This window comes from Flavobacterium arundinis (assembly GCF_038289855.1).
Lineage (GTDB): Bacteria > Bacteroidota > Bacteroidia > Flavobacteriales > Flavobacteriaceae > Flavobacterium > Flavobacterium arundinis.
This window is the reverse complement of record NZ_JBBYHR010000003.1, coordinates 346,029-403,699: the sequence shown is the minus strand read 5'-3', so window position 1 is coordinate 403,699 and position 57,671 is coordinate 346,029. Positions and strand designations below refer to the sequence as shown.

Below are 57,671 nucleotides of genomic sequence, written 5' to 3'. Positions count from 1 at the left end.
AAGGGGCATTTCTCGATGGTAAGGTAATCATTTCAGATTGTAGATTTCAGATTGTAGATTTTAGATTGTAGATTTTAGATTGTAGATTTTAGATTTCAGATTTTAGATTTCAGATTTAGCTACACTCATTCCGTCATTACATTTCGCAAAAATTTCAATACCAATTTCTATGAAAAAACCATTGTTTGGCACAGAGAGTATTTTACCTGTTGTCGCACTTATATTCAGCCTGGTCAATTTAACCAATCCCGGAGCCTTATTGAGCCTTTCGGGGCTAGTTTCCGTTATTGGTATCATTGGCTCGATTTTGTATTTCATTGATTTCCATATGCGAATTGTGATCCCTGTTCTCTATATCTGGATCATCGTTCAGATTATTTCCGTTGAGCCTTATTTTAATCTCACACAGGGATTCTTTAACATGGGCGTATCACTTGGTGCAAATGATTCAGAAATAGTAATAAATATAATACCCTCTATTTTACTTAGCACTATAGTTATTCTCAGGGCATCTAGATTAGTTGGAAAAAGAATTACCATAAGTGAATTCCGCGAAGGCTCCCTTAGCGATATATTACCTTTAGAAGGCACTATTACAAAAAGAATGGATTTTGGAAGCGAAAAAAACTGGATGCTCTTTAAACCGGATAAGCCTTTTTATTATGATGATGCCCTTGTGCCCTATGTCCTCATAAAAAGGAAAGACGGTAAGATCATAAAGTCAGGAGCCAAAAACCAGATTATCTTCTTCAGACTTGTAAGCAATGAGATATACTTACAAAGTAATGCCATTGAAAACTTCCCTTTTATTGAATGGGCCATATGCCGATAATTTCAGATTTCAGAAGGTAGATTGTAGATTTCAGATTGAGTTACACTCCTGCTGTTAGCCTCAGGATTCGAGTAAGCACCTCCGAGTGAAGTTCAATCTGAATTCTAAAATCTGAAATCTACAATCTGAATGACCTACATCCGCTGCGTATAAAAATTATAATCGTTCAAAATGGTATCTATAAACGCGGTAGCATTTGCAGACACCGACCTGATTCCTGTTACAGCTTCTACCTTGTCCTGGAGCTTGGAGATCATCTCAAAATCGGTCGCCCTGATGCTCGCTTCATAGGTTTCTTTGATGATGCGCACATCGTTGTCGCTTAGTTTTATAACCAAAGGGTAAACAGGGATATATGTGTCGTTTATTTCTTTTAGTATCGTATGGTTTATCGTAATGTCGTTTTTAAGGGATATTACCGCCGTCCCCGCTGCAAGGTCGCCCAGGCGCTGTGTTTTGCCGGTAACCATAAGGCAGATGATCCCAACAACACTGAATGGCGGCGTAACTTCGATCAATCGGAACAGCCAGCGGATAAGGTAATCGCCAAAACCGGCCTGGTACCCATCAATCTTGATCACCTTTATTTTCATGATGCGTTTACCAAGGGTTTGCCCTTCCATAAGGCTTTCAAGCACCAGGGTATACAGCATGACCGGGAGGAAAAAGAACATATATACCGCCCTTTGCGACCATGGATCGAATTCGCTAAGGTAATCGTTGAACCCGGTAACCTCGAAGATAACAACAAAAATAACAATGTAATAGGCTATCCATATCACTAAATCAAGCAGATAGGCCAGCATACGGTCGCCTGCGGATGCCGTATTAAAATTTATATTCACATTTTGCGTAGTTGTGATAGATAGTTCTGACATATTTTATATTTTAGCTTTCGTATGAGAGAGGTCGCGTTTATAAAACAAAATAAAGAAAAATGGCTTGAATTTGAGCAGGCTATTTTCGGTAAAGCTAAAAAAAATCCTGATGAACTGGCCAGCCTGTACATTCATTTGGTAAACGACCTGTCGTATGCACAAACCTATTACCCTAAAAGCAAGACCGTTGTCTACCTGAATCACCTTGCTTCTATCACCTATCAGAAGATATACAAAACAAAGCGCGAGGAAACAAACAGGCTGGTTTATTTCTTTAAAACCGAAGTCCCGCTTATCGTTTACCAAAACAGGCGCTACGTACTTTACGCGTTCCTGATGTTTTTTATCTTTTTAGGCATAGGCGTTATCTCGGCTATAAACGATGATTCGTTCGTTCGCCTTATCATGGGCGACGACTATGTAAACATGACACTTGAAAATATTGAGAAGGGGAATGCTGTAGCCGTGTACAAAAGCGGCAGCAACTGGGGCAGCGCCTTCGGGATAACCCTCAATAACCTTAAAGTAGGGCTTTTTTCGTTTATAATGGGCGTGTTCGGCGGATTTGGCACTGCTTATGTATTATTCCAAAACTCGCTTATGCTGGGTGCTTTCCAGTACTTCTTTTATGACAGGGGCGTTTTTTGGGAAAGCGTCCGTGGCATCTGGATACACGGCTGTATGGAGATCTTCGGGATGGTAATTGAGGCTGCCGCAGGCTTTATATTTGGGGCGGGGATATTGTTCCCTAAAACCTATTCGCGGCTTGCCTCCATGAAGATAAGCTTTAAAAATGGCCTTAAAATTGTTTTGAGTACCATGCCGTTTACATTTGCTGCCGGCATGCTCGAGGGGTTTGTAACCCGTTATGCGCCGGATATGCCCCGCGCCCTGAATGTTTTCATCATCCTGTTTACACTTTCGCTTATATCCTTTTACTACCTGGTATATCCGTTTATCGTTAACAGAAAAATAAAAAACCAGCATGTTCCAGCTCTATAAGAAACGTAACTTCAGTGCGCTGATAAACGATACCTTTATATTTTTCAGGGTGTCCGGTAAAAATTATTTCCGCAACTACATCATAATCAATGGCGGGATGATGCTGTTGCTGCTGCTGCTTATCTTTCTTGTGAGCAGGATATTCTTTGAGAACATGTTTTCGGGGATGGGTTCTCCTGAGTCGCAGCAAATGCTCAACGATTATTTTAATGCAAATACCGGTTTCTTTATCGCCGCCGGTGTTGTGTGTGGTATACTGGTACTGCTCCTTACCATAACGAATTATAGCTATCCGGTATTATACCTCAGCCTGGCAGAAAAAAATGAAAAACCAACTTCCCGCGAAGTCCTTGGCCTTTTTAAAAAGAAGATCGGTAAAATTCTGCTGTTCGCGCTTTTATCCCTTGTAACTTTTGTACCGATAACCATAATAGTGGGTCTGTTCGGGATGCTGATGTTTGCCATACTGATTGGTATACCGGTGGCCATCATCCTGTTCGCAGCGCTTTCTAACTGGATATTCCTTAGCTTTTATGATTACCTGAATACGGATAAAGGCTATTTTGCCGCTATGGGCACGGGTATGCGAATGCTCTTCAAAAACTTCTGGCCGCACATGGGCTCGACAGCCATCATCTATGTGATCATTTCGATAGCGCAGAGCATATTGTCGTTTATCCCGTACATGATTGGAATAGTTATCATGCTTTTCGGCAGTAATGGCAAAATGGATAACGAAAATATATCGCTTTTAGGGATTTTGATGCTGATTACATTCATGCTCTATTTTGTACTGGCTTTTTTCCTGGGCAATATCCTGATGGTAAATCAGGGACTTATCTATTACAGCTGCAGGGAAGACAATGAACGCCACACACTACATTCTGATATTGACTTAATAGGTACCGACTTTGAATAAGATCCTTCTATACATACTATTGCTTGGCAGCCCTTTATGCATATCCGGTGCGACAACGCAGGATAGCATAATGGCGCCCGTAGTTACAGCACAGGCTGCTGAAACTGTATATTATAAGGACCGTAAATTTGACAAAGGACTTAAAGAAAAATATTCGGACAGGGAGTTTCAATATGAAACCAAGACCGTTGCAAAATCGCAATGGGAACGTTTTTGGGAATGGGTAGGCCGGGTAATTGACCGGATTTTCAATTTTGGTGACAAAACACAAAAAGCAGACGGATTCACCATATTTATCAGGATACTTGCCTTTGGGGTAATTGGCCTCGCTGTTTACCTAATCGCAAGAGCTATACTCAATAAAGAAGGATACTGGATCTTTGGCAGGGGCAATAAAAAAATAGCTGCATTCGATATCAGCGACGAGAACATCCACGAAATGGATTTCCGAAAACTGGTAGATGAGACAAAGCAAACCGGCGATTACAAGCTTACCGTTCGTTATTACTTCCTTTGGGTGCTTAAAAAGCTCTCGAACCGTGAGATAATCGACTGGCACTGGGACAAGACTAATAGCGATTACCTGTACGAAATACGCGACAACAAACTGAAAAAGGATTTCGAATACCTGTCCTATGTATATGATTATAGCTGGTATGGCGATTTCCCGCTTGACGAAAAGGCATTTGAAAAGGCAGAAAAAGCATTTCAGAAAACATTAAATACGCTATAAGATGAACAGGAAACTCACCATTTATATCGTATTGCTTGCAATTGTCATTGGCATTATCATTTTCATAGATGCCTCAAGGCCAAAACCGGTTAACTGGACACCAACGTATGACACCAGGGATAAAATTCCGCTTGGGCTGTACATACTCGACCAGGAAGCGCCTGATTTCTTTAAAGGCCAGGCAGTAAAGAAATTTGCCATAACGCCGTACGAATACTTTGACGGGCTGTATGATTATGAAACGAAAACTTATAAGGCAAAAGGCACATTTTTAGCTATCAGCGAAGAAAACAGGATCGACAATGAGTCGGCAAAGGAACTGCTGTTTTTTGCAGAGCATGGCAATACCGTATTTCTGAGTATGAAAGATTTTCCGCCTTTGCTGCTCGATACGCTTCAAATAGATGTTACAGGCAAATACTTCCTTAAAGATTCCATACAGATGAGCCTGGGCAGGAAGCCCGCAAAAAAATACTGGTTTAATGAAGGCATCGGCTTTACCTGCTTCGATTCTATTGAAAAGTCGGGGGCCACAGCGCTTGGATATCAGGATTCCTCAGATAAGGCCCAGCCGAATTTTATAAGGGTTCCTTTTGGCGAAGGCCAGTTCCTGCTGCATACCCAACCCGCAGCATTCAGTAATTTCCATTTACTCAAAAGCGATCATTACCAATATGCCGAAAATGTATTGTCTTACTTTCCCAAAGGTACTATTTACTGGCATTCGGGTTCTCGGGATGGTGAGAATATCTCGTCCAGCCCGTTTCGTTATATCAACAGCCAGCCGGGGCTGAAATGGGCGTTCCGCATCGGACTCATCGCTATCTTTATATTTATATTTTTTAATGCCAAAAGGAAGCAGCGCATCATCCCTGAGGTAACGCCGCTTAAAAACACTACGGTAGATTTTACCAAAACCATTGGTAACCTGTACTACCAGGAGGGCAACCACCATACCATTATCGAGAAGAAAATAATTTATTTCCTGGAGCATATCAGGAATGAATACATGATAGATACCTACTCGCTGGATGAAAAATTCATCGAAAAGCTGCACCTGAAATCGGGCAAATCTTTCGAGGACATCCAAAAATCGGTAAGTTTGATAAAAAAACACAGGCACCAGTTTCAGAGCACCGAGGCTGATGTGATAGAAATCAATAAAGCAATTGAAAAATTAAGGTTATGACAGAAGAATTCAACAACAGCCCCGGAGAAATAAACCTTGAAAAAGGCGCATCGGTAAGCAACACGGAAAATAACCCTTCGGAAAGCGAGAACATAAACTTCACGTCGCGGCTTGACCTTTCGGGATTGCAGCAAAGCATTGAGAAGGTAAAGGCGGAGATCAATTCGGTTATCGTGGGCCAGCACAAGATGATCGACCAGCTTTTGGTTTCGATACTCTCCAACGGCCACGTGCTTCTGGAAGGCGTACCCGGTGTGGCAAAAACCATCACTGCAAAGTTGCTGGCAAAAACCCTGACACTGGATTTCAGCAGGATACAGTTTACACCAGACCTTATGCCTTCGGATATTTTGGGAACGTCAGTGTTTGATCTTTCTTCCTCTAAATTTAATTTCAAAAAAGGGCCGATATTCTCAAATTTCGTACTAATAGACGAGATCAACAGGGCCCCGGCCAAAACGCAGGCTGCCCTTTTCGAGGTGATGGAAGAGCGCCAGATAACCATTGAGGGCACTACCCACACTATGGAAGCGCCTTTCCTTGTCATTGCCACGCAAAACCCTATTGAGCAGGAAGGAACTTACCGCCTGCCGGAGGCGCAGTTGGACCGTTTCCTTTTCAAAATTTCTATTGACTACCCGAAACTGGATGAGGAGATTGCCATACTACAGCGTGAGAATGCATTGCAGGACAGGAACAAATTGGAAAACATCCAGAAGATACTTTCACAATCGGATATCCTGAAATACCAGGGCATCGTGAAACAGATCGTTATCGAGCCGCAACTTATAGAATACATTGCCAAGATCGTGACCAGCACCCGCGAGAACGCTTTCCTTTACCTTGGGGCTTCACCAAGGGCTTCTATCGCCATACTGAATGCTGCTAAAGGCTTTGCGGCGCTAAGGGGCAGGGATTTTGTTACGCCGGAAGATATTAAAGAATCGGCCATACCGGTATTACAGCACAGGGTAATGGTAACGCCGGAGCGCGAAATGGAAGGCCTTACCGGCGAACAGATCATCAAACAGATCATTGACACCGTAGAAATTCCACGCTAATGAAGTGGTTTAAGCGCACATACCTCAACAATTTCTTTTTCTATGTGCTCATGGGCATCATGGTGTGCTTCGTGATGGCCTATTTTTTCCCGTCGCTATACAATGCCTCATGGGTTATTACCTATATTTTTATAGGTTTTACCGTGATCGACTTCCTGCTGCTCTTTGCAAGCAACCAGAGGTTTGACGGTTCCCGGAACATGCCCGAAAAGCTATCGAACGGCGATGACAACCCTGTTACAATAAAGCTGGAAAGCGGTTATTCGTTCCCTGTTTCACTGAAGATAATTGACGAAATACCGGTACAGTTCCAGATGCGAAATTTCGAGGTATATCGAAAACTGGATGCAGGCGGCACCGGTACTTTTGAATATTTCCTGCGGCCAACAGAGCGCGGCGAATATTATTTTGGCAGCCTAAATATATATGCCTCCTCTCCCCTGCGCCTTGTGGCAAGAAGGTTTGTATTTGATAAAGACCAGATGGTGCCTACCTACCCATCCTACATACAGCTTCGCAAATATGACCTGATGGCGTTTTCGAACAGGCTCTTTCAATACGGGCTTAAGAAGATACGCCGGATAGGCCACACGATGGAGTTTGAACAGATAAAAGAATATGTAGGCGGCGATGATATCCGTACTATAAACTGGAAGGCTACCGCCAAGAAAAACCAGCTGATGGTAAACCAGTTTCAGGATGAGAAATCGCAGAACGTGTATATGGCGATAGACAAAGGGCGCGTTATGAAAATGCCTTTCAACGGGCTTAGCCTGCTGGATTATGCCATAAATTCAACACTTGTATTGTCGAATATTATCCTGAAAAAACAGGACAAGGCAGGGATGTTCACCTTCTCAAAAAGGGTGGAGAACCGCGTGGCAGCCGAAAGGCGCTCGTCGCAAATGCAGCGGATACTGGACACATTGTATAATATAAGAACTGACTTCTTTGAGAGTGATTTTGGACGGCTATATGCCGATATAAAAAAGAACATCACCCAACGAAGCCTGGTATTGCTGTACACCAACTTTGAAACGCTGGACGGGCTAAAGCGCCAGCTGCCCTACCTGAAAGGAATTGCCAAGAGCCACATGCTGGTGGTGGTATTCTTCGAAAATGTAGAGCTTGAAGAGCTGATGCAAAAAAAAGCAGGCAACATCCAGGAAATATACGACCAGGTAATCGCTGAGAAATTTGCTTTCGAGAAAAGGCTGATCGTAAACGAGCTTAAAAAGTACGGCATATACTCGGTACTTACGAAACCTGAAAACCTGACGATAGACAGCATCAATAAATATCTTGAGATAAAGGCAAGGGGATTATTGTAAAAATACTTAGTTACATTATCATGAAGCTACACCATCTTTTCTGCCTGTCTGCTACACTGTTTCTTTTATCCTGTAAAAAAGAAAAAGTAGATGAAACGGTAACTGAAATCAAAGTCGATACCATAACCAAAGTGCAGCAAAAGAGTACTGAAAAAGAGCTTGAAAAACTGACCTCCGATTTTATAAAAAGAAAACAGGAAATCCAGGAAAAGCTCAAGAAGGCAGCCCCTTTGGAAGCCAACGCGCTTTATGAAGCTTTGGTAAAAGAAAACGGCGCAGAATTGTTAGCCATTGAAAAGCTTGAGGAGCATTTTATAAACAACTATTACAGTTACTTTTATAATGAGGAGAAGCAAATAACCCCGCCGGATTCCATACAGAAAAAAGTTGATCTGCTTACCAAAACAAAACTGGAAGTTTGGGATGTAGGCGAAGGGATAGTAGAGATACGTACCCTTCCAAGCTATTATATAGATATTTTTAAAAGTCGTGTAACGGAAGATTATAAAGAATTCATAGCCATAAATGCAGAAGAGGACAAGGAGTTGTTTGTAAATGATGCTGCGTTGGCTGTAGAATTGGGAGAAGCAGGCAGGCGTGTAATCAATTGGGAAAAGTTTATCGCAAAATACCCTGACAGCAAATTGATTGAACGTGCAAAATCAATATACCTCTTCTATCAGGACGCTTATCTGTTTGGTTTTGACAATACGCCTGTAAAAGATTATCAGACAAGGGAACTCTACAAGGAAAACCTGGATGATTTTAAAAAGTTCGTGGCCAAATATCCCGAGAGTCCCACTACCCGCCTGATACAGATCGTGATCAATAATACCGGCACTCATGACGAGCTGTCTGAGATAATAAACAAAGAACAGCAAAATATGGGCCTCGACACGACACCGTATGGAGATAGCGAGTAACTTTGCAGCTCTATTAGTAAAGCATGAAACAAATAACCAGCGCCCAGAACCCGTATATAAAACAGCTTGTGCTTTTGCAGGAGAAGGCAAAGGCGCGCAGGGAAACCGGCACCTTCCTTATTGAAGGCCAGCGTGAAACAGAGCTGGCGCGCAAAGGCGGCTATGAAATAGAAACCGTATTATTTGTTCCCGAAATGATCGCCGAAACACAGGTAAGATCCATCGCCGGAAGGCAGACCGAACTGATCGAAATCAGCCGCGAAGTGTACCAAAAACTGGCCTATCGCGATACCACCGAAGGAATGATCGCTGTAGCCAAAACCAAAAGCCTGAAGCTGGAAGACTTGATATTGGGCAATAACCCCCTGATATTGGTTGCCGAAGCCACAGAAAAGCCCGGAAACATTGGAGCATTGTTGCGTACTGCGGATGCGGCCAACCTGGATGCAGTCATCATAGCCAACCCGAAAAGCGACCTGTATAACCCGAATATCGTGCGCTCAAGCGTGGGTTGCCTATTTACCACTAACATTGCGACCGGAAGCACTGAAGAAGTGATCGCTTTCCTGAAATCTAAAAATATAAATATCTACTGCGCTACGCTACAGGATTCGGCACAGTACCATACGCAGGACTATACCGCACCAACGGCACTGGTTGTGGGTACTGAAGCTACGGGACTTTCCAATGAATGGCGCGAAGCATCGACAAAAAATATAATAATCCCAATGCAGGGCGTTATAGATTCTATGAACGTTTCTGTTGCTGCAGCCATATTGATGTTCGAGGCAAAAAGGCAGCGGGGATTTAAATAAAGTTTAAAATGAAATACTTGCTCTACATAATTCTATTCTTAAGCTTGCCAATATTCAGCCAGGACATTGAAGGTATTTCGTGGGACGAGGCGAAGATCAGCGATAAGATGACGCTTACCCTGTCCAAGGCGGAATTCGACAAGCGCTTTAAAAAGGCCGACAGCATTACCGACCCTACAGACAAGGAAATATGCGGCCGTGAGGAAGAAGCTACTGTAAAAATGGTGCATTATAAAGGCGCTAAATTTGAGCTGGATAACGGCATCATGAATTTCAGAAGTATAGATTTCACTAAAAACAGGAATACCTGGTTTTCTATTAAAGATAATTGGTTCGATCGTACGACTACACTAAAAAGCTTTACAAAAGACTTCCCCGCTTCTGCCTCTTTTGTTGAAGATGTTACCGACGCTGATGGCGATATCCTGGAAATGGTCGCGATCCTTCCTAAAGGCACCACCGAAGATTATGAGTGGCGCTTTTACTTCCGGGATGAAAAGCTGATTTTCCTTGAATGCTGGTTTCCCTGCAACTGATGGCAGAACCCAAAACATATTATAACCCTGTAAATGGCGAATATACGCGCATACTGGAATCGTCTGAAGACACGGATGGCGCTTACTCCCTGCTGGAAGTAAGCCTTTCTCCGGGTGGCGGCAACCCAGTGCACTACCACACCCGTTTCACCGAAGAATTTACAGCAGTAAAAGGAAACCTCGGACTGCAATACAAAAAGCAGGAACTGCACCTTAAACCGGGAGAAACACGTTTGGTTCCCATAGGCATCCCGCACAGGTTCTTTAATGATTCTGATGAAGCGATAGTTTTCAGGGTAATGCTAAGCCCCGGACAGCCCGGTTTCGAAGACTTTTTAAAAGTTATGTTCGGCCTTGTAAATGACGGGAAGACCATCACAAAGAACCAGATACCCAAAAATATTTACCATATCGCCGTAATGTACGAATGGGGCGATACGCATTTGGCAAACCCATTCTTCAGGCTTTTTTCGCCATTGGTGACGCTGTTTTATGCAAGAGCAATACGTATGGGAGTTGATAAGCAACTTTTGGAGAGGTATGCAAAATAAATAGAGGAACTACCACAGAGATACACAGAGAAATTTTGAGTTTGCGCATTCTGCACGAGTTCACAGAGTTTGTGTGATATACCGTAATGCTCTGTGTTCTCACACCAAAGGTATCATCTTAAAATCCTCCGAGTATCTCTGTGATCCCTCTGTGCCTCTCTGTGGCATAGCTTTAATTCACGCGATTAGGCTTTTAAAAATTAAATTGATAAATTTGCATTTTTAAATACATCATGAACCCAAAAGATATAGAACGCATTTCGAAAGCCCTGAGCGACCCTAACCGCCTGAAAATACTTGAGCAGGTTAAAGAACAGGGTAACATGGCTTGCGCGTGTATCATAAATTTTCTCAACCTGGCACAGCCTTCCGTGTCGCACCACATCAAGCAGCTTACTGATTCCGGCCTCCTTATACCCCACAAAGAAGGAAGAAACATCAGCTATACTATTGACAATACTATACTTAACGAATACATTACGTATTTGCAATCATTAGGGAAATAAAATATATAGATATATTTAAATATATTAATTAATATAATTACCTTTGTCTTTCATATTTCGAACAAACACTTTTTTTCCAAATATATCGAAATATTTAAATATATAAATAATTTAAATTAAAGAAAATGAATTTAAAGTTAGAAGGCAAAGTAGCCATAGTGACAGGAGCCAGTAAAGGGATCGGCGCAGGGATAGCTAAAAGCCTTGCAGCAGCAGGCGCAGCAGTAGCCGTTAATTATGTATCGGATAAAGCGGGCGCTGATAAAGCAGTGAGCCAGATAATTTCTGACGGCGGGAAGGCTTTTGCAGTTCAGGGAAATACAGGCAGCGAAGGCGATGTGCAGCGCATTTTTGAAGAAACAATTAAAAATTACGGAAGGCTGGACATCCTTGTGAATAACGCCGGTGTTTACAAATTTGAGTCACTGGAGGAGATCAGCCGTGAAGAATTTGACAGGCAGTTTGACACCAATGTGTATGGACCAATACTAACCACAAAGGAAGCAGCAAAACATTTTGGCGAAAAAGGCGGCAGCATTATAAACGTAAGTTCGGTATCCGCCCGGAAAGCAATGCCCGGTGCTGCGGTTTATTCGGCTACAAAAGCATCACTCGACATCATTTCGGAAACATTTGCCCTGGAGCTTGCACCGAAAAATATCCGCGTAAATGTTGTGGCACCCGGTCCGGTGGATACAGAAGGGTTTGCAACACTGGGACTTAAGGGCACTGATTTTGAAAAGGGATTAATCGCTCAAACGCCGTTGGGACGCATTGGGCAACCCGAAGATATAGGCCGCGTTGTTACGTTCCTGGCATCCGAAGATTCGGCATGGATTACAGGTGAGCGCATTACAACTGCAGGCGGAATGAAATAAGAATCGCCTGAAGGCACTATTTTAAACAGGCAGATTTTCTGCCTGTTTTTTATTATATGCTATTTAACAATATGTGAGTCATCTGTTGCAAATCATAAAACTTTTCTTTACTTTTAGTGATATATGAATGATACTATGACTGACGTTGATATAGAACTGGAAAATAAGGCAATTGCCAAAGAATATAAGGAACTGCTACGCATCAGTTACCAGACACTTTCAGAAGATGATAAAAAGCTGATACGCAAGGCATTTGATGTCGCTGTTGATGCCCATAAAGACCAGCGAAGGAAATCGGGGGAGGCCTATATCTTCCACCCTATTGCCGTGGCTAAAATTGTGGCATCGGAAATCGGATTGGGCGCTACTTCCATTGCGTCTGCGCTGCTTCATGATGTTGTTGAGGATACCGACATTACCGTTGAGGACATCGAAAGGATGTTTAACCCGAAGATCGCCAAGATCGTAGAAGGCCTCACGAAAATAGCCCAGGTAAAGACTGACCAGGAAATATCGATGCAGGCGGAAAACTTCCGTAAAATGCTTCTGACTCTTAATGATGATGTACGCGTGATCCTTATAAAGATCGCCGACAGGCTGCACAACATGCAGACAATGGGTTCTATGGCCGATTATAAGCAGGCCAAGATCGCCTCGGAAACGTTATACATCTACGCGCCGCTGGCCCACCGCCTGGGGCTTTATAACATAAAGACACAACTGGAGGATCTTGGGCTGAAATATACAGAACCCGCTGTTTACAATGACATTGTAAGCAAAATGAAGGAAACCAAGGAAGAGCAGGATGCCTATATCAAGGCGATCTCTGACATATTGCAGGCTTCGCTCGATGCCGAAGGGATAGAATACACCATCAAGGGCAGGCCAAAATCCATTTATTCCATACGCCGGAAAATGCTTGCCCAGGGTGTCACTTTTGACGAGGTGTATGACAAGTTTGCCCTGCGCATCATCTATAAGTCGACCCCGCATGAAGAAAAGTTCCTCGCATGGAAAATATACTCCATAGTAACAGATCATTACCGCCCAAGCCCAAGCAGGCTGCGGGATTGGATATCTTCGCCCAAATCGACCGGCTATGAGGCGCTGCACATTACCGTTATGGGGCCTAAAGGCCGCTGGGTAGAGATACAGGTACGCAGTGAACGCATGGACGAAGTGGCGGAAAAAGGCTATGCCGCCCACTATAAATACAAACAGGGCGGCAATAACGAAGAGCATGGCCTCGAAACGTGGCTCAACCTGTTGAAGGAAGCGCTCGAAAATTCATCGGCCAATGCGGTGGATTTTGTGGAAGACTTTAAACTGAACCTGTACGCCAAAGAAATCTATGTATTTACACCAAAAGGCGAAATAAAATCGCTGCCCAAAGGAGCTACCTCGCTCGATTTTGCCTTCAGCATCCACTCGGAGATTGGTATAAGGACGCGGGGCACGCGGGTAAACGGTAAGCTGGTGCCTTTAAACCACGTACTGAACAGCGGCGACCAGGTAGAGGTGATCACTTCGCAAAACCAAAAGCCCAACCCGAGCTGGCTGGATTATGTAACCACAGCAAGGGCCAAGAACAAAATAAAGAACGTGCTTAACGAAAGCACCAAGAAAATAGCCGAAGACGGAAGGGAATTGCTTACGCGAAAACTGCGCCACCTTAAAATTACGCTTAATGAAGCTACGGTTAATGAGCTTGTGAATTACTTTAAGCTAAAAACCAGCCTCGACCTGTTTTACCGTGTTGGCGTGGGTACAATTGAAAACCAGCAGCTCAAGGATTATGCAGCGTTGAAGAGCAATTCGTTCATGAACTTCTTTAAAGGCAAGATCAAGCGTACGCCAAACCTGCCTCCCGAGCAGTTGCAGAAAGAAGAGATCAGCCGTAATTATGATCTTTTGGTTTTCGGAAAGAATGAAGACAAGCTGGATTATAAGCTTTCGAATTGCTGTAACCCCATTCCGGGTGACGATGTTTTTGGGTTTGTAACGATTAATGAAGGCATAAAAGTGCATAAAAAAGACTGCCCGAATGCCATAAGGCTGCAAAGCAACTATGCCTACCGCATTATCCAGGCGAAGTGGATCGACTCCTCCCAGGAAGAGTTTAAGGCAACATTGAAAATTACGGGTATGGACTCACTCGGCCTTACCAATGAGCTTACCAAAGTTATTTCGAACAATATGAATGTAAATATCCAGAGCATCTCCCTTAGTGGTAATGCGGGAATATTCAACGGGCAGCTTACCGTTGTGGTGCAGAACAACACCATCCTTAAAAAGATGATGGAGAATATTAAAAAGATAGACGGGATTGATAAAGTGACGCGGATTTATAATAATTAGGCATAAAAAATTCGTATCATTCATTCAATTACCCAACAGAAACTTTGCGATGCAGAATTGAACCGCAAGGTGCAAAAATTTGTTGAAATCATTCTTTTGACAAAAATACAGATTATAGTTTAGCATAACGAGGGAAACACAAGATTGCCTCGAAATCTGAATAGCTATTTGCCAAACCCTTTCCACTTCCCAAAAATTAGATTATCTTTGCCTAATTGATACCAAACCCATGGAAAATAATAAAAACCAGGACATTGTAAAAAATGTTTTTACAAAATTCCTTGAAGATAAAGGCCACAGGAAAACACCTGAGCGCTATGCTATTCTCCAGGAAATATACAACAGCCAGGAGCACTTTGACATCGAGTCGCTGTACATAAAAATGAAGAACAAGAACTATCGTGTGAGTCGTGCAACGCTGTACAACACGATAGAGCTGCTATTGGACTGCGGCCTTGTACGGAGGCACCAGTTTGGCCAGAACCAGAGCCATTATGAGAAATCGTACTTCGACAGGCAGCATGACCACATTATCATGACCGATACCGGCGAGGTGATCGAGTTTTGCGACCCCCGCATCCAGTCGATCAAAAAAACGATAGAGGAGATTTTTGGAATTGAAATTCACAATCATTCTTTATACCTTTACGGCCACAGAAAAGTCCCTGTCGCTGTAGCGGACGATGTGAACGACGTGAAGACCGATGCTGAAGCGACACCGGCCACAAACCAACCCTAAAAGGATTGGTTTTTATTTTTTATTGAATATTCATAACTACAACATAAACAACTAACAACTAAACGAATGACTGTAGATTTGCTGCTAGGATTACAGTGGGGTGACGAAGGCAAAGGAAAAATTGTTGACGTGCTTACTTCCAAATATGACATTATTGCCCGTTTCCAGGGCGGCCCGAATGCCGGGCACACACTGGAATTTGACGGCATAAAACACGTACTAAGAACAATTCCATCAGGGATATTCCACAAAAATTCCATCAACATTATTGGCAATGGTGTGGTAATGGATCCTGTGGTTTTCCAGAAAGAGCTTGAAGGCCTGGAGAAATTCAACATCGATATCAAATCAAGGCTACTGATATCAAGGAAAGCACACCTTATACTCCCTACGCACCGTCTGCTTGACGCAGCATCGGAAACATCGAAAGGCAAAGCGAAAATAGGCTCTACGCTGAAAGGCATCGGGCCAACCTATATGGACAAGACCGGAAGGAACGGCATCCGCGTAGGCGATATCGAGCTTGAAGATTTTAAAGACCGCTACCGTGCGCTTGCTGACAAGCACCAGGCAATGATCGACTTTTATAACGTTGCGCTTGAATACGACCTTGAAGAACTGGAGACAGAATTTTTCACTGCCGTAGAAGAACTTAAGAAACTAACCTTCATCGACAGCGAGGAATACCTGAACAAAGCCATGAAGGAAGGAAAAACTATTCTTGCTGAAGGTGCTCAGGGCTCCCTGCTTGACATCGATTTTGGGACGTATCCCTTTGTAACATCATCAAACACTACGGCTGCCGGAGCATGTACAGGGCTTGGCATTGCACCAAATAAAGTAAAAGACGTGTTCGGGATATTCAAAGCATATACCACCCGTGTGGGCAGCGGCCCCTTCCCTACTGAGCTCTTCGACGAGGATGGTGCTACTATGGCCCGCGTTGGGAACGAATTCGGGTCGGTAACAGGGCGTGCGAGGCGCTGCGGATGGCTTGATCTTGTTGCGCTGAAATATGCGGTGCAAGTGAATGGCGTGACCCAATTGTACATGATGAAAGGCGATGTGCTTTCAGGATTCGATACGCTGAAAGTATGCACAGCCTACGAATATAAAGGCAAAACAACCGATTACCTCCCCTACAACATTGAGCCGGAAAATGTAACCCCGGTATTTGTAGAGAAAAAAGGTTGGGCTGCCGACCTTACAGGAATGACAACTTACGAAGAGCTTCCTGCTGAACTGAAAGAATATATAGAGTTTATCGAAAAAGAACTGGAAGTACCTATTAAAGTTGTATCGGTAGGCCCGGACAGGACACAGACGATAATGAAGTAAATACATAAGGGCGTTTCCCTACAAGACCCCAAAGGTTTAAAAACCTTTGGGGTCTTTGTTTGCAATGAAATAATAACTCATGCGTTAACAATACAATAAAACACGGCACAGCTATTGTGATATTATTTGCGTAAATTTGCCTCAAATTTTTAGACATTGAAAAAACTGTTTTTCTTTATCATAAGCCTAATAGTAGTATGTGGCACAGCATCATTCGCACAGGAAAAGAAGAAGATCATCATTGAAAATTCTGATTTTACTGAAATGAACCAGAATGAAGTTCCCGGAGCTGTGATACTTACCGGAAATGTAAAAATATTACACGACGGTGTGAGGATCACCTGCAACAAGGCCTACCATTTTACAGACGAGAACTATATAAAGCTCTTTGGTAATGTAAAACTAAACCAGGGTGACTCCCTGTTTATGGACAGCCGCTATGCGGAATATAATGGAGACAAGAAATTTGCCTATGCTACCGGCAATGTCGTGATGCGCTCGCCGGATATGACCCTCACCACAGATACCATTAATCTTGACAGGGCGATACAGCAGGCATACTACAATTCCTATGGCACTATCGTCAACAAAGACAATGTGCTAAAAAGCAAGTCGGGGCGGTATATTGTAGGGGAGAAAAAATACGAGTTCAGGACGGCGGTTACAATGACCAACCCTAAGCACGTACTCAAGTCGAACAACCTTGATTATTATACCAACTCCGGGCATTCGTATGTATTTGGGCCAAGTACCATCACCAGCAAAGAAGATTACGTTTACACCGAAAAAGGTTTTTACGATACACGTAAAAAGCAGGCTAAGCTCTATACCAATTCTTACATAAAGTACGACACCCAGATTATCCGGGGTGATGAGATGTATTATGACCAGGTTACGCAATTTGCCACGGCAAAACGGAACGTCAGCGTTATTGATACTGTAAATAAATTTAAGGGGACAGGCCATTATGCTGAAGTGTACCGTGCGAAAGACTCGGTCATGTTTACCCAGCGCGCGCTCGTAGCTACAGTCGTCGAAAATGATACGCTTTTCACTCATGCCAAAAGAATGATCGTGACCGGGAAACCGGGATGCAGGATCGTACGGGGGTATAATAATGCACGTTTCTACAAGATCGATATGAATGGCAAGTGTGATTCCATCCATTCCGATGAGGAAAAGGGGCTGACACAACTCATACGAAGGCCGGTAGTATTCAATGGGCTTAACCAAATCACGGGCGATGTTATACACCTCATATCCAATGCAAAAACGGAACAGCTCGACTCCCTTAAAGTATTAAACAATGCTTTTATAATCCAAAAAGATACATTAGGCACGGGGTATAACCAGCTTAAAGGCGCGAACCTGTACGGGAAGTTTAAGGACAACAAGCTATCGGAAGTTGACCTGGTAAAAAATACTGAAAAGATCTACTTTATGTATGATGATGACGATGAGCTTATTGGAATCGACAAAGGCGTAAGCAGCAGGATACACCTTGATATTGAGAATAATGAGATCATTGCAGTAACCTCCTTTACCAATATTGAAAGCAATTCCTACCCGGATAAAGAACTACCCGAGAACGTACGTAAGCTCAGGGGATTCCTTTGGCGCGGTGATGAGATCATAAAGAGCAAAGAGGATATTTTCCCTCCCGAAGAAGAGGAACTCAATGATAAAATTGTCGAGCAGAGCAAAAAGGAAAAACTGAAAGAAGACACTCCTATGGAGCCGCTCCCGCAGACAGTAAATTATGATAAAGACCACCCGGCGCCGAAGCCGGCCACACCTAAACCTGAAACCTCAAAGCCAGAAACCGTAAAGCAACCTTCATCGGCCACTGCCCCACCGAAAGCGGCCCCTAAGAAAAAGCCTAAGAAGTAACCGGCACTTTTAACCATGATTGAAGATTTTTACAAATACCAGGCACAGACTTCCCCTTATCCCTTAGGAATGGAAGTTTCTCATGCCAAAGGCTCCTATATATACGATACGAAAGGCAACGCCTACCTCGACTTTGTAGCAGGGGTTTCGGCAGCAAGCTTAGGCCACCAGCACCCAAGGGTAAATGGCGCTATAATAGACCAGCTGAATAAATATTCGCACGTGATGGTATACGGTGAATATGCACAGCATCCCGCGACGGAATTCTGCCGCCTGCTGGCACAGCACCTACCTGAAAAACTTAGCAAAACCTACCTCGTGAATTCAGGCACTGAAGCTACAGAAGGCGCACTGAAACTGGCACGCAGGGTAACCGGAAGGAGTCAGCTTATTTCGTGTTTCAACGCCTATCACGGCAACACGATGGGCTCGATGAGCGTAATGGGATTTGAGGAACGCAAGCAAATATTCAGGCCGCTGATTCCCGATGTGGATTTTATCACCTTCAATAACGAAGACGACCTGCAAAAGATAACTACAAAGACCGCGGGCATTATCCTCGAAACCATTCAGGGAGGCGCCGGGTTTATACAGCCCCATAACGATTTCCTTAAAAAGGTAAGACAGCGTTGCGACGAAATGGGCGCCCTGATGATACTCGATGAGATACAGCCCGGCTTTGGGCGAACCGGAAAATTGTTCGGTTTCCAAAACTATGATGTCGTTCCCGACGTAATTGTAATGGGTAAAGGCATGGGTGGCGGAATGCCGGTAGGCGCCTTCACTGCATCGGCTGAAATGATGGATCTTTTAAGCCATAATCCTAAGCTTGGGCACATCACCACTTTTGGGGGCCATCCTGTAATTGCGGCGGCATGTCTTGCAACATTGCAGGAAATAACGGAAACTGACATAATGGCGCAGGCTTTGCAAAAAGAAATACTCTTCAGGAAACTGTTGGTACATCCGCTTATAAAAGAAGTACGCGGCGAAGGGCTGATGCTGGCCGCGATGACCGAAAACGCCGATATCACTAATAAAGTGATCCTGCAATGCCAGGAAAAAGGACTGATATTGTTCTGGCTATTGTTTGAAGGCACTGCAATAAGGATAACGCCTCCCCTCACCATATCGGAAGAAGAAATAAAAGAGGGATGTGGCATTATTATTGAAGTTATGAATGAGATATTGGCAAGGCAATAAAAACGCTATTTAAGTGTTAATTAAATTGTTCAAAAGATATCTTAATTAATTCCTTTTTACGGTAACTATTCGTAACTTTAAGAAGGATAATTTTAAACAAAAGACTATGAATTTGAGTCACGAAGAAGAAGATCACAGTTTATCCTTATCAAAGTTCGAATCTATGTTGAAGACCAACAAAGTATTCTTCTTTGACTCCGAAGAGTTCGAGGACATTATTCTTCACTACCTCGACTCCGGAAAAATCAATTTAGCTAAAAAGGCCTTAAAACTCGGCTTGGAACAGCATCCCAGGTCAACAGGCTTAAAATTAGTACAAGTAGAGATTTTAGTTTTTGACGATAAGCTCGAAATTGCCGAGCGCTTGCTGAATGAATTATACGCCATAGAGCCTACTAACGAAGAAATATATATCCAGAAAGCCAACATTTATTCTAAGAGGGACGACCATGAAAAAGCGGTCGAACTCCTGCAGATAGCCCTGAAATATACCGATGATTTTGCCGATGTTTATTCGCTTATTGGTATGGAATACCTGTTTATGGACAACCTGGAACTGGCAAGAGACAATTTTATCAAGTGCCTTGAAGAGGATACCGAAGACCACTCCGCCTTATATAACGTAGTGTATTGCTTCGATTTTCTTGACCAGAACCTTGAAGCTATCGAATTCCTTAATGGCTTCATAGACAAGAACCCGTATAGCGAAGTGGCATGGCACCAGTTGGGCAGGCAATATTATGCTATAAAAGATTATACCGGAGCATTGCGTGCGTTTGATTACGCAACGCTGATAGATGACAGTTTCCTTGGTGCATTCCTGGAAAGGGCTAAAACGCTGGAAAGGCTGAAACGCTATGAAGATGCCATTGAGTGCTATAACATTACCATGGAGCTTGACGACCCGACATCGTATGCATTGCTACGTGTGGGGAAATGCCATGAACGCCTTGGTAACCATGAAAAAGCATTGAAATTTTACCTGAGGACGGTTCACGAAGACCCGCTATTGGATAAAGCATGGATTGCCATTACCGACTTTTACATTCGTCGTAAAAATTACCAGAAAGCGCTATATTATGTAAACAAAGCCAATGGTATCGACAATGAGAACAAACTGTACTGGAAACGTTATGCGATCATCAATAAAGCATTGGGCTTTCATGAGGAGTCTGAAGAAGGGTATCGCAAGGCTGTAGAGTTTGGCGATTACCAGTTGGACACATGGCTTTTCTGGACAGACAGCCTTATAACGCTGGGCGAATATGATACAGCCATTATTACATTGTTGCAGGCCTGCGAATATTTTCCTGAAGAGTATGAGATCGAGTACCGCCTTGCGGGATTGTATTTTACGCAGCAGGAATCAGATAAAGCGATATTCCACCTTAGCAACGGGTTAAGGCTTAACTATAAGAACAATACCCTGATTGAGGAGTTTTTCCCTTCGGTATGGTATTCGGATGTTGTTCAGGATGCTATTGCAAAACATAAAAAGAAAAAATAACCGCTTAGTTTAGGTAAACCCGACAGAGCCCACGCTTTGCCGGGTTTTTTTATGACTTTGAAAACATCATAGGAATGAAAAAGTTGTATTTGGCTTTTGGTATTTTGTCACTTCTTATATCCGTGAATTCTTACGGACAGGTAAAGCCTGTTGAAAAGAACCGGGAGGTAGATGAAGAAAAACTCATAAGACTTGATGATGATTACCCTGATGTTGTCCCTCCCCAACCCGGGGAACTTCAGAATGAAGATACGATCTACGAACTTTCAGGTGTAGAAGTACTGCCAGAATTTCCCGGTGGCATAAAATCATGCATGGCTTTTTTTGACAAGAATATCAGGAAAGATGATTTTGTGGATGCGCCTGATGGAACGTATAAAGTTCATGTTACTTTTATAGTAGAAAAGGACGGAAGTATGACAAATGCCACATTGCTGAGGGATCCGGGATACGGAATAGGAAAAGAGGTGCTTAGGGTCCTGAAGAGCATGAAATATAAATGGAGACCAGGAATACTGAACGGAAAGATGGTAAGAGTTCGTTACCTGTTACAAATACCGGTAACATTGGGTACTCCAAAGGCTACAGGTAAAGACGCAATAACTGAAGACGAGACAATTTACAGCTATGGTGTTGATAAACAACCGGAATTTGCCCCTGAAAAAGATGCCTTTACAAAATACCTTATTTCCAAACTTAAAACCGGAACTCCCACTGATGAACCATTTAAAGCAATGCTACATATTTCGTTCATCGTAGAGAAAGACGGGACAGTTTCCAGCCCTGAAGTCCGCGATAACTCACACCGGCTTGAGAAAACGCTGATAAATGCTTTGCTTAAATCGCCAAAATGGAAGCCCGCCGAGAAAGACGGGAAAAAAGTGAGGTATAAAGTATCACTACCAATTGTTTATCAAAATGGCAAAAACTAAAATATACGGGCTGGTTGGCCGCAATATCAGCTATTCATTTTCCGCAGGATATTTCACTAAGAAATTCGGAACGAAAAAAGAGTTGGGCAACTGCACCTACACTAATTTTGATATCCAGGATATAAAACAGATACACGGAATTATAGAAAACACACCTAAACTAAAAGGGCTTAACGTGACCATTCCCTATAAAGAGGAAGTCATACCATTGTTAGACTCCCTATCTAAAACCGCCAAGGTTATAGGCGCCGTGAATACTATAAAGATATCCAAGGACGGCAAGCTGAAAGGCTATAATACCGACCATCATGGTTTTAAAAAAGCATTACAGCCTTTGCTGCAACCGCATCACACAAAAGCCCTCATTTTAGGTACGGGTGGGGCTTCCAAGGCGGTAGCTTATGCCCTGCGTAAAATGAAGATCGAATATGACTTTGTTTCGCGCAAAGAAACCGACACTGTTTTTTCTTATGATAACCTTGATGAAGAGATATTCAGCGAATACCAAATTATCATTAACACTACCCCACTCGGCACATTTCCAAATATTGAAGAGTGCCCTCCAATAGATTACAGCCTTTTTACCGATAAACACATTGCTTTCGACCTCGTCTATAATCCGTCGGTAACCAAATACTTACGACTGGCAAAGGCCAATGGGGCTGTTACTGAAAACGGTTATGCCATGCTGGTACACCAGGCTGAAAAGGCTTGGAAAATATGGAATGAGAAATAAACACTTCATCTCCTGATTAATAAAATCTTAGCTTTCTTTTAAAATTATTGTACATAAGGGCAGAAATTCATGTTTTTCTTTGAATTTTAAACTGGCTTTACTATCTTTCGGCATTAAAGTAGTAAACCCTTAAGCATTTACACAATGTTAGAAGAAAAGAATGATAACCTGCATGACGCAGATGGAGAGGAACTGAACGAAGTGAACGGTACCGTAAACAAAGACTTTGTGCCTGAAGACGGTGCAGTTGATGGTGACGACATGCCCGTTGTTCACGAAACAGAAGGACAATTGCCTTTTGCTCCGAAAGAACTATTGGATGCCGCTAAAGTAGCTGAAGATCCTACTGAAAATGAAGATGAAACTATTGAGGCTAACGAAAAGGCTGAAACACCGCTTGCTGAAAGTGCGGAGGTAGCAGAACCTGAAGCGCCTGCTACGGAAAGTGAAGCTGCTAAAGAAGAAGCTGACGATAGCAGTGCCGGGATTGCAGCGGCAGAAGCTACTGCAGAAATGGCAGAAGCCCATAAGGAAAGCTATGCTCCCGAAGTAGTTGCCGATGAAACAAAAATAGACGAACCGGTTGCCGAAGCTACGGCTCCGGCTGCTGAAACAGAAGATACTTCGCTTTCGGCAGTAGAGTCGATTGCTGAAAGCAATGCCGAAGAAGGCGAAGATGAATCGCTGGCCGAAAGGCACGATATACCAATGCAGGATTATGACGCATTGAGCATGGATCAGCTTCACGACGAGCTTGAAAAACTGATGGGCAATGAAAAAGTGATGTCGGTAAAAGAGCATGTTGAGGAAATAAGAAAAGCCTTTTATGCTAAGTACAATCATTTTATTGAGGAGAAAAAAGACGAGTACAGCCATGAAAACAATGGCGACACTACCGATTTTGAATACCATTTCCCGCTAAAAAATAAGTTTGATACCCTTTACAACCAGTACAGGGACAAAAAGAATAGCCATTTTAAGAAAGTACAGGGCGACCTTAAAGGCAACCTCGAAAACAGGCTAGCGATTATAGAGGAACTTAAAAACCTGACTGATGGTGGCGAGAGCATGAAAGATGCGCTGAAGCAGGTAACCGAACTCCGTGAGCGCTGGAAGAATGCAGGCCCCATACCACGTGATAAATACAACCACGTGTGGAATAACTTCCACTTCCATATAGAGCGTTTTTATGACCACCTGCACCTTGACAGGGAGGCCCGCGATATGGACTTTAAGCACAACCTGGAGCAGAAGCAAAAGATAATAACACGTGTTGAGGAACTGGTAAAAGAAGAAGATATCAACAAGGCTTTCCGCGAATTGCAGGCATTGCATAAAATTTGGAAAGAAGAGATAGGCCCGGTATCACGCGACCACCGAGAAGAGATATGGAACCGTTTCAGCGAGCTTACCAAGCAGCTGCATGACAAGCGCGAAGCGTTGTTTGCTAAAAGCCGTGAGCTTGAAGAGGAAAACCTTGCCAGGAAAAAAGATATCATTGCACAGATCGATGCCATAGCTGCCGAAAAAATAACAGCCCATAGCGCATGGCAGGGACAGATAGACCGCATCGAAGCATTGAGGGAGCAATTCTTTAAAGCCGGGAAAGTGCCTATTGAAGTGAATGAAGATACCTGGGCTGCCTTCAAGAATGCCGTAAGGAATTTCAACACTGTAAAGAACTCGTTTTATAAAGACATTAAAAAAGACCAGCAGGACAACCTCAACAGGAAGCTTGCATTGGTAGAACGGGCAAATTCGCTTAAAGACAGTGAAGATTTTGAAGCCACTACCCAAATAATGAAGCAGATACAGGACGAATGGAAAACCATTGGCCACGTGCCAAGGAAATATTCGGATACTGTATGGAAGGATTTCAAGGCTGCCTGCAACCATTACTTTGACAGGCTGCATGCCAACAGGAACGAAGCCAATAAAGAAGAGATAGATGCCTTTGACAAGAAAAAGGAATACCTGGACAGCATGAAGGATTTCGAGCTTACAGGCGACCACAAAACCGACCTTGATGCTATTAAAAAACATATTGAGAATTGGAAAGGTATGGGTCGTGTACCTCAGGCAAGAAGGCACATTGAAGGCAAATTCAACAAGATACTCGATGCACTGTTTGATAAGCTGAGCCTGTCTAAAAAAGAGACAGACATGGTGAAATTCAGCAACCGCCTTGAGCAGATGGCCGAAGGTGACGATACCCGCAGGCTGGAGAACGAGCAGCTGTTCATTATGCGCAAGATCGATGAGATCCAGGCGGAGATCTTCCAGTTGGAGAATAACATCCAGTTCTTCTCTAATGCAAAAGGTGATAACCCATTTGTAAAGGAAGTCCGCAAGAATATTGAGCGCCACAAAGATGAGCTCAAGACATGGAAAGACAAGCTTAAGCAAATACGAAGCATGAAGCAATAATAACAAACCCCGGCCTGTAAAGCTGGGGTTTTTGCTTACTACGCGTAACTGCATCAATTTCACGAATAGGCAATTAACGATTAAGGACATTTGGGCGTGCCGGCTCCGTGCCTCCACCGTCGGGCCAACCGCTGTATCCCCGCTGAAAAAGCGGGGGATGCCGCTTCTGTCCCTCACGCAGACGTATAACTGACCAGAAAGGTTTTCAAAACAAATTAGGAAGACACAGGGATTTTCATATACCGCTCCGCCGGAGCTCTGAACGCTTAATAATAACGAACGCTATAAACATACCGCCCCGCTGGGGCTATGCTTATAAGTCCCAAACGGAAGACATATTTACCGCAAACAATAGCCGATGCGTACATGAGTTTTGGAGAAATGGCATATTAAAACTTCATTGAAGCTTTTTGAACACGTGTCTACAAGCCCCATCCGCAAGAGTGAAGCTCGCGTGCGGGATAGAGACGATATCCTGCCTGGTCCCGATAGCAATCGGGAGAAGGCAGATAAAGGCGATAGCCCGGCGGCGTAGGCACGGAGCCGGCACGCCCAAATAAAAAAATGCCGCATTGCTCAAACGATCAATGCGGCATTTCCTAATATTTAAGTATTCTTACTTCTTTGCAATTTTTACAGAGGTTAAACCACTACCGGAATATACCTGTAATATATAGCTGCCCTGTGCGAGTTGCGACACGTTTACTTTCATCTCATTACTATCTCCGTTAACATCCATAACCTTTTGTCCTAAAAGGTTTGTAATAGTTATGAGGCTGATACTGCTATCATTGGAAACTGTAAGCAGATCATTGGCAGGATTGGGGTACACCATGAGGTTTTTAAGTCCGAAAGCGCCTGTAGAAAGCAGCTCATTGGCTTCTATCGCCCTGAATTCGCTTTCGCAGCCATTTGCCGACTGTGCGCAGTAATAGATAACGCCGTCTTCAAGTTCGGTGTCAGTGTCTGCAACAACAAAGTCTGACCCATCCATGATATACCATGTTACCGTTGCGCCTGTCTCTGTAGTTACGTTAAGCGACGCTATGGTTTCGCCCGGATTAAAATCCTGTACATCGTCACCGCCCGGCATGGCCGGAGTGGCATGAACGGTTACTGAAACTTCAGCTGCACCGCTTTCACATTCATTAGAGACCTGTGTCGCATAGTAGGTTGTGCCGGTAACTAATACCGTTGCGCCCGGCAGCATCACGCCGCCTTCTTCCTCATACCATTGCAGGACAGCACCTTCTGTGTAGTCAGCCTCGATATCGGCAAGTGTGGCACCGGAGCAGAATTCCTGGCCGGCAGGCAGAACAGGCGCATCTAATTCTATAACGGTTATGCTTATTGGTAACCTTGTACTTTCACAGCCGTTAATCGTTTGTGTTATATAATATGTCCCTGTCGTGAACAATACGTTTCCTGCCAAAGGCGACCCGCCGGTAGGAGCAGCATATACATGAAAAGCGTCAGATCCCCCGGTGGCATCATTTACGGCAATTCCGTAGCAGCCTGTAACGGTATCGTCTATATCCGGAACAGGAGTTGCATTGAAGGTTACCACAACATCCTCCCTTGCGCTTTCGCATGTACCTACGGTTTGGGAAACATAATAGGTCCCGGCTGTTAATGGTAAAGTCCCGGCTAATGCCGTACCGCCGGTTGCTGTAGTATACCAGTTGAAAGTTGCTGTAGTTGTTCCGCTGGCTACCAGATCATTAACCGTTACTGCCGAATCAGGACAAAAATTTTGGTTTGCCGCTACCGGAAGCGAAGGCGCAGCTACTGTTACGGTTACTGCTACTCTTGTGCTTTCGCAGCTTCCCACCGTTTGCGAAACATAATAGGTTCCCTGGGTCACTACAGCCGTCGAAACAAGTTCTGTACCTCCGGAAGCGGTAGTATACCAATTGATCTCTGAACCCGCAGTCCCCGTAGCTGTAAGATTAGCCACTGTCGAGCCCGGGCACAACGCCTGTGCGCCTGCAACAGGAACCGGCACTGTTGTAATTGTTACCGCGACTCCAACTCTTGTGCTTTCGCAGCCACCGATAGATTGCGAAACATAGTAAGTCCCCTGGGCTAATATAGCCGCAGGAACAAGCTCTGAACCTCCTGCAGCTGCTGAATACCAATTGAATTCTGTTCCGGCTCCTGATGCCACAAGATTTGCCACCGTAGCTCCCGGACAAAAACTCTGGGCGCTTGCGGTAGGGGTGGCAACAGTTGTAAAAGTTACTGCTACCGGAACCCTGTTACTTTCGCACCCGCCTACAACCTGGGATACATAATAGGTTGTTGCCGCCAAAACAGTTGTAGATAGTAGCGCAGTCCCGCCAGTAGCGGCACTGTACCATTTGAAAGTTGCATTCGATTCCCCTGTAACCTGCAGGCCTGCAAGTGTAGATCCCGTACATACCTGCTGTGCAGCAGCTACAGGATCGGCAGGAGTTACACAGTTAAGCGAAGAATAGGTTACGGTTACCGTCCAGTTAGGATCTACCCTGTTCCATGTTGTATTACAATCTGAACCTCCGTACATCCTCCATGCCCTTAATTCAAATTGCACGGTACCTGTAGCACCGTTGGCAAAAGTAAGCCCCGTACGGCTATAGGCCTGGGTTCCGCCTGAGTTGCCTGTCCCTGCTGATACAGCATTTTCTGATGTGCCTGTTGTGGGGCAAGTTAAAACAGAACGCTGCTCCGACTTCCACCCGTTAGAAGCTGTTGTCATTGTATAGGATGTAGCTACTGATGCAATCTGGTAGCCGGCGGGTACATTTATCGTGAGTGTGCCCGGGCAGTTGTTTGTTGTATTTGTATCCGGATCATCATCAGAAAAAAGCGTTGGAATTTCTGACGGGCCACTACCAGAAAGCTGTCCGGGCGTGAAGGTAACCATGATCCATCCACCGGCTTCGGTAGTGCCACAGTTTGACCTTACCCACGCATAATAAGGCATGCCTGTTGTAAGGCTTGAAAGATTAACCGTATTTATTGCCGAACCTACATTTCCCGAAGGTGTGGTGGTGGCTATTGGCGGCGTACTGCTGGTTGAATAATAATAGTCATAACCACCTGCCGGAACGATCACTGCCGGAGACCATGATACTACCGCAGCATCAGCTGTGGCTACGGCGCTAATGCCTGCCGGAGAAGGACAGGTTCCTGTCTCTTCTGCGGTTACAGCAAAGATATTCAGAGCCCCTTCAGCTGCTGATATTTTTGTAAACTCAATACTCTCAATAGTCTTTAACTGGTTAGATGGCAACAGTTCCATTGCATACTGGTATATCCTTGGATCTCCCGAAGGATTTTCAGTAACATTGGTATTCCTGTAAACCCGGCCCATGCCTGACAGTGCAACAGGGAGTGCATTGCTAAAAAACCAGTCGGGTATCACGCCACCGGATACTAACTGTTCGGAATCATCTGTAAAATGTACCGTTGCGCTGATTGTAGCCGATCCGCTTCCTGTCGTAGCAAGCACATATAACCTTGATGCCTGAACACCGTTTGAAAATACAAGGGTGCCATTATCATTTTCTTCCTGCAACCGTAATGAATTGTTGCCGGACAGTGGCCCCAGCTGAAATGTAAGCCCGGTTGTCGCGGCCGAGGATATGAGCCCGGTAGCAGGGATTCCATAGGCAGGTGGCGGTGCAGCGCCAGGCTGGAAATCATTAGCCATAAAACAAATGTTGGCATTATCAATACCGATAGTTGAAGAGTTCAATGCCGAACCCGGCCCATTAGCTATTACATCCTGGGTAAAGCCTGAACTAACCTGAAGCGGTTCATACGTTTGAGCCTCCATAGTCATAGATAAAACCGAAGCAAAAACAGTAAAGGATTGAAGTAATTTTTTTTTCATGCAGGTAGATTTTTGTTGATTGTACTGTAGTAATTTTTGATTTCAAGGTAACTAATACTCAATGAATTAACAAAACCAGTTGGTTTTTTACAGTATTAGTTCAAAAAAAAGAAATTCATTGCAGATAAGATGCAATTACAATCCAAAATGTGCTAAATATTGCTAATGAGATAATTATACACATTAAAACGACCCACTAAAAAACGAAAAAGCCCTCTCATATAAGAAAGGGCTTACTATTTTCACAAAATAACCGGGCTTTGTTATTTACCATACGGAACAGGTATTTCCCTCATAACTATAGATGGCTCCCGCATGATTTTCTTTTCATATCTGGGCGCTATGGATTTGTCGGTATATTTTTCGTCTTTATATTTGATATGCTCAATGATTGCTGAAACTTTTACGTTTACATCAAGTGGCTGCACAAAGTTGTCATTAGCAAGTGCTATAACAAATTTTCCCTGTAACTTGTCGGTTTCTGTAATTCGCTTATAGCCCGCAATCCCTTTGCCGCTGTCGAAGGATTTATAAGGCCTGTCTTGCAGGAACAGTTTATTGTTCTGTTCGTTTACCAATGCATATTCTACGTCCTCACCGTTTACGGGCATCATAAGATTGGTGATCGCACCTGCTGCTATGCCGCCCAATGGTGTTGTAAAATAAGTTGCCACACCCTGTACCGCTCCCGCTATCATTTTCCTGTTCTGGTTCCAGAATTCATTGCTTTCTTTGCCAACACCAACCCAGTAGGCCCATGCCACCACTTTTTTGGTTTCATCTTTGGTAATTGTATTGACAGGAAGCGAAAAGCTTACCGAGGCCTTGGTATCACCAAGACTTGTCTTTGCATTGACACGCTGGCTTTTGTCGAAGATCATTTCTTCGTATTTCTTTTCGAGAGCTATAACGCGCCTTGTTTTTTGTACATACAGCGTATCATAACCCGTCATGACATCTTTAGTAACAGAGTTCCATACCGTATCCTGGACCTTAACCCATTTTACAGCAGTATTGAAATTCTTATTTTCAGATCTTTTTGGTACGCGCTGGATCGTTACGTTGCAGTTCCTCTTGCCTTTAGTGGTATTGGCAAACCTGAAAACATATACCGAATTGCCCTGTACCGTAAATTCCTTTTTTTCTTCCTTTACATTTTGGCCTTTGTACTTTAGCGCAGCAGGATATTCTGTCACTGTAACCTCATTGATAACACTGCCATCAGCTTCTATTGTAAAAATGATCCTGTCGCCATCGGCGAAGCCATACATAAGCTCTTCGGTAGCGCCGGGCGCTATTTTGATCTGCAGATCGGCAACGGGCATCTTTTGCCCGAACGAAAATGCTGAAAATAGTAATAATAATAATGTCTTACTCATAACTGATACTAACCACACAGATACATAGGCTTAACTGCATAAATTGAAGCGGGAAAAATAATTTCACATAGTTTGAAGCTTCGCTCCAACAGGATGTTTTCCTATGAAAAACGAGTGCCTTCATTTTTACGATCAAATCTATGTGCCTATATGGTTTAAATTTAAATTATAACTTTTTTGCTTCGTTCCAGAAAACATCCATTTCGGCGAGGGTCATATCGGCTAATGGCTTGCCGAGTTCGCCTGCCTTGCTTTCGAGGTACATAAATCGCTTGATAAACTTTTTATTGGTGCGCTCGAGGGCATCTTCCGGGTTGATGTTGAGGAACCGCGCATAGTTAATCATGGAAAATAACACATCGCCAAACTCCGATTCAATTTTATCGGTATCGCCGTTCTTTACCTCTTCCTGAAATTCTTCGATCTCTTCCTGCACTTTGTCCCACACCTGGTGCGGCTCTTCCCAGTCGAAGCCAACGCCTTTTGCCTTGTCCTGAATGCGGCTCGCCTTTACCAATGCTGGCAGGCTTTTGGGCACGCCTTCCAATACCGATTTCTTACCTTCCTTCAGCTTCAGCTTTTCCCAGTTTTGCTTTACTTCCTCTTCATCGGCCACGACAACATCGCTGTAGATATGAGGATGGCGATGTATGAGCTTATCGCATATCTCGTTGGCCACATCGGCAATATCGAAATCACCTGTCTCGCTGCCTATTTTAGCATAGAATACAATGTGCAGCAATATATCGCCCAGCTCTTTTTTTATTTCCTGAAGGTTGTTATCGAGGATGGCATCGCCTAACTCATAAGTTTCCTCAATGGTAAGGTGGCGAAGGCTTTGCAGGGTCTGCTTTTTGTCCCATGGGCATTTTTCGCGGAGGTCGTCCATTATATCGAGCAGCCTGTTAAAGGCATCGAGCTGTTGCTGGCGTGTGTTCATGGTGAGAATTTTGGCAAAATTAGAAAACTTTACCGCGTAATCCTATTTATGTTATATTTGGAAACAACAATTTAAAAATGATTGCACTTACCGGAAATATCGAGTCTTTGATGATGGGTGTACTGATAGCTGCGTTACTTATCACTTTGGTTATATGTGTAATAATAAAATTAATATTACGCAACAGGCTACAGTCTTACTGGTATTTCATTATTGGAATAATATTAATAACAGGACTGTTCTTCCTTTTCCTAAATTATCCTGACATTTTCTTCTGACTTTCCCAATAAAAAATCCTGCCTTTTGAAAACAAAAAGCAGGACCAATTAATTATATAAGTAAGATTGAATTATTCTTCGGTTTTCACTTCTTCGGCAGGCGCTTCTTCTGCAGACGGGGCAGCAACAGCAGGCGCTTCTTTCGAAACAAGCCCTTTTGCCTGAAGCATGTTATACCAGTTGAGTATTTTTTTAATATCAGACGCATATACCCTGTCCTCATCAAACTCAGGAAGTACTTCCCTGAAATACGACTCCAGTTTTGCGTTGTCTTCTTTGTGCGAGATCGCCGGGCCGTTATCTTCCTTTTCTGCGATGGCGCGGAATACCTCTGAAAGCTTTATCTCGCCATCATACGTATATACTGATATTTCAGATAACAGGCTCACGTTGCTCCTCATACCAACAGTTATTTTTTTACCGTCGATAAGCGATTCTGCTACAAAACCTGTGCGCGTTTGGATCTTCAGTTCGTACAATCCCGGTTTCCCTGAGATAGCTAATATTTTTTCAACACTCATTTTTCTTTTTTTTATAAGGATGGCAAATATCTAATGTTTGGCTTTAAAAACAAAAAATTACCTGCCTTTTTTGGCGATAAATTTCATTTTATAATCCGGCCTTGTCTTGCCCTCCATGATGTTCTGGAGTTTCTTTTGTATCAAACGCTTTTTCAGTGACGATATTTTATCGGTAAACAAAATACCCTCAATATGGTCGTACTCATGCTGTATTACCCTGGCAATAAGCCCGTCATACACATCGGTGTGCTTATTAAAATCTTCATCGTAATATTCTATCGTGATCTTTTCGTGGCGGTACACGTCCTCACGCACCTCAGGAATGCTCAGGCAGCCTTCGTTAAAGCCCCACTCCTCGCCTTCTTCTTTAAGCATTACAGGGTTGATAAACGTTTTTTTGAAATTCGCTAACTGCTCCTGCTCTTCTTTCGGAAGGTCATCATCATCACTGAAAGGACTGGTATCTACAATAAACAATCGGATGGCGAGGCCTACCTGCGGCGCTGCAAGGCCAACACCAAATGCATTATACATGGTCTCGTACATATCGGCTACGATTTGCTTAAGGTTCGGATCATCTTTAGCGATATCAACTCCTTTTTTCCTGAGCACCGGGTCGCCGTATCCTATAATCGGTAATATCATAATTCAAATATCTTTTAAATCAGTCGCAATGCCCCTTTTACGGACTGCAAAAGTAATAAATAAAAATGATTCCCTGCTGCTTGCTGAAATGCTAAAGTTTTGTGACAATTCACGCATGCTCCGGAAGAATGATGCGGCATTTAGTACCTTTGCGGCATACCCATTTTTCATGATCGAGAAGATAAGGCAATTTGCCGACAGCACGAATTTTACCAAGGCTGTGACCGTAACGGTCGCTGCCGTGCTGCCTGTGCTTATCCTCGCCCAGTTCGGGCATTTTGAGACAGGGTTTACTATTGCCATAGGCGCTTTCCTGACCTATCCGGCTGATATCCCCAGCAACCTTGCGCACCGGACCAAGGGTTTGCTCACGGCTTCGTTTATTGTTGCGGGATGTATGCTGGCTGTTAATACGCTCCATCCCTATCCGTGGGTTTTCTACCCGGTGGTAATCGTACTGGTTTTTTTCCTTTCAATGATATCGGTCTATGGGCAGCGTGCCAACATGGTATCCTTTTCCGGCCTTTTGGCGCTGGCATTGGGTTCAGGACATATCCATACCGGATGGGAGATCCCGGCTTATGTGGGCCTGGTACTTGCCGGTGGGTTGTTTTATACGTTTATTTCAGTAACGTTCAATTTCCTGAGCCCGCACCGGTATACCGAACTGCAGGTGGCGGAATGTATGAAGCTGACCTCAAAATACATGAAGCTGCGCGGCGACCTTTGGAATGTTGATGCCAACAGGGCTGCGATTGTAGAAAAGCAATTGCACCTTCAGGTAGAGATAAACACCACCCACGAAAACCTGCGGGAAATATTGCTCCGTAACCGGAATAACGCCGGAAATTCAAACCGCAGCCGAAAGATGCTGCTGGTATTTATATCTCTTATGGAAATACTGGAGCTGGCACTGTCCACATCCTTTGACCATAGCAAGTTGCACCAGAAATTCAGCGCGCACCCTCAGGTCCTGAATACCTACCAAAACCTTGCCTACAATCTGGCATCAACCCTGAAAAGGATTTCAAAAAGCATCCTTAACCGGAAAAAATATGTTGCAAAGCATCAGTTGCTACAGGATGTCGAAGCACTGGAGCAAGCCATCGCCAGATATGAGTCTGAACTGGGTAAAGAAGCCGCGTCGGAAGGGGTGTGGATGTTGTCGAATATGCTGCACTATGCCGAAAAACAGATAGAGCGGATAAAGATCATTGAACGGGCATTTACCAATAAGATCGACTTCAAAGACCTTAAAGGGCGTGATAAGGACCTTGAAAAATTCCTTACCCCTGAATATTACCCGTGGCATACACTACGCGAAAACCTCAGCTTCTCGTCAACGATATTCAGGCATTCGCTGCGGCTCACGCTGACTATTGCCATAGGGTTCACCATAGGGCTTGTATTCCCATTGCAAAACGTATATTGGATACTCCTGACAATAGTAGTTATTATGCGTCCCGGCTACGGACTTACAAAACAAAGGTCGTTCCAGAGAATCGTTGGTACCATAACCGGCGGTGTCATAGCGTTTGCCTTTTTGAGTTTTGTGCATCACAGCATTATTATAGGTACACTGGCCATTGTGTGCATGATATTAGGTTTTGCATTCACAGCCATCAATTACCGTATCGGGGCTACATTTGTAACGATCTATGTGATCTTCGTGTACGGTATGCTGAATCCGAACTTCACCGACGTTATCCAATACCGTATCATAGATACCGGCGTGGGTGCGTTGCTGGCTTTTGTCGCCAATTACTTTCTTTGGCCTTCGTGGGAGTTTATCAACCTGCCGGGATTCATCAAAAAATCTATTGAAGCCAACCGGAACTACCTTGAAGAAATTTCCCAATATTATAACCACAAAGGCAATGTAACAACCTCCTACAGACTTGCCCGTAAGAGTGCTTTTATCGAATTGGGCAACCTCATGTCGTCCTACCAACGGATGGTACAGGAGCCAAAGTCGAAGCAAAAACAGCAGCAGCAGGTCTATAAACTGGCGGTGCTCAACCATACGCTGCTATCATCCCTGGCATCGCTTGGCACCTATATACAATCTCATAAGACCTACAAAGCTTCCGAAGCATTTAATGTGGTTGTAAATACGGTGATCCGCAACCTCGACCATGCTATTGCGCTGCTCAATATGGACATGCAGGTACGAGAAGCGCAGCAATCCCAAAACGAAGAGCTTGCCATGCGCTTTACCGAACTCAAAAACATCCGCGCCCGCGAACTTCGCGAGGAGCATTTGACCGAAGAGGAAGAATTAAGGTTAAAAATGGAGGAAGCCCATTTGGTAATAGAGCAATTGGTATGGCTGAATAGCTTATCGGAAAAGATCGTGAAGGCTGCAAGGCAGATGGAATTGGTGAAGTAGTTTTTTTGTCGGAGGTCGCAAGTCCGAAGCTGGAAATTGTTGGATACATTTATGTAGAGACGCAGTTCCTGCGTTTCGCACAACAGCACTCAACAGTACATTAGACGCATTCAATGCGTCTCTGAAACATCGTTTTATCATCCACGTTGCATCGGACTTCCGACATCCGACCTCCCTACTTCCTGCTAATTCACCAACCCCAACACCTCACTGGTATGTTCCCGCATCGCTTTAAGGAATTGCGGGTTATCATTTAGTGATTGCCCGTGAGATGGAATCATTTCACGAAGCTTATTTTTCCATTCGGCGCTTTGCATCTCTTCCGGGAAGCAGCGTTCTATAACATCAAGCATAATGGAGACCGCCGTTGATGCCCCCGGGGACGCACCTAGCAATACCGCCAGCGAACCATCTGCGCTGTTGATAACCTCGGTGCCGAATTCCAGCTTACCGCCTTCTTTTTCATCTTTCTTGATCACCTGTACACGCTGCCCGGCGGTTTCCAGTTCCCAGTCTTCCATCTTTGCTTCAGGAAGGTATTCTTTAAGGGCTTCAAGACGGTCTTCGCGGCTTTGGGTAACCTGCTCAATAAGGTATTTTGTTAGCGGAATATTGTGGAAGCCTGCGGAAAGCATCGGCCCTATGTTATTTAATTGTATCGAAAGTGGCAGGTCGAAATACGAGCCATTCTTTAAAAATTTAGTACTAAAGCCGGCATAGGGACCGAACAGCAATTCTTTTTTGCCGTTGATGATCCGGGTATCGATATGTGGAACAGACATTGGCGGCGCACCTACCGAAGCCTTGCCATATACTTTTGCATTATGCTTTGCTATCACTTCAGGATTGTTGCACTTGAGCCACTGCCCACTCACAGGGAAGCCGCCAAAGCCTTTACCCTCAGGAATATCAGCTTTTTCAAGCAGGTGCAGCGAGCCGCCTCCGGCACCAATAAATACAAACTTGGCATAAGGCCTTGTTTTTTCACCGGTATGCATATCTTTTATCTTGAGTTTCCATTTGGGCGCCTTAGCCGAGCGGCGGATGCCTTTTACCTCATGCTCAAAATAGAGGTTTATCCCCTCCTGCTTTTCGAGCCATACAAACATGTCGCGGGTAAGCTCGCCGAAATTTACATCAGTACCAATGTTCATGCGCGTTGCTGCTACGGGGTCATTGCCTTCGCGTCCATCCATAATCAGCGGCGCCCACTGGGCAATCACTGCCGGATCTTCGCTATATTCCATTCCCTGGAAGATTGGAAACTTCTGCAGCGCATCATAGCGTTTTTTCAGGTATTCCACATTCTCCGCACCCCATACAAAACTCATGTGCGGTATTGTGTGTACAAACTGTTCCGGATTGCTTATCAGGCCTTTTTCCACCAAATGGGCCCAAAACTGCTTGGAAGCCTCAAAGGATTCGGCGATCTTCACAGCTTTGGATGTATCGATGCTGCCATCGGGAAGCTCAGGCGTGTAGTTCAGTTCGCAGAAAGCCGAGTGGCCCGTGCCTGCATTGTTCCAGGCATCGCTGCTTTCCGCGGCAGCCACATCAAGCCTTTCATAGATGTTTATTGTAATTTCGGGCATCAGTTCTTTCAGGAACATACCCAGGGTAGCGCTCATGATTCCGGCGCCTATAAGAACCACATCGGGTTCATTTTGTATGGTTGTAGACATCGTGTAAATTTGGATGCACAAATTTACCGCCAAACTCTCTAAAAATTATCTTAATATGCACGTTTACCATTGCAACGCCACCATTTTTACCGAAAGTGAAGTAATTACAGGAAATTTTTTCGCGATAGGTAATCCTGTAATAAAATCGTTGCCGAAATTTCATCAATCAGCGCTTTATTCTGACGCTGCTTCTTCTTGAGGCCACTGTCTATCATGGTTTGGAAAGCCATTTTGCTGGTAAAGCGCTCGTCTACCTGCACAAGTGGCATATCGGGAAACTGCTCTTTAAACTTTACGATAAAGGCTTCAATGATGGGTGCGCTTTCTGATGGCTGGCCGTTCATCTGCTTAGGCTCGCCAATGAGCACCTTCTCCACCTTCTCCTTTGCAAAATAATTCCGCAAAAAATCAATAGCCGTACCCGACTCAATAGTTGTTAGCCCTGAAGCGATTATCTGCATCTCATCAGTTACCGCTATCCCTGTTCGTTTTTGGCCGTAGTCTATGGCGAGTATCCTCATTTTATTCCGGTTTAATTTTTATGCCTGCAAGAAATGCCGTGCTTACTTTCTCATCAAAGTATTGTTCGCTAGAGTAACTCGAAGTGTAAATAAACAGCCCTTTTATCAGGAACAGGAATTCTGCTAACGGTTGTTTATTTTTTCCGTAAAGTACCCTGCGGGCAGGTTGGCCGCTAATTTCCGTTTCAGTTGTCCTCAATATTTCATAACCATTATCTGCTAATGTCTTTGCATGCCCGGCCAAAAGACCTTTGTACACGCTTATGAGCCTTTCTTTGGGTAACGGCTCGGAAATCTGCGTAATCTTTACGCGTTGTATAAGGAAAATACTGTTATTTGTATCTGCCCTGTATTGTAGCAGCTTCATGCCATTCTGAATTGTATCCAACACATATACATCTCCCGGCATTTCAATAGCAACAGTGTCGTCAACATCTATATGACTACTCGTTTCCTGCGCAAATCCTGTTGCAAATACCAATAGGAGAAGCATCTGTATAAAGTTTTTCATAAGCGTAATTTACCTACGCGCAAAAGTAATGGAAAAACAGCCTTGCCATCGCTTTTCTCCCAGGATTCTTTCAGTTCATCGCGAATAAGGTCGACCGGGTTGCTGCCGTTCTTTTTGATATAATGCTGCACAGCCGACCATGAGTCGATATAGCCGATAAGGTGCTCAAACGTCCAGGTAAACGTATCTAAGAATTGCTTTGCTACGATCTCTTCAAATGGGAACGGGATCGTTTTGTAATCCTCATCCACATACCTGCGCTCGGGATCCCAGTAGTCACCCAGTGTTTCCTGATGAAAATGACGGATAATACGGTCGCTTTCGGGATTGGTTGAAAACAGGCCGTAACCCATTACTACAAAGAGGCCATCCGGTTTCAGTATGCGGTATACCTCTTTATAAAAAGCATCAAAATCGAACCAGTGTATGGCCTGCGCAACTGTTATAAGGTCGAACATCTTATCATCAAAGGATGTATGCTCTGCGCGTTCCAATTTGTAAATAATATTGTCTGCGGGAATAGCATTCTCCAGCTGTTTCTCACTGATGTCGGTAGCGTATACCGTTTTGAAATGTCCCGCAAGCTTTGCTGCTACCTGCCCGTTGCCTGTCGCTATATCGAGGGCAAGATTTTTAGTAGCAGTAAAGGAAGCTATATAATTGATGATATCATGCGAATAACCCGGGCGGAATTTAGCATAGGTTTGCGCCTGTGTGGAGAAGTTGTCTTTCATTATGTGCGGTTTACGATAAAGATAAAAAATATAACAAAACAAGGCACCACATTGAAAAATATTTGTATTTTGTTCCTTGAAATTTGGCATCCATAATAATTACGGATTGTTATCTTTGCCGAAAATATCAGATTGCTATGAACCCTCTACAACCCATTATAGAAGCTGCCTGGAATGACAGGTCGCTGTTACAGGATGAAACAACTACCAATGCTATACGCGCGGTAATCGGCCTTTTAGATGCCGGAGAACTGCGTGTTGCCGAACCCGTTGAAGGCGGATGGCAGGTAAACGAATGGGTGAAAAAGGCCGTAGTGATGTACTTCCCTATCCAAAAAATGGAAACCCTTGAGGCCGGTATATTTGAGTACCACGACAAGATGCCGCTAAAGCGCGGCTATGCAGAAAAAGGCATACGTGTGGTCCCTAATGCTGTTGCACGCCACGGGGCCTATATTGCATCGGGCGTAATCCTGATGCCAAGCTATGTAAACATAGGTGCTTATGTAGACGAGGGTACCATGGTAGATACCTGGGCCACCGTAGGCAGTTGCGCACAGATAGGAAAAAATGTTCACCTTAGCGGAGGTGTGGGTATAGGAGGCGTTTTAGAACCGCTACAGGCTGCACCAGTTATTATTGAGGACGGCGCATTCATCGGGTCCCGCTGTATCGTGGTAGAAGGCGTTCGTGTAGAAACCGAAGCTGTGCTTGGTGCCAACGTGTGCCTTACTGCTTCCACAAAAATTATAGATGTTACTGGCGATACGCCGATAGAAATGAAAGGTGTAGTACCTGCTCGCAGTGTCGTGATACCTGGCAGTTATACCAAAAAATTTGCTGCCGGCGAATACCAGGTGCCCTGTGCGCTTATTATCGGGAAACGCAAACCTTCGACCGACTTAAAGACTTCGCTGAACAACGCCTTAAGGGAATATGACGTAGCGGTTTAACCATAGCTTATGAGTGAACTCAACACAAGAATATCCGCCCTTGCGATAGTTTTTAACGAAGAGCATAATATCCGTGAATATCTGCAAAACATGTCGTTTGCAGATGAGATCGTGGTTGTCGATTCGTATAGTACCGACCGTACCCCCCAGATCATAAAGGAAGAATTTCCGCATGTGCGCTTTTACCAGCGCGTATTTGATGATTTTTCTTCGCAGCGCAACTACACCATAGACCTGGCCAAAAATGACTGGGTAATATTTTTTGATGCTGATGAAAGGGTAACCCAAAAAGGTATTGAAGAAATAGTAGCTACGGTAGACAGCCATCCTGAGGAAGTTGCATTTTGGGTAAAGCGGATTTTTTACTACGAAGGACGGCCATTGGTAAACAACAGCCTGAACGAAGACCGTACGGCAAGGGTTTTTCGCAAATCGAAATGCCGTTATTCGGACAAGCTGGTGCATGAGCAACTCACTATCAATGGGAAAAGCAGGGTATTGAAGTATGCTATCCAGCATTATTCCTTTAAAGATAAAGAAGACTTTTTGAGCAAAAGGCTTCAGTATTCAAAACTCAAAGCCAAAGAATTTTATAAAGAAGGCATAAAGCCGAATATCTTTCATTTCACCGTGCGCCCCGCCTTTCGCTTCTTTAAGTATTATGTGCTTAAATTCGGATTCATTAATGGAAGGCGCGGCTATGAGATCGCATCAATACTAGGGCACCATGTGTACATGCGCTATGTGTACCTGGAGGAAATGTATGCTGAAGGCGGAGAGAAAATCCTGGTGATACAACAGAAAATGATAGGTGATGTACTCACGAGCAGCATTATCTGTGATTTGCTTAAGGAAGATTGCCCCACTGCACAGGTTGATTATATAGTACACGATTTTACAAGACCAGTCATTGAGAACAATCCCAATATAGACAACATCATCGTATTTAAGGAAGAATACCGCAAAAGCCGCCTGGCTTTGTTCCGGTTTGCCATGGCCATACGAAAATCGGAATACGATGCTGTTATTGATGCCTATAACAAATGGGAGAGCGGGATCATCACGCTGTTCTCGGGCGCAAAAATACGGATAGGCTACAAAAAATGGTATACGTCATTTTTTTACGACAAAACCATTTCACCCGACTGGAAGGCGCCCAACTCGGCGCTGGTACACCGCATGCAGCTTGCAGAAGCCTTTACCGGCAAACAGCACCCAATTGTTTACCCCAAAATATACCTTACCGGAAGCGAAGTAGCCGAAGCAAGAAAGGTGCTTGAAGCCCGCCTTGATACATCTTTACCTGTAATCATGATAAGCTTACTGGGAAGTGATGAAATTAAAAGCATGCCTGCACCGGAAATGGCTGCACTACTGGATTTTACTGTACAAAACAGCAATGCACAACTGCTTTTCAACTACCTGCCAAAACAGGTAGAACAGGCGCGGGAAATATACAGCCTGTGCCGCCCCGAAACGCAGCAGAGAATACTATTTGACCTTTATATAAAGGGATTGCGCGAATTTATGGCTGTCCTTTCGCAATGCAGTGCACTTGTTGGTAATGAAGGGGGCGCAGTGAATATGGCCAAAGCGCTTAATGTACCTACGTTTACTATTTTCTCGCCGTGGATCAATAAAAGCTCATGGGACATGCTTACCGATACCGATAAGCACAGTGCCGTACACCTGCAGGACTATTACCCTGAAATATATGGCGACAGGCACCCGAAGGAATTCAAGAAAGATTCGCTGGAATTGTATAAAAAATTAAAGCTTACCCTTTTTAAAGATAAGCTGCTTGATTTTTTAGAAAAGAATATTGGCACATAACAGTTAAAGCTGTACCACGGAATTTTTTATAATTCTTCTATTCCGGTAAGTGTACGCACCACTTTATTTTTGCGGGTATATTCCCTTATTGTATTATTGTTTTCCCAGGCCTCATCGCTCACATAGCCACGGGCATGGTCCAGGTGTATACAAATAGCACTGTAGCGTATCTGCCTGCTTTTGATGCCTTTATTAAAAAGCCTTTCGCCAAGTTCGCGGTCCTCACCACCATATTGCATTTTGGTATTAAAGCCGTTAACTGCGACAAGCTCTTTTTTAAAAGCCGATGCGTTATGCCCGTTCCATGAGGCTTTGGTAGGGGTTATAAAATTCAGCCATTTTGCCTTAAAGCCTTTTGCTGTGAGCTTGCCCAGTTTTTTTGCGGCAAGCCCGTGCTGTTTCAGCCATGCTACATCAAAACAGCGTTGTGCCAGTATATCATCTTTGCTAATAGCCAGAGAGGTAGCCATTGGCAACTTAAAGTACCCACCAGATAAAAAGTACCCTTCCCTGGCGTGGGCAAGGTGCACCGCTACAAAGTCGTTGCGGGGAATACAATCACCATCCGTAAAGATAAGGTAGTCGCTTTTTGCGGCTACAATTGCCTTATTGAGTATTTGCGTTTTCTGAAAGCCATTATCCTCCTGCCATACATGCACTAATGCCATAGGGATTTGCTTCCTGAGGCGGTCGATAAGTTCGCGTGTAGCAGGCCCGCTGCCATCATCAGCAATAATGATCTCAAAATCCTGTTCTGTCTGCACGCTAAAGCCCCAGATAACTTTTTCAAGCCATTCTTCTGCATTGTAGGTGCTCATTATAACCGATGCTTTCATTTTTAAGGGGCTAAACTTTTTGGGAGACAAAGATATTTATTCTGTTCTTTTTTTCAGCCCAAGCTTTTGCTTAATGCGGCGCTTGCGGTAGAAACGGTTACTAAAATACTGGGTGTATTTTAGCATAGGCGTTAAAATTGAATCGTAAGGCTTTCCGTAAAGCTTTGCATATTCATCAGACATCAGTTCCACCAGCCATACCTCCGGCGTTAGCTTGGCCATATTAATGACCCTTTGCTTCAGTGTCATTGTACCGCTATGGAAATTCATACGGTTGAGGTCTACCAAAAAGAATTCGTAACGTTCGTGCCCAACCTTTTTTATAAGAGTATTCCCCGGCGTATGGTCAAGGAATTCGATCCCCAGTTCGTGGAGCTTAAAAGTAAACTGCGTAAACTGCCTTACTATGATTTCATGTTCCGGGTAATCAGGGATTTCTATAAGCTGGCGAAAAGTGAGGTCGGCCTCCATTTGTTCGCTCATGTAATAACTGTCTCTGAAAGAAAAAGGGCCTTTGTTTTCAAAATAGGCTATGGGTTTTGGCGTACCTATTCCCTTTTTCAAAAGGATATTGGCAAACTCATAAGAGCGCCTTGCCTTGCTTTTCCTGAAGAAACGGTACACCACCTTGTTAACGATATTCGGTATCCTGAACGACTTGACATTTACTGTCATGCCACCTAAGGGAAACAGCTTTATCTTATTACGGCCGTCTATAAATAAAACACCTTCGGTGTCAAAATTTTCGATGATATGGGTGATCTCTTGTGTTTGCGGAAGGAATTCAGGATGGATGGTTTTATTCATCAGCAAATGCAAATTTTGTACAAAAGTAACTATTTTGCGCTTTATACTTCAAATAATTGCGCTATTTTTACCAAAATTAAACCTATAGCCGCTCTATGTTCAGCCATTATCTCATTACACGCTTCAACCTGAAAACCCCTATGTGGGACGTTACCAAAAACAACGAAACACTGCTTACGGATGAATGGCTGGAGCACCGTTTATGGTTGTTTGAAAACTTCTGCTTTCCCTCTGTGGCTGCGCAGGTAAATAAAAATTTTGAATGGCTTATTTACTTTGATGTAACTACGCCCGAAGCCTACAGGAAAGAGGTGGACAGGATTATAGGGAACAACAAAAACGTGAGGATTTTCTATATCGAGGGAATGCCTGCTTTTTACCCTGAGATACAAAAGCATATTGCAGCTGAGGCCGCCGGCAGCCCTTACCTTATTACATCCATGCTGGATAACGACGACTGCATATCCAGGAATTATATTGACGAAGTGCAAAAGCAGTTTGACAAGCAGGATTATATGGTAATTGACCTTATAAAAGGCTATTCGTTACAAATAAAGCCCGTAATCATGCTGGGCAAAAAAGAGCACATCTATAACCCCTTTATCAGCCTTATAGAACAGAACGACAACCCTATGACCGTATGGTCCAAAGGCCATAACCACTGGAAAAAAGAAACCCGCATAAAGCACATGACCGGAAAAAGGCTGTGGCTTTCGATCATCCATGAAAAAAATAAGGTAAATGAGTTCGACGGTTACGGCAATATAAATTGGGACGACGTGAAAAAAGAGTTTATAGTATCCGACGCTATAGATGCAACTATCAGGCGGGAAATGCTGCCCTTTAACCAATGGCGGTGGACGAGCTTTAAAAACAGGCTGTATGTAAACTGGGTGCTGTTCAACAAGCTTTTTAAAAAGTCAATAGGCATCTACAAATTAAAAAAATAGGAAGCCATTTGTCCGAAAAATCCATTGCTAATTTTACAAAATAAACACATGAAATCTGTTTTCCTGGAATCGCATAATATGAAGAACCGCGCGGGCGGACTGGGCACTTTCAATTATGAGCTCATTAAGGCCATTGCAGAAAAACCAACAGCAGATCTCGAAATTTATTTGAACCTGAAAGATCCGCAGCAGGCACAGGACGAATTTAAGGATACTTTTAAATATAAAAAATACAGCAGCCTGCAGCGCCATGCCCTCTTCAGGATACGCCAGAAATTTGATGTGTGGCACAGCATGAACCAGAACACGAAAATAGAGCCGTTTTCTGCCCCTAAAAAATACATCCTTACTGTACACGACGTTATTTTTATGGAACAGGGACAGGAGGCCGACAGGCAAAAAAATATAACGCTCTTTAAAGATAAGCTAAAGCGCGCCGATGTTATTACCTACATCTCTGAATTTGCAAGGCAGCAGGTACACAATCATTTTCAGGTACCGCAGGTGGAGGAAGTAATCATCTATAACGGCAATCCCGTTGCCCACACCGTGAATTTTGAAAGCTATAAACCGCAAACGCCTCCCGGAAAACCGTTTTTTTACAGCATAGGCGATTTCCTGGAACGCAAGAATTTTATGGCGCTTGTAAAAATGATCGAAATAACCAACGGTTACAACCTCATTATTTCGGGAAACAATGATAAGGGCTACGGGCAGGAAATTAAGGATTATATCACACAAAAAAACCTGCAGGACAGGGTTTTCCTTACCGGTAAAGTGAGCGAGGAAGGCAAACAGTATTATATGGCCAACTGTACTTCTTTTCTTTTTCCATCGGTAAACGAAGGCTTTGGCCTTCCACCGGTGGAAGCCATGTATTTTGGTAAGCCGGTATTTTTAAGCAACCTGTCGTCACTGCCGGAAATTGGTGGGGATGCAGCATTCTACTGGGAGAATTTCGATCCTGAATATATGAGGGATTTTGTACTGCAAAACCTGGATCATTTTAATACAAACCCATGGCATTATATTGAAAAAATAAAAGCAAGGGGCCGTTTTTTTAGCTGGGATAAAGCCGCTGATGAATACCTGAAGCTGTACCGCAAATAACTTATTTGTTTTATTTTAAAAAAAAAGGCTAATTTGGCTCCGCAAAAGTAAAACACGAATTACTAATAAAAATACTATGAAATTATTAGGGAAAGAATTCTCGAAAGGTAAAAAAGTACTGAATGATCCGGCTTTTAAGGACGCACAGGAAAAAAGCAGGTCTGAGCTGAACAAAAGGCCTACCCGTACCGATATAATAAACTATCTCCTGTCTAAGCTGAACAGGCAAACCACTTACCTTGAAATAGGTGTTCGAAACCCTAACGACAACCATGCCCACATAAAAGCGGATAAAAAATATGGTGTAGACCCCGGAGTGGAATTTAAAGATAACCCTGTGAGCTTTCAGCTTACCAGCGATGATTTTTTTACAAAGCTGGATAAAGGAGAGATACTTGATAAAGGCATTCTTTTCGATGTTGTATTCATCGATGGCCTGCACCTTGCAGAACAGGTAGACCGCGATATCATCAACTGCCTTCGCTATCTTAAAGACGACGGATTTATAGTAATGCACGACTGCAGCCCGCCAACAGAATGGCATGCACGCGAGAACTATGCCTACAAGCACAGCCCTGCGGGGGTGTACTGGAACGGCACCACGTGGAAAGCGTTTGTAAAATGGAGGCATGAAAACTCAGTGCATTCCTGCTGTATTGACACCGATTGGGGTGTGGGGGTAATTGCTAAAAATTATGCTATAGGCAACAGCATAACAGGCCCTTCTACCAATCCTTTTTACGAATTTGATGTACTTGATAAAGACCGAAAAACCTATCTTAACCTGATGAAGTTTGAGGATTTTAAGGCAATTATAGATAAAGCATTACCCGGAAATTAACCGAATACTGTTATGTAAAAAATCCCAATGTTTGACATTGGGATTTTTTAGTACCTAAATTTATTTGAACAAAAATTTAAACCATTGCCCCAGGTTCTTTTTAAACAGGAAAAAAGAAGGGACATTTAATTTACCTGAGCGTTTAAAGTTTTCCAGCAGTTCCTGTATTGTTTTGCCTGGCATGAACTCCAGTGTTTTCCAGTGCATGGGGTTTAGGTAGAAAAAGCCTTCCATCTGCTTATAGTTTGATTTGTTTACATCATCCCACTTTTGCATAAAGGCATCTTTATCAATATCGGTATTGTGGCCCCAGTTTTCGAGTTTTTGTACCAGTTCTCCCCTTTCCCTCGAAAGGCAGTCATGAAGCGCGATGCTGTTGGTATAAATAGACCTGCACTTGCAATGGCGGCCTACCTTGTAACCAGGAAAATTGGTTGCGACCATAAACTTATCCAGTTTATCCACATACAAAACTCCTTCATCTACATACTTGTAGAGATTCACCTTAAACGAGCATATCTGTACATTTTTGGCTCCCTTTTTCAGGAAGTGGCTTTTCGATTTTAAATAGTCGGCAAACGATTTGAAATCATAAAAATACTCGTCACTGTCCAGTTGTATCAGCCAGTTGCCGATTCCCATTTTTTCTGCCAGCATTTTACGTTCCCTTACCTCACACTGCATGGTGGTAAGTTCGGGGATATAAAACTCATCTTCATAGATCACAACCTTATTATCGGTGTCTATGGATTTTATCCAGTCAAAAAAAGCCGGGTCGATCTCAAAACCTTCCCCATTCCAGGTTTTCCTGTTTTTATCAATTGCTAAAAAAATGGTGTCGCTATCGGCATAAATGGGAGGCAATGCATTTTGTATCAACTTATAATCGTAGGAAACTAAAAAACCTGTCTGAATTTTATTCATGCGAAATGGTGCTTAAAATTTGCCGCAAGTTACACAATATCTGTATTTTTTTTCTACATACAGTATATATATGATGCAGCTGGCAGGAATTGTAAGGGCCAAATGCTTAATTTTACAAAAAAAACAGCGCATGAAGGTTTGCCTTATAAGTTTCGATTACTGGGATTTTGACCAGCATATAATAAAAGAACTTAAACAAAGGGAAGGTGTTGAAGCAGCACATATTGATATAAGCAAATTCAGCTATAAGTATGCTTCACCGCTGCACAGGGTCGCCAATACCTTTAATAAGGTGTTCCTGAAAAAAAACATCAAAAAGATAAAGAGGCAGGAACATGTCCTGGAGCAGCTTAAGGCTTTGGGCATGCAGGACATTATACTGGTAATACGGCCCGACCTGCTGGACAGGGATACCCATATCCTCATTAAACAACAGACAAAAAAGTATCTGGCTTATTTGTATGACAGCACAAAAAGATTCCCTGTTTTGCCAAGGCTTGAAAATATATTCGATGCGATTTATTCGTTTGACGAAGATGATGTTGCAAAATACAGCTTTACACACATTACAAATTACATTTACCTCCCTAAGCATGAGATTAAGCCATCCGCAGCATTTGACTACAGGGTGTTCATAGTCATGTCCGCAGATGAGAGGCTGCCATTGCTTAATACTATTGCAAAAGAACTGAACAAGCTAAAAGTTAGCTTTAAGTTTGTAGTGCGCGTGACTAAAAAAACAGATCCTGAGAACAATCCGGGTATAGAATATTCTGAAAAAGAAATCCGCCCGGAAGAGTTGCCCGGATACCTTGAAAAAGCAGAGATGTTTTTAGACATCGTGAGGCTTGGACACAACGGATTGAGCTTTAGGGTATTTGAAGCACTGGCTCACCAAAAAAAACTTATTACCACTAATGCGTCCATAAAAAATTATGAGTTTTATAACCCTAATAACATACTGGTTATAGATCCTGACAATTTAGCGATCAGTGCGTCGTTTTTTGAAACTCCCTACAACCCTTTACCTGAAGAACTGTATAATAAATATACTATAAAGCATTTTGTGGACACTATCTTCTTTAACTGATCTTTTTAGGCAATGATAAAATTTCTCGACCTGCAAAAAATAAACCTCCTGCACCAACAGGAAATAGAGGCACGCCTGCTGAAAACTTTCAGGAGCGGCTGGTACCTGCTGGGCGATGAGGTGAAGCAGTTTGAGAAAAACCTTGGAGAATACATCGGATGCAGACACGCAATAGGGGTTGCCAACGGGCTTGATGCATTGCGCCTGATACTAAAAGCCTACATAGAGCTTGGCGTGATGCAGGAAGGTGACGAAGTGATCGTGCCTGCCAATACCTATATCGCTTCCTTGCTTGCAATTACTGATAACCGGCTTGTCCCTGTTTTGGTAGAGCCGGACATTAACACCTATAATATAGACATTGCTAAAATAGAAGCGGCCATCACAACAAAGACAAAGGCTGTAATGATCGTACACCTGTATGGGCGAATAGTGTTTTCTACAGCACTGAAGGCGTTGGCACAAAAGCACAACCTTAAAATAATCGAGGATAACGCGCAGGCTATAGGCGCTGAATGGAATGGTATAAAGTCCGGAAATCTTGGCGATGCAGCGGGCTTCAGCTTTTATCCGGGGAAGAATTTAGGCGCTTTGGGCGATGCGGGCGCGGTAACTACCAATGATGATACTTTAGCAAAAACCATCAGGGCATTAGCCAATTACGGGTCTGAAGAGAAGTATATAAATAAATTACAGGGGCTGAACTCAAGACTGGACGAGATACAGGCAGCAGTACTGGACGAAAAACTGAAGTACCTGGACAAAGAAAATGAAAGGCGTAAGCAGGTAGCGAAGTACTACCTTGAAAATATAAATAATCCTGAAATCATACTGCCAAAGCAACCTGAAAATCAGAAGGAGCATGTATGGCACCTGTTCGTCATCCGGACCAAAGAACGGGAAAGGCTGCAACAGCACCTAAAGGATAACGGAATACAGACACTCATCCACTACCCTATACCGCCACATAAACAGGAAGCATACCCACAAATGCACCACTTGTCGTTCCCGATAACGGAGCAGATACATAACGAAGTGCTGAGCTTGCCGATAAGCCCGGTGATGACAGAGGAAGAAATAAAGAAAGTGGTAGAAACCATAAACAATTACAAATGAGCACACCCGATGTAAATACCGAAGTACATAATGCCTTTGAGGCCATAAAGAATGGCGGTATCATCCTTTACCCTACCGATACTGTTTGGGGAATAGGCTGTGATGCCACGAATGTTGAGGCCGTAAAAAAAATATACGCACTCAAGCAGCGCGAGGAAAGCAAAAGCATGATCGTGCTTATGAACAGCGACAGAATGATGCACACTGTATTCCATGAAATTCCCGAAGTGGCGTGGCAGATCTTAGACCTGTCTGAAAAGCCTACGACGCTTATACTGGACGATCCGCGCAATGTGGCAGCCAACCTAATCGCAGAAGATAAAACGCTTGGTGTGCGCCTCGTAAAGGAGCCTTTTTGTTTTAAGCTGATGGAACGTATGAAAAAACCGCTGGTATCTACCTCGGCGAATGTCAGCGGAAGGCCTACGCCAAATTCTTTTAAAGAAATCGATCATCATATTTTGGACGGCGTAGACTATATCGTAAATTTGCACCGTGATAAAATTGCCGCAAAGCCCTCGACCATTATTAAGCTGGGGAATAATTTGCAGGTGAAAGTGATACGCCCCTGATGGAAAACAAAACTTCATATAAAGAAGCCCTTAATAATACGATTTTCAGCATTACCTCGCAGGCCGCTACCGAGCTCAACGTTAAGAGTTATGTAATAGGCGGGTTCGTAAGGGATTTTCTGCTGAAACGCGACTTTAAAAAAGATATCGATATTGTGGCCGTGGGCAGTGGTATTGACCTTGCCCAAAAAGTTTCATCCCTTTTGCCGAAAAAGCCGAAAGTTCAAATTTTCAAAACATATGGCACTGCAATGCTTCGTTTTGAGGAGATCGACATTGAGTTTGTTGGCGCACGTAAGGAATCGTACACCGAAGACAGCCGCAACCCACATGTTGAGACCGGTACGCTTGAAGACGACCAGAACCGTCGCGATTTTACCATCAATGCCCTGGCGCTTTCGCTGGATGAAAGTGATTTTGGCACATTGGTGGATCCCTTCAATGGTGTGGAAGACCTGAAAAACCAGATCATCCGCACACCTTTGAACCCGGATATTACCTATAGTGATGACCCGCTACGCATGATGCGTGCCATACGGTTTGCCACACAATTAGGCTTTACTATTGAGGAAGAATCGCTTAAGGCTATTGAAAGGAATAAGGAGCGTATCAAAATAATTTCAGGGGAACGTATTATAGATGAGCTAAATAAGATACTGTCGGCTGCTGTACCGTCTGTCGGGTTTAAGCTGCTTCTTGAAACCGGGCTGCTGCACATCATCCTTCCAGAGCTTACCGCCCTGCAGGGCGTTGAGGAAGTGGAAGGCCAGACACACAAAGATAATTTTTACCACACGCTTGAAGTGGTTGATAATATAGCGCCCAATACCGAAGATGTATGGCTGCGTTGGGCCGCCCTGTTGCACGATATTGGCAAGGCGCCGACCAAGAAATTCAGTAAGAAAGTAGGCTGGACATTCCACGGGCACGAATTTGTGGGTGGCAAGATGGTGAAGAAGCTATTTGAGCGCCTTCACATGCCAATGAACCAGAAGATGAAGTTCGTATCGAAAATGGTGATGCTTAGCTCACGCCCTATCGTATTGTCGCAGGACATTGTGACCGATTCGGCAGTACGCAGGCTGGTGTTCGATGCCGGAGAAGATATCGAAAGCCTGATGACGCTGTGCGAAGCCGACATCACGACCAAGAACCCCAACAAGTTCAAAAAGTACCATAATAACTTTAAGATCGTACGCCAAAAGATCGTGGAGGTTGAGGAGCGCGACCATGTACGCAACTTCCAGCCGCCCATTACCGGCGAGGAAATCATGGAAATATTCGGCTTACAGCCCGGGCGTGAAATCGGGGTGTTGAAAGAAGCAATAAAAGAAGCAATACTGGAAGGTGAAATACATAACGATCACGAGTCGGCGTATGCTTTTATGATGGAAAGGGCCGGGAAGATGGGGTTGATTAGTAAGTAGCAAAGTTACAAAGTAGCAGAGTTGCAAAGTTTATATATCCGTAACTGATTATATTCAAACCATGAAAACTTTCAGAGATCTCCTGATTTGGCAAAAAGCCATGGCACTCGTTACTAAATGCTACAAAAAGACAAGCAAATTCCCAAAAGAAGAATTGTTTGCTTTAACATCACAAATAAAAAGATGCTCTGTTTCAATACCAAGTAATATTGCAGAGGGATTTGGAAGAGGAACAAATAGAGATTATCATCGGTTTTTGAATATTTCTATGGGATCATTGTTTGAACTTCAGACACAAATTGAAATTGCCTATAATTTAGGATATATCAATGAACCTGATTTTAATGAAATTTATAACGATAGCCGCGAACTTGAAAGAATGCTGAGTTCTTTCATTTCTAAAATAAAAGAAACATTATGATGGTCATCACTTTTCGAGAAAATGTGAAGCTAAAAAAACTTTGCAACTCTGCCACTTTGTAACTTTGCAACTATTATGAAAATCAACTTCCAGAAAATAACAAAGATAGCCTTAGTACTTGTGTACTTAGTTATCGTCGCCGGCGCATTAGTCCGAATGACCGGCTCAGGGATGGGCTGCCCCGACTGGCCAAAGTGCTTTGGATATTACATCCCTCCTACCCATATATCAGAATTGCAATGGTCGCCGAACCATGAATTCCTAAAAGGCCAGGTGATCATTAAAGATGAAAAGCTTTGGGTAGCCAATGAAACCTTTACTACCGGAACGGAATATGACGCTTCAAAATGGGAAGCATATACCAAACACGATTATGCTGAGTTCGACCCCATAGAGACATGGGTGGAATACGTAAACCGCCTTATTGGCGCACTTGCAGGGGTTGCCGTATTTGCCATGGCTGTGCTTTCAATTGCTGCGTTCAGGCGCACAAAGACAAGTATTATATTACTTTCATGGCTCGCGGTTTTCCTGATGGGATTCCAGGGATGGCTTGGGGCGACGGTGGTGTACAGCGTTCTGAACCCCGTAAAGATCACCGTACACATGGTAGTGGCTCTTGGAATTGCTGCCCTGATACTCTATATACTGGATAAAGCAAAAAGTCTTTCGGAAAATCTTCCTTTATTAAAGCAGGATACACTTTTTAAAACATTGCTGTGGGTTTCGCTGCTGCTGACCTTACTACAGGTTGTATTAGGAACACAGGTGCGACAGTTTGTAGATGAGCGTGTAAAAATGCTTGGCTATGAGAACATGAACCTTGTGCTGGACAACCCGCTGGTGGCGTTCTATGTCCACCGTTCGTTCTCATTTGTGGTCTTTGGCATCAACCTTTGGCTTTACCTTCGCAACAGGAAATTGAGCCTTGGCTATGCGAAAACAACCTGGGTAATGGGATTGTTATTTATAGAAATAGCATCAGGCGTTGTAATGTATTACTTAGATTTTCCGTTCGGGATGCAGAGTGTGCATTTGGTAACGGCTGCGATATTGTTTGGTATACAATTCTATATGATACTGGAAAGCAGGCGAAAAAGTCAATAATGCCTTCAAATTTAACCACATAGATTCTGTGTTGATATCCAAATTAAAAATGTAAATTTTTTAATATCTTTGTATCCTAAGACGGCCCAGAGCCAGTCAGTATAGAGTGCTTTAGGCTATTTGCTTTTGCACTCTATTTTTTTTTAGCTCATATTCTTTATCATAGGGCGCTTTGCTTTTGAATATCACATACACCATTTCCAGCAGTTTCCTCTGTACTGCTGTATAAGCTTTCATTTTGATTCCATGTTTTGCCACGATCCTTGCGTAAAGTGATCTAAAATTCTCATCATGCCTAACTGCTGTCAGCGCCGGAAAATGCATCGCCTTTCGAAGACTTTTATTTCCTCTTTTTGATATTCTTGGTTTCCCTTTTATTGAAGTTCCTGATTGCTTCTTTTTCACGTCCAATCCTGCATAGCTGGTCAATTGCTTTTTACTCCTAATGAGTTCAAAACCGTTAGTTTCTGCTAAGATTACTATAGCGCTTAATGCACCAATACCTGTTATAGTTGTAATTTCACTAATCTGGCTTTTTATGTTGTGATCCCTGGCTATTGCAGAGGTAATATCTTTCTTTATTTCCTTCTCCTGCTTATTTAAAAACTCAATTCTTTCTTTCAACCGGACAAGACTTTTTTCATTTGGCTCGGCCTCGTGTGTCTCTGCATGTAATTGGTTCTTAACCATTGCCCTCTCGCTGACAATCTGGTCTCGTTCGCGTGTAAGCTGCTGGAGGTATTTGTAAATCCTATGGGGACGTTGCCATAAATCCAACTTTCTTTCCAAGCCAAATTGTGCTATTGCCTCAGAGCAGGTTTTGTCTGTAGTAGTCTTTATCTCAAGGGTCCGTATATAATTGCTTATTTTGTTAGGCAGCACAATGCTTAGCTGACAGCCTTTATCGAACAAATAAAAGGCAAATTTTTGGTGGTACACCCCTGTAGCCTCCATCACATAATGCACTGGGAGATCCTCTTTAGTAAGTTTTTCTACCCATTGAACCAATGCGCAAAATTCACTTTCCTTGTTTTTAAAAACTTTATAGGCATAAAGTTCCAATGACAGATCATCAAACATTCGCCCTAAAGTAACAACCAGTTCGTCTTTGGCCACATTGACCCCTAATACCTGCTTTAAAACTGCTTTCATGTTTAAATTATTAAAATTAATAAAGTTAGGAATCCTTCTTCGTCTTTTCTCCTGGCTGGATATTCTGGTTATAGGGCCTTGCCCCATACCTTACATTCTGTTCAAACTCTTAAGGATAAAAAGGCGGGGTTTTATCTATGTGCGTACATACTTTGAAAGTTGTTTAGGAACATATGCACTCCCGCCAATTTCTACTTTGATTTCTAAATTAATATTCTTATATTTATTAAGCAAACATAGGAGAACATAGGGTATATAGTTAAAACTAAAAGGCTACATATATTCACATAGATGAAGCGTCGCTTCACACTTTGTGTAACTCAATTGAACTTTCTGCAAGGACATCAAAGACTATGCATCAATGTGGTTAAATTAATCCAGACAGTTATTTAGCAAACCTTTATAATTTCATTACCATCATTTTAAGAATTCCTGGTGTAATTTTACAATAGCGAAAGTAACCAACTAAAAATATACATTATGCCAAATTCAACTGAAATCCAGGGTGGCTGGGACGAATTCAAAGGTAAACTGAAACAGAAATATGCCGAACTTACAGACGATGATCTGACGTATGAGGAAGGCAAAGACGATGAAATGTGGGGAAAACTTGAGCAGAAGTTAGGCAAGGCGAAGAAAGAATTACTTTCCCTTTTCCAATAAGCCTTTTCCCTCAGGAAAAACTACCACATATTCCGAAACTGTTCTATAGGCAAGAAATTTGTTTATCGAACAGTTTTTTTTATTGAAAAAATTTCAGATTTCAGAATGTAGATTTTAGATTGAGCTTCACTCGGTTGTGCCACTCTATATGATACCTCCCTGTAAACATTTCAATGAAAAGTTCTGACAAACCATCAAAAAAATAATCTGCATATGTTGAAGTCTTTTCATCTGAGTGAAGCTTGCGTGAGTATCCCGAAAGCTTTCGGGACGGCATCCTGACGAGGCACGAGGCAGATACAGCGACCCGAGGCTGCAAGCCGAACTGGCGAAGCAATGGCCCGACGCCGCAGAGAAACGGAGGCGGCACGCCCAAATTAATTTGCCAGTAGTAAAAATTAAAAGTACTTTTGCACCAGTTTAATTTTAATCTGACAAATGAAGCCTAACACACAACAACTAAACGACTTAACTATTCAGGTAAGAAGGGACATCCTTCGCATGGTGCATGCCGTAAACTCCGGCCACCCGGGCGGATCATTGGGATGTACCGAATTCCTGGTGGCGCTTTACCAGGTTTTGATGGACCGCAAAGAAGGATTTGACATGGACGGTATCAACGAAGACCTGTTTTTCCTTTCGAACGGCCACATTTCGCCTGTATTTTACAGCGTCCTCGCCCGAAGCGGCTATTTTCCTGTAGCAGAGCTGGCTACTTTCCGCCTTATCAATTCAAGGCTTCAGGGCCACCCAACCACACACGAAGGCCTTCCGGGTGTACGTGTAGCATCGGGTTCGCTTGGACAGGGAATGAGCGTTGCCCTTGGTGCAGCACAAACCAAAAAACTTAACGGCGACAGCCACCTTGTTTACAGCCTGCATGGCGATGGCGAACTTCAGGAAGGGCAAAACTGGGAAGCTATTATGTATGCTGCGGCTTACAAAGTAGATAATATCATTTCGACCATCGACGTTAACGGAAAACAGATCGACGGCCCAACTGACGAGGTACTGCCGATGGGAAGCCTTAGCGCAAAATTCGTAGCCTTCGGATGGGATGTGGTTGAAATTCCACAAGGGAATAATCTTGAAGCAATCATACTCGGCATGACCGAAGCCAAAGCACGTACAGGACAAGGAAAACCGGTTTGTGTATTGCTGCATACCGAAATGGGCAACGGTGTTGACTACATGATGCATACCCACGCATGGCACGGGAAAGCGCCGAACGATGAGCAGCTTGAGGCTGCGTTTTCGCAAAACGCCATGACCCTGGGAGACTATTAGTACATTTAAGAATTCGGATTTAGATTTTAGATTGAGTGACAATCTGAAATTCAGGATCTAATATGAAAAATATGAAAAGATTTTTATTAGCGCTTTCTGTTCTTTTCGCCTTTAGTGTACAGGCGCAGGATTACCAGTTCGACTACTTATTGGAATATGTAAACGGATCGGGCGACGCTGTCAATTACTACATTAATTCGAAAGATAAAAGCTATGTATTGAATGATAGCGAGTTCCAAAACATTATCAGGGAAGACTATGTGATCAGCTTCAATATTTCATTGAAAGGTGAGAAAAGGATCACTTCGGTATTTGCCGATAAATTTGAAGACAATCCTGCCAAAGTAGAGGAAATAAAATGGGACCATTCCCTCATCACAGAAAATGGTTTTAAGTGCAGGAAATATATTTACAAGACGCTTGTAGTAGACGGCGAGGGTGACGAAGCTGTAACAAGGCCTATTACCTATGAAATGTATATTATGGACGATCCTCTAAATACACTCGCTACGCTAAATCAAAATGAACTTTTATTTCCTGATAACATAAAGTTTGAGGGGCTGCCAAAAGGCACAATTGTTAGGTTTAAAAACATTGAGGATGATTATTTTAGCGAATATGATGTTCTTATACTCAAAAAGATAACCAAGCTTGACAAGCCCGTTACTATGGAAATCGACAATAAGCAGGTAATGAAATTTCTTTTAAAAAATCAGGACTAACAACACAACATTATCATGAAAAAATATACAAATACAGGAAATAAAGATACGCGTTCGGGTTTTGGCGCAGGCCTTACCGAACTTGGGCAGACGAATGAAAATGTAGTTGCACTTTGCGCCGACCTTATCGGGTCGCTGAAAATGGACGACTTTAAAAAGAACCATCCGGAACGTTTCTTCCAGATGGGTATTGCCGAAGCCAACATGATAGGTATGGCTGCCGGTATGACCATTGGCGGGAAAATACCTTTTACAGGGACGTTCGCTAACTTCTCTACAGGAAGGGTTTATGACCAGATACGCCAGTCGGTTGCCTACTCAGACAAGAATGTAAAAATATGCGCATCGCACGCCGGGCTTACCCTTGGTGAAGATGGCGCAACCCACCAGATCCTTGAAGATATCGGCCTTATGAAGATGCTTCCGGGTATGACGGTTATCAATACCTGCGATTACAACCAGACAAAAGCTGCGACTTTAGCTATTGCAGACCACCACGGGCCGGTTTACCTCCGTTTCGGAAGGCCGTCTGTTCCGAATTTTACGCCTGAGAATGGTGAATTCAAGATCGGCAAGGCAGTAGTGCTTAATGAAGGTACGGATGTAACGATAATCGCCACAGGCCACCTGGTGTGGGAAGCGTTGGTTGCCGCCGAGGCTTTGGAAGCAAAAGGTATTTCTGCCGAAGTGATCAACATACATACTATCAAGCCGCTTGATGAGGAAGCTATCCTTAAATCGGTAGCAAAGACAGGTTGTGTGGTGACTGCGGAAGAACACAATATCCTTGGAGGCCTGGGAGAGAGCGTTGCCCGCACACTGGCGCTTAACACCCCTGCCCCGCAGGAATTTGTTGCCGTAAACGACAGCTTTGGAGAATCAGGTACACCTGCCCAGCTTATGGACAAGTACAAGCTGAACAATCAGGCTATAGCAGAAGCCGCTGAAAAAGTGATAAAGAGGAAATAATTTTCTTCATTATATAAATGGATCCCGTTCTGAAAAGAGCGGGATTTTTTTGTTCATAGTGCAAAATTATTAAAACATGTTGAATTATTTAAATATCTAACTTTACAATAAAACATTTTATATCAAAAGT

The 57,671-nt window shown here is 43.4% G+C and carries 53 protein-coding genes (1 of these 53 only partly in view); 39 read left to right on the top strand and 14 right to left on the bottom strand.

Annotation, left to right across the window (positions count from 1 at the left end):
- Together AAEO56_RS07505 and AAEO56_RS07500 are read left to right on the top strand one after the other, a co-directional pair.
- Positions 1 to 27 carry the 3' portion of a T9SS type B sorting domain-containing protein gene (locus tag AAEO56_RS07505; RefSeq protein WP_341696410.1) on the top strand. The gene continues 3,333 nt to the left of window position 1, outside the view, so the window shows 27 of its 3,360 coding nt (coding positions 3,334-3,360); its start codon lies beyond the left edge, outside the window; it ends in the stop codon at positions 25 to 27.
- Positions 28 to 169: 142 nt separating this feature from the next.
- Positions 170 to 832: a hypothetical protein gene (locus AAEO56_RS07500; RefSeq protein WP_341696409.1), complete on the top strand. Its 663-nt coding sequence runs from the start codon at positions 170 to 172 to the stop codon at positions 830 to 832.
- Between the two features lie 134 nt (positions 833 to 966).
- Here AAEO56_RS07500 and AAEO56_RS07495 read toward each other — a convergent pair whose 3' ends face one another.
- Positions 967 to 1,710: an RDD family protein gene (locus AAEO56_RS07495; protein ID WP_341696408.1), complete on the bottom strand. Its 744-nt coding sequence runs from the start codon at positions 1,708 to 1,710 to the stop codon at positions 967 to 969.
- Positions 1,711 to 1,731: 21 nt separating this feature from the next.
- Here AAEO56_RS07495 and AAEO56_RS07490 point away from each other — a divergent pair, with 21 nt between their 5' ends.
- From AAEO56_RS07490 to AAEO56_RS07390, 21 genes are all read left to right on the top strand, one after another.
- Complete coding sequence (locus AAEO56_RS07490; protein ID WP_341696407.1) at positions 1,732 to 2,712, top strand: stage II sporulation protein M; 981 nt, start codon at positions 1,732 to 1,734, stop codon at positions 2,710 to 2,712.
- A complete protein-coding gene (locus AAEO56_RS07485) occupies positions 2,696 to 3,631 on the top strand; it encodes a DUF2189 domain-containing protein (protein ID WP_341696406.1) in 936 nt (311 codons plus the stop codon). Before AAEO56_RS07490 ends, AAEO56_RS07485 begins: the two co-directional genes overlap by 17 nt.
- Positions 3,624 to 4,364 (top strand): DUF4129 domain-containing protein, encoded by a 741-nt coding sequence (locus AAEO56_RS07480; RefSeq protein ID WP_341696405.1) that lies wholly within the window; start codon positions 3,624 to 3,626, stop codon positions 4,362 to 4,364. Before AAEO56_RS07485 ends, AAEO56_RS07480 begins: the two co-directional genes overlap by 8 nt.
- 1 nt (position 4,365) lies before the next feature.
- A complete protein-coding gene (locus AAEO56_RS07475; RefSeq protein ID WP_341696404.1) occupies positions 4,366 to 5,553 on the top strand; it encodes a DUF4350 domain-containing protein in 1,188 nt (395 codons plus the stop codon).
- A complete protein-coding gene (locus AAEO56_RS07470; RefSeq protein WP_341696403.1) occupies positions 5,550 to 6,614 on the top strand; it encodes an AAA family ATPase in 1,065 nt (354 codons plus the stop codon). Before AAEO56_RS07475 ends, AAEO56_RS07470 begins: the two co-directional genes overlap by 4 nt.
- Entirely contained in the window at positions 6,614 to 7,945 is a 1,332-nt protein-coding gene (locus AAEO56_RS07465; RefSeq protein ID WP_341696402.1) for a DUF58 domain-containing protein, read from the top strand. Before AAEO56_RS07470 ends, AAEO56_RS07465 begins: the two co-directional genes overlap by 1 nt.
- A 20-nt stretch (positions 7,946 to 7,965) precedes the next feature.
- On the top strand, positions 7,966 to 8,868 hold the full coding sequence (locus AAEO56_RS07460) for a hypothetical protein (RefSeq protein ID WP_341696401.1): 903 nt from the start codon (positions 7,966 to 7,968) through the stop codon (positions 8,866 to 8,868).
- A gap of 23 nt (positions 8,869 to 8,891) precedes the next feature.
- Complete coding sequence (locus AAEO56_RS07455; RefSeq protein WP_341696400.1) at positions 8,892 to 9,683, top strand: TrmH family RNA methyltransferase; 792 nt, start codon at positions 8,892 to 8,894, stop codon at positions 9,681 to 9,683.
- Between the two features lie 8 nt (positions 9,684 to 9,691).
- Complete coding sequence (locus tag AAEO56_RS07450) at positions 9,692 to 10,219, top strand: hypothetical protein (RefSeq protein WP_341696399.1); 528 nt, start codon at positions 9,692 to 9,694, stop codon at positions 10,217 to 10,219.
- Positions 10,219 to 10,770, top strand: coding sequence for a cupin domain-containing protein (locus AAEO56_RS07445; RefSeq protein WP_341696398.1), 552 nt, complete (start codon positions 10,219 to 10,221; stop codon positions 10,768 to 10,770). The genes AAEO56_RS07450 and AAEO56_RS07445 overlap by 1 nt, the downstream gene beginning before the upstream one ends.
- A 233-nt stretch (positions 10,771 to 11,003) precedes the next feature.
- Positions 11,004 to 11,276: an ArsR/SmtB family transcription factor gene (locus AAEO56_RS07440; protein WP_341696397.1), complete on the top strand. Its 273-nt coding sequence runs from the start codon at positions 11,004 to 11,006 to the stop codon at positions 11,274 to 11,276.
- A gap of 125 nt (positions 11,277 to 11,401) precedes the next feature.
- Positions 11,402 to 12,154: an SDR family NAD(P)-dependent oxidoreductase gene (locus AAEO56_RS07435; protein ID WP_341696396.1), complete on the top strand. Its 753-nt coding sequence runs from the start codon at positions 11,402 to 11,404 to the stop codon at positions 12,152 to 12,154.
- 135 nt (positions 12,155 to 12,289) lie between these two features.
- Complete coding sequence (locus AAEO56_RS07430) at positions 12,290 to 14,512, top strand: RelA/SpoT family protein (RefSeq protein WP_341696531.1); 2,223 nt, start codon at positions 12,290 to 12,292, stop codon at positions 14,510 to 14,512.
- A 229-nt stretch (positions 14,513 to 14,741) separates the two neighbouring features.
- Positions 14,742 to 15,251, top strand: a complete 510-nt coding sequence (locus AAEO56_RS07425) for a Fur family transcriptional regulator (RefSeq protein ID WP_341696395.1) — start codon at positions 14,742 to 14,744, stop codon at positions 15,249 to 15,251.
- A 66-nt stretch (positions 15,252 to 15,317) separates the two neighbouring features.
- On the top strand, positions 15,318 to 16,589 hold the full coding sequence (locus AAEO56_RS07420; protein ID WP_341696394.1) for an adenylosuccinate synthase: 1,272 nt from the start codon (positions 15,318 to 15,320) through the stop codon (positions 16,587 to 16,589).
- Between the two features lie 156 nt (positions 16,590 to 16,745).
- Positions 16,746 to 18,479, top strand: coding sequence for an OstA-like protein (locus tag AAEO56_RS07415; protein WP_341696393.1), 1,734 nt, complete (start codon positions 16,746 to 16,748; stop codon positions 18,477 to 18,479).
- Between the two features lie 15 nt (positions 18,480 to 18,494).
- On the top strand, positions 18,495 to 19,682 hold the full coding sequence (locus AAEO56_RS07410; RefSeq protein WP_341696392.1) for an aspartate aminotransferase family protein: 1,188 nt from the start codon (positions 18,495 to 18,497) through the stop codon (positions 19,680 to 19,682).
- Positions 19,683 to 19,788: 106 nt separating this feature from the next.
- The gene (locus AAEO56_RS07405; protein WP_341696391.1) at positions 19,789 to 21,189 is read left to right on the top strand and encodes a tetratricopeptide repeat protein; all 1,401 of its coding nucleotides are present in this window, start codon (positions 19,789 to 19,791) and stop codon (positions 21,187 to 21,189) included.
- Positions 21,190 to 21,263: 74 nt separating this feature from the next.
- A complete protein-coding gene (locus AAEO56_RS07400) occupies positions 21,264 to 22,121 on the top strand; it encodes an energy transducer TonB (RefSeq protein WP_341696390.1) in 858 nt (285 codons plus the stop codon).
- Entirely contained in the window at positions 22,108 to 22,857 is a 750-nt protein-coding gene (locus AAEO56_RS07395) for a shikimate dehydrogenase family protein (RefSeq protein WP_341696389.1), read from the top strand. Before AAEO56_RS07400 ends, AAEO56_RS07395 begins: the two co-directional genes overlap by 14 nt.
- A gap of 513 nt (positions 22,858 to 23,370) precedes the next feature.
- Positions 23,371 to 25,284, top strand: coding sequence for a DUF349 domain-containing protein (locus AAEO56_RS07390; protein WP_407934958.1), 1,914 nt, complete (start codon positions 23,371 to 23,373; stop codon positions 25,282 to 25,284).
- A 616-nt stretch (positions 25,285 to 25,900) separates the two neighbouring features.
- Here the strand turns inward: AAEO56_RS07390 and AAEO56_RS07385 are convergent.
- The 5 genes from AAEO56_RS07385 to def all read right to left on the bottom strand — a co-directional run bounded on the left by AAEO56_RS07385 (position 25,901) and on the right by def (position 32,924).
- Positions 25,901 to 29,161 carry an Ig-like domain-containing protein gene (locus AAEO56_RS07385; RefSeq protein WP_341696387.1) on the bottom strand — a complete coding sequence of 1,087 codons (3,261 nt, stop codon included), beginning with the start codon at positions 29,159 to 29,161 and terminating at the stop codon, positions 25,901 to 25,903.
- Positions 29,162 to 29,424: 263 nt separating this feature from the next.
- Positions 29,425 to 30,540: a hypothetical protein gene (locus AAEO56_RS07380; RefSeq protein WP_341696386.1), complete on the bottom strand. Its 1,116-nt coding sequence runs from the start codon at positions 30,538 to 30,540 to the stop codon at positions 29,425 to 29,427.
- Positions 30,541 to 30,706: 166 nt separating this feature from the next.
- Positions 30,707 to 31,480 carry a nucleoside triphosphate pyrophosphohydrolase gene (gene mazG, locus AAEO56_RS07375; RefSeq protein WP_341696385.1) on the bottom strand — a complete coding sequence of 258 codons (774 nt, stop codon included), beginning with the start codon at positions 31,478 to 31,480 and terminating at the stop codon, positions 30,707 to 30,709.
- Between the two features lie 349 nt (positions 31,481 to 31,829).
- The gene (locus AAEO56_RS07370) at positions 31,830 to 32,279 is read right to left on the bottom strand and encodes a DUF5606 family protein (RefSeq protein WP_341696384.1); all 450 of its coding nucleotides are present in this window, start codon (positions 32,277 to 32,279) and stop codon (positions 31,830 to 31,832) included.
- Between the two features lie 57 nt (positions 32,280 to 32,336).
- Positions 32,337 to 32,924 carry a peptide deformylase gene (gene def / locus AAEO56_RS07365; protein ID WP_341696383.1) on the bottom strand — a complete coding sequence of 196 codons (588 nt, stop codon included), beginning with the start codon at positions 32,922 to 32,924 and terminating at the stop codon, positions 32,337 to 32,339.
- 28 nt (positions 32,925 to 32,952) lie between these two features.
- Between def and AAEO56_RS07360 the strand changes: the two genes are divergently transcribed.
- Positions 32,953 to 35,313, top strand: a complete 2,361-nt coding sequence (locus AAEO56_RS07360) for an FUSC family protein (protein ID WP_341696382.1) — start codon at positions 32,953 to 32,955, stop codon at positions 35,311 to 35,313.
- 185 nt (positions 35,314 to 35,498) lie between these two features.
- On the opposite strand, the gene AAEO56_RS07355 is transcribed toward AAEO56_RS07360, so the two are convergent.
- From AAEO56_RS07355 to AAEO56_RS07340, 4 genes are all read right to left on the bottom strand, one after another.
- Complete coding sequence (locus tag AAEO56_RS07355; protein ID WP_341696381.1) at positions 35,499 to 36,995, bottom strand: malate:quinone oxidoreductase; 1,497 nt, start codon at positions 36,993 to 36,995, stop codon at positions 35,499 to 35,501.
- Between the two features lie 104 nt (positions 36,996 to 37,099).
- Entirely contained in the window at positions 37,100 to 37,516 is a 417-nt protein-coding gene (gene ruvX / locus AAEO56_RS07350; RefSeq protein ID WP_341696380.1) for a Holliday junction resolvase RuvX, read from the bottom strand.
- A gap of 1 nt (position 37,517) precedes the next feature.
- On the bottom strand, positions 37,518 to 38,027 hold the full coding sequence (locus AAEO56_RS07345) for a hypothetical protein (RefSeq protein ID WP_341696379.1): 510 nt from the start codon (positions 38,025 to 38,027) through the stop codon (positions 37,518 to 37,520).
- The gene (locus tag AAEO56_RS07340) at positions 38,024 to 38,761 is read right to left on the bottom strand and encodes a class I SAM-dependent methyltransferase (RefSeq protein ID WP_341696378.1); all 738 of its coding nucleotides are present in this window, start codon (positions 38,759 to 38,761) and stop codon (positions 38,024 to 38,026) included. Before AAEO56_RS07340 ends, AAEO56_RS07345 begins: the two co-directional genes overlap by 4 nt.
- Positions 38,762 to 38,898: 137 nt before the next feature.
- On the opposite strand from AAEO56_RS07340, the gene AAEO56_RS07335 reads away from it, so the two are divergent.
- Together AAEO56_RS07335 and AAEO56_RS07330 are read left to right on the top strand one after the other, a co-directional pair.
- Positions 38,899 to 39,714, top strand: coding sequence for a 2,3,4,5-tetrahydropyridine-2,6-dicarboxylate N-succinyltransferase (locus AAEO56_RS07335; RefSeq protein ID WP_341696377.1), 816 nt, complete (start codon positions 38,899 to 38,901; stop codon positions 39,712 to 39,714).
- Positions 39,715 to 39,723: 9 nt separating this feature from the next.
- Complete coding sequence (locus tag AAEO56_RS07330; RefSeq protein WP_341696376.1) at positions 39,724 to 41,547, top strand: glycosyltransferase family 9 protein; 1,824 nt, start codon at positions 39,724 to 39,726, stop codon at positions 41,545 to 41,547.
- A 26-nt stretch (positions 41,548 to 41,573) separates the two neighbouring features.
- Here AAEO56_RS07330 and AAEO56_RS07325 read toward each other — a convergent pair whose 3' ends face one another.
- Both AAEO56_RS07325 and AAEO56_RS07320 read right to left on the bottom strand, forming a co-directional pair.
- Positions 41,574 to 42,383, bottom strand: coding sequence for a glycosyltransferase family 2 protein (locus AAEO56_RS07325; protein WP_341696375.1), 810 nt, complete (start codon positions 42,381 to 42,383; stop codon positions 41,574 to 41,576).
- A gap of 36 nt (positions 42,384 to 42,419) precedes the next feature.
- Positions 42,420 to 43,190, bottom strand: a complete 771-nt coding sequence (locus tag AAEO56_RS07320; protein ID WP_341696374.1) for a lipopolysaccharide kinase InaA family protein — start codon at positions 43,188 to 43,190, stop codon at positions 42,420 to 42,422.
- Between the two features lie 95 nt (positions 43,191 to 43,285).
- Between AAEO56_RS07320 and AAEO56_RS07315 the strand changes: the two genes are divergently transcribed.
- The 3 genes from AAEO56_RS07315 to AAEO56_RS07305 all read left to right on the top strand — a co-directional run bounded on the left by AAEO56_RS07315 (position 43,286) and on the right by AAEO56_RS07305 (position 46,091).
- Positions 43,286 to 44,140, top strand: a complete 855-nt coding sequence (locus tag AAEO56_RS07315) for a glycosyltransferase (protein ID WP_341696373.1) — start codon at positions 43,286 to 43,288, stop codon at positions 44,138 to 44,140.
- A gap of 48 nt (positions 44,141 to 44,188) precedes the next feature.
- The gene (locus tag AAEO56_RS07310; RefSeq protein ID WP_341696372.1) at positions 44,189 to 45,250 is read left to right on the top strand and encodes a glycosyltransferase family 4 protein; all 1,062 of its coding nucleotides are present in this window, start codon (positions 44,189 to 44,191) and stop codon (positions 45,248 to 45,250) included.
- Positions 45,251 to 45,326: 76 nt separating this feature from the next.
- A complete protein-coding gene (locus AAEO56_RS07305; protein ID WP_341696371.1) occupies positions 45,327 to 46,091 on the top strand; it encodes a class I SAM-dependent methyltransferase in 765 nt (254 codons plus the stop codon).
- Between the two features lie 60 nt (positions 46,092 to 46,151).
- On the opposite strand, the gene AAEO56_RS07300 is transcribed toward AAEO56_RS07305, so the two are convergent.
- Entirely contained in the window at positions 46,152 to 47,015 is an 864-nt protein-coding gene (locus AAEO56_RS07300; RefSeq protein WP_341696370.1) for a hypothetical protein, read from the bottom strand.
- Between the two features lie 130 nt (positions 47,016 to 47,145).
- Here AAEO56_RS07300 and AAEO56_RS07295 point away from each other — a divergent pair, with 130 nt between their 5' ends.
- The 6 genes from AAEO56_RS07295 (at position 47,146) to AAEO56_RS07270 (ending at position 52,748) form a co-directional block, all read left to right on the top strand.
- Complete coding sequence (locus AAEO56_RS07295) at positions 47,146 to 48,105, top strand: CgeB family protein (RefSeq protein ID WP_341696369.1); 960 nt, start codon at positions 47,146 to 47,148, stop codon at positions 48,103 to 48,105.
- Positions 48,106 to 48,117: 12 nt separating this feature from the next.
- Positions 48,118 to 49,221 carry a DegT/DnrJ/EryC1/StrS family aminotransferase gene (locus AAEO56_RS07290; RefSeq protein ID WP_341696368.1) on the top strand — a complete coding sequence of 368 codons (1,104 nt, stop codon included), beginning with the start codon at positions 48,118 to 48,120 and terminating at the stop codon, positions 49,219 to 49,221.
- Complete coding sequence (locus AAEO56_RS07285) at positions 49,218 to 49,793, top strand: L-threonylcarbamoyladenylate synthase (protein ID WP_341696367.1); 576 nt, start codon at positions 49,218 to 49,220, stop codon at positions 49,791 to 49,793. Before AAEO56_RS07290 ends, AAEO56_RS07285 begins: the two co-directional genes overlap by 4 nt.
- On the top strand, positions 49,793 to 51,220 hold the full coding sequence (locus tag AAEO56_RS07280; RefSeq protein ID WP_341696366.1) for a CCA tRNA nucleotidyltransferase: 1,428 nt from the start codon (positions 49,793 to 49,795) through the stop codon (positions 51,218 to 51,220). The genes AAEO56_RS07285 and AAEO56_RS07280 overlap by 1 nt, the downstream gene beginning before the upstream one ends.
- A gap of 61 nt (positions 51,221 to 51,281) precedes the next feature.
- Positions 51,282 to 51,641 carry a four helix bundle protein gene (locus tag AAEO56_RS07275; protein WP_341696365.1) on the top strand — a complete coding sequence of 120 codons (360 nt, stop codon included), beginning with the start codon at positions 51,282 to 51,284 and terminating at the stop codon, positions 51,639 to 51,641.
- A gap of 75 nt (positions 51,642 to 51,716) precedes the next feature.
- Positions 51,717 to 52,748 carry a COX15/CtaA family protein gene (locus tag AAEO56_RS07270; RefSeq protein ID WP_341696364.1) on the top strand — a complete coding sequence of 344 codons (1,032 nt, stop codon included), beginning with the start codon at positions 51,717 to 51,719 and terminating at the stop codon, positions 52,746 to 52,748.
- A gap of 111 nt (positions 52,749 to 52,859) precedes the next feature.
- On the opposite strand, the gene AAEO56_RS07265 is transcribed toward AAEO56_RS07270, so the two are convergent.
- A complete protein-coding gene (locus AAEO56_RS07265) occupies positions 52,860 to 53,900 on the bottom strand; it encodes an IS110 family RNA-guided transposase (protein WP_341696363.1) in 1,041 nt (346 codons plus the stop codon).
- Between the two features lie 480 nt (positions 53,901 to 54,380).
- Here AAEO56_RS07265 and AAEO56_RS07260 point away from each other — a divergent pair, with 480 nt between their 5' ends.
- The 4 genes from AAEO56_RS07260 (at position 54,381) to AAEO56_RS07245 (ending at position 57,541) form a co-directional block, all read left to right on the top strand.
- Entirely contained in the window at positions 54,381 to 54,563 is a 183-nt protein-coding gene (locus AAEO56_RS07260; protein ID WP_341696362.1) for a CsbD family protein, read from the top strand.
- A gap of 438 nt (positions 54,564 to 55,001) precedes the next feature.
- Positions 55,002 to 55,850 carry a transketolase gene (locus tag AAEO56_RS07255; protein ID WP_341696361.1) on the top strand — a complete coding sequence of 283 codons (849 nt, stop codon included), beginning with the start codon at positions 55,002 to 55,004 and terminating at the stop codon, positions 55,848 to 55,850.
- 71 nt (positions 55,851 to 55,921) lie between these two features.
- Positions 55,922 to 56,572 carry a hypothetical protein gene (locus AAEO56_RS07250; protein WP_341696360.1) on the top strand — a complete coding sequence of 217 codons (651 nt, stop codon included), beginning with the start codon at positions 55,922 to 55,924 and terminating at the stop codon, positions 56,570 to 56,572.
- Positions 56,573 to 56,587: 15 nt separating this feature from the next.
- A complete protein-coding gene (locus AAEO56_RS07245) occupies positions 56,588 to 57,541 on the top strand; it encodes a transketolase family protein (RefSeq protein ID WP_341696359.1) in 954 nt (317 codons plus the stop codon).
- Positions 57,542 to 57,671: the final 130 nt, after the last annotated feature.

Coding starts and splice junctions, on each gene's coding strand:
- AAEO56_RS07500 (WP_341696409.1), top strand. CDS start 170: ATGAAAAAACCATTGTTTGGCACAGAGAGTATTTTACCTGTTGTCGCA.
- AAEO56_RS07495 (WP_341696408.1), bottom strand. CDS start 1,710: ATGTCAGAACTATCTATCACAACTACGCAAAATGTGAATATAAATTTT.
- AAEO56_RS07490 (WP_341696407.1), top strand. CDS start 1,732: ATGAGAGAGGTCGCGTTTATAAAACAAAATAAAGAAAAATGGCTTGAA.
- AAEO56_RS07485 (WP_341696406.1), top strand. CDS start 2,696: ATGTTCCAGCTCTATAAGAAACGTAACTTCAGTGCGCTGATAAACGAT.
- AAEO56_RS07475 (WP_341696404.1), top strand. CDS start 4,366: ATGAACAGGAAACTCACCATTTATATCGTATTGCTTGCAATTGTCATT.
- AAEO56_RS07470 (WP_341696403.1), top strand. CDS start 5,550: ATGACAGAAGAATTCAACAACAGCCCCGGAGAAATAAACCTTGAAAAA.
- AAEO56_RS07465 (WP_341696402.1), top strand. CDS start 6,614: ATGAAGTGGTTTAAGCGCACATACCTCAACAATTTCTTTTTCTATGTG.
- AAEO56_RS07460 (WP_341696401.1), top strand. CDS start 7,966: ATGAAGCTACACCATCTTTTCTGCCTGTCTGCTACACTGTTTCTTTTA.
- AAEO56_RS07455 (WP_341696400.1), top strand. CDS start 8,892: ATGAAACAAATAACCAGCGCCCAGAACCCGTATATAAAACAGCTTGTG.
- AAEO56_RS07450 (WP_341696399.1), top strand. CDS start 9,692: ATGAAATACTTGCTCTACATAATTCTATTCTTAAGCTTGCCAATATTC.
- AAEO56_RS07445 (WP_341696398.1), top strand. CDS start 10,219: ATGGCAGAACCCAAAACATATTATAACCCTGTAAATGGCGAATATACG.
- AAEO56_RS07440 (WP_341696397.1), top strand. CDS start 11,004: ATGAACCCAAAAGATATAGAACGCATTTCGAAAGCCCTGAGCGACCCT.
- AAEO56_RS07435 (WP_341696396.1), top strand. CDS start 11,402: ATGAATTTAAAGTTAGAAGGCAAAGTAGCCATAGTGACAGGAGCCAGT.
- AAEO56_RS07430 (WP_341696531.1), top strand. CDS start 12,290: ATGACTGACGTTGATATAGAACTGGAAAATAAGGCAATTGCCAAAGAA.
- AAEO56_RS07425 (WP_341696395.1), top strand. CDS start 14,742: ATGGAAAATAATAAAAACCAGGACATTGTAAAAAATGTTTTTACAAAA.
- AAEO56_RS07420 (WP_341696394.1), top strand. CDS start 15,318: ATGACTGTAGATTTGCTGCTAGGATTACAGTGGGGTGACGAAGGCAAA.
- AAEO56_RS07410 (WP_341696392.1), top strand. CDS start 18,495: ATGATTGAAGATTTTTACAAATACCAGGCACAGACTTCCCCTTATCCC.
- AAEO56_RS07405 (WP_341696391.1), top strand. CDS start 19,789: ATGAATTTGAGTCACGAAGAAGAAGATCACAGTTTATCCTTATCAAAG.
- AAEO56_RS07400 (WP_341696390.1), top strand. CDS start 21,264: ATGAAAAAGTTGTATTTGGCTTTTGGTATTTTGTCACTTCTTATATCC.
- AAEO56_RS07395 (WP_341696389.1), top strand. CDS start 22,108: ATGGCAAAAACTAAAATATACGGGCTGGTTGGCCGCAATATCAGCTAT.
- AAEO56_RS07390 (WP_407934958.1), top strand. CDS start 23,371: ATGGCAGAAGCCCATAAGGAAAGCTATGCTCCCGAAGTAGTTGCCGAT.
- AAEO56_RS07385 (WP_341696387.1), bottom strand. CDS start 29,161: ATGAAAAAAAAATTACTTCAATCCTTTACTGTTTTTGCTTCGGTTTTA.
- AAEO56_RS07380 (WP_341696386.1), bottom strand. CDS start 30,540: ATGAGTAAGACATTATTATTATTACTATTTTCAGCATTTTCGTTCGGG.
- mazG (WP_341696385.1), bottom strand. CDS start 31,480: ATGAACACACGCCAGCAACAGCTCGATGCCTTTAACAGGCTGCTCGAT.
- AAEO56_RS07370 (WP_341696384.1), bottom strand. CDS start 32,279: ATGAGTGTTGAAAAAATATTAGCTATCTCAGGGAAACCGGGATTGTAC.
- def (WP_341696383.1), bottom strand. CDS start 32,924: ATGATATTACCGATTATAGGATACGGCGACCCGGTGCTCAGGAAAAAA.
- AAEO56_RS07360 (WP_341696382.1), top strand. CDS start 32,953: ATGCCCCTTTTACGGACTGCAAAAGTAATAAATAAAAATGATTCCCTG.
- AAEO56_RS07355 (WP_341696381.1), bottom strand. CDS start 36,995: ATGTCTACAACCATACAAAATGAACCCGATGTGGTTCTTATAGGCGCC.
- ruvX (WP_341696380.1), bottom strand. CDS start 37,516: ATGAGGATACTCGCCATAGACTACGGCCAAAAACGAACAGGGATAGCG.
- AAEO56_RS07345 (WP_341696379.1), bottom strand. CDS start 38,027: ATGAAAAACTTTATACAGATGCTTCTCCTATTGGTATTTGCAACAGGA.
- AAEO56_RS07340 (WP_341696378.1), bottom strand. CDS start 38,761: ATGAAAGACAACTTCTCCACACAGGCGCAAACCTATGCTAAATTCCGC.
- AAEO56_RS07335 (WP_341696377.1), top strand. CDS start 38,899: ATGAACCCTCTACAACCCATTATAGAAGCTGCCTGGAATGACAGGTCG.
- AAEO56_RS07330 (WP_341696376.1), top strand. CDS start 39,724: ATGAGTGAACTCAACACAAGAATATCCGCCCTTGCGATAGTTTTTAAC.
- AAEO56_RS07325 (WP_341696375.1), bottom strand. CDS start 42,383: ATGAAAGCATCGGTTATAATGAGCACCTACAATGCAGAAGAATGGCTT.
- AAEO56_RS07320 (WP_341696374.1), bottom strand. CDS start 43,190: ATGAATAAAACCATCCATCCTGAATTCCTTCCGCAAACACAAGAGATC.
- AAEO56_RS07315 (WP_341696373.1), top strand. CDS start 43,286: ATGTTCAGCCATTATCTCATTACACGCTTCAACCTGAAAACCCCTATG.
- AAEO56_RS07310 (WP_341696372.1), top strand. CDS start 44,189: ATGAAATCTGTTTTCCTGGAATCGCATAATATGAAGAACCGCGCGGGC.
- AAEO56_RS07305 (WP_341696371.1), top strand. CDS start 45,327: ATGAAATTATTAGGGAAAGAATTCTCGAAAGGTAAAAAAGTACTGAAT.
- AAEO56_RS07300 (WP_341696370.1), bottom strand. CDS start 47,015: ATGAATAAAATTCAGACAGGTTTTTTAGTTTCCTACGATTATAAGTTG.
- AAEO56_RS07295 (WP_341696369.1), top strand. CDS start 47,146: ATGAAGGTTTGCCTTATAAGTTTCGATTACTGGGATTTTGACCAGCAT.
- AAEO56_RS07290 (WP_341696368.1), top strand. CDS start 48,118: ATGATAAAATTTCTCGACCTGCAAAAAATAAACCTCCTGCACCAACAG.
- AAEO56_RS07285 (WP_341696367.1), top strand. CDS start 49,218: ATGAGCACACCCGATGTAAATACCGAAGTACATAATGCCTTTGAGGCC.
- AAEO56_RS07280 (WP_341696366.1), top strand. CDS start 49,793: ATGGAAAACAAAACTTCATATAAAGAAGCCCTTAATAATACGATTTTC.
- AAEO56_RS07275 (WP_341696365.1), top strand. CDS start 51,282: ATGAAAACTTTCAGAGATCTCCTGATTTGGCAAAAAGCCATGGCACTC.
- AAEO56_RS07270 (WP_341696364.1), top strand. CDS start 51,717: ATGAAAATCAACTTCCAGAAAATAACAAAGATAGCCTTAGTACTTGTG.
- AAEO56_RS07265 (WP_341696363.1), bottom strand. CDS start 53,900: ATGAAAGCAGTTTTAAAGCAGGTATTAGGGGTCAATGTGGCCAAAGAC.
- AAEO56_RS07260 (WP_341696362.1), top strand. CDS start 54,381: ATGCCAAATTCAACTGAAATCCAGGGTGGCTGGGACGAATTCAAAGGT.
- AAEO56_RS07255 (WP_341696361.1), top strand. CDS start 55,002: ATGAAGCCTAACACACAACAACTAAACGACTTAACTATTCAGGTAAGA.
- AAEO56_RS07250 (WP_341696360.1), top strand. CDS start 55,922: ATGAAAAGATTTTTATTAGCGCTTTCTGTTCTTTTCGCCTTTAGTGTA.
- AAEO56_RS07245 (WP_341696359.1), top strand. CDS start 56,588: ATGAAAAAATATACAAATACAGGAAATAAAGATACGCGTTCGGGTTTT.